Source organism: Cupriavidus sp. FW305-F7 (assembly GCF_058782875.1).
The window spans coordinates 1-55,095 of the sequence record NZ_JBYSYC010000009.1 but is presented as its reverse complement, the minus strand read 5'-3'; the positions used below and the strand labels follow the sequence as shown (position 1 = coordinate 55,095).

Annotated in this window: 54 protein-coding genes (1 of these 54 only partly in view); 26 read left to right on the top strand and 28 right to left on the bottom strand. The window is 68.0% G+C overall.

The features are described 5' to 3' along the window. The 4 genes from AC3WL8_RS10660 to AC3WL8_RS10645 form a co-directional block, all read left to right on the top strand. Positions 1-176, top strand: partial view of a carbohydrate-binding family V/XII gene (locus tag AC3WL8_RS10660; protein ID WP_492378262.1) — the final stretch only. Its footprint begins 2,230 nt before the window's first position; the window shows 176 of its 2,406 coding nt (coding positions 2,231-2,406); the start codon falls outside the window, past its left edge; it ends in the stop codon at positions 174-176. Positions 177-395: 219 nt separating this feature from the next. After that, positions 396-1,631, top strand: a complete 1,236-nt coding sequence (locus AC3WL8_RS10655; RefSeq protein WP_211980350.1) for an efflux RND transporter periplasmic adaptor subunit — start codon at positions 396-398, stop codon at positions 1,629-1,631. Continuing rightward, complete coding sequence (locus AC3WL8_RS10650) at positions 1,628-4,786, top strand: efflux RND transporter permease subunit (RefSeq protein ID WP_153955451.1); 3,159 nt, start codon at positions 1,628-1,630, stop codon at positions 4,784-4,786. The genes AC3WL8_RS10655 and AC3WL8_RS10650 overlap by 4 nt, the downstream gene beginning before the upstream one ends. Beyond that, positions 4,783-6,231: an efflux transporter outer membrane subunit gene (locus tag AC3WL8_RS10645; protein WP_211980349.1), complete on the top strand. Its 1,449-nt coding sequence runs from the start codon at positions 4,783-4,785 to the stop codon at positions 6,229-6,231. Before AC3WL8_RS10650 ends, AC3WL8_RS10645 begins: the two co-directional genes overlap by 4 nt. Before the next feature lie 34 nt (positions 6,232-6,265). Here AC3WL8_RS10645 and AC3WL8_RS10640 read toward each other — a convergent pair whose 3' ends face one another. The 3 genes from AC3WL8_RS10640 to AC3WL8_RS10630 form a co-directional block, all read right to left on the bottom strand. Beyond that, positions 6,266-7,624, bottom strand: a complete 1,359-nt coding sequence (locus AC3WL8_RS10640; protein ID WP_153955453.1) for an MATE family efflux transporter — start codon at positions 7,622-7,624, stop codon at positions 6,266-6,268. Continuing rightward, positions 7,617-8,132, bottom strand: coding sequence for a winged helix-turn-helix transcriptional regulator (locus AC3WL8_RS10635; RefSeq protein ID WP_013958146.1), 516 nt, complete (start codon positions 8,130-8,132; stop codon positions 7,617-7,619). Before AC3WL8_RS10635 ends, AC3WL8_RS10640 begins: the two co-directional genes overlap by 8 nt. Before the next feature lie 137 nt (positions 8,133-8,269). After that, positions 8,270-9,184 (bottom strand): LysR family transcriptional regulator, encoded by a 915-nt coding sequence (locus AC3WL8_RS10630; protein WP_211980348.1) that lies wholly within the window; start codon positions 9,182-9,184, stop codon positions 8,270-8,272. A gap of 127 nt (positions 9,185-9,311) precedes the next feature. Between AC3WL8_RS10630 and AC3WL8_RS10625 the strand changes: the two genes are divergently transcribed. From AC3WL8_RS10625 to AC3WL8_RS10615, 3 genes are all read left to right on the top strand, one after another. Continuing rightward, entirely contained in the window at positions 9,312-10,805 is a 1,494-nt protein-coding gene (locus AC3WL8_RS10625; RefSeq protein WP_013958144.1) for an acyl-CoA synthetase, read from the top strand. Between the two features lie 52 nt (positions 10,806-10,857). Next, positions 10,858-11,856 (top strand): Bug family tripartite tricarboxylate transporter substrate binding protein, encoded by a 999-nt coding sequence (locus tag AC3WL8_RS10620; RefSeq protein WP_013958143.1) that lies wholly within the window; start codon positions 10,858-10,860, stop codon positions 11,854-11,856. Between the two features lie 154 nt (positions 11,857-12,010). Beyond that, complete coding sequence (locus AC3WL8_RS10615; RefSeq protein WP_153955457.1) at positions 12,011-12,742, top strand: hypothetical protein; 732 nt, start codon at positions 12,011-12,013, stop codon at positions 12,740-12,742. A 19-nt stretch (positions 12,743-12,761) separates the two neighbouring features. On the opposite strand, the gene dapB is transcribed toward AC3WL8_RS10615, so the two are convergent. Together dapB and AC3WL8_RS10605 are read right to left on the bottom strand one after the other, a co-directional pair. Further along, positions 12,762-13,571: a 4-hydroxy-tetrahydrodipicolinate reductase gene (gene dapB / locus AC3WL8_RS10610; protein ID WP_492378261.1), complete on the bottom strand. Its 810-nt coding sequence runs from the start codon at positions 13,569-13,571 to the stop codon at positions 12,762-12,764. 44 nt (positions 13,572-13,615) lie between these two features. Then, the gene (locus tag AC3WL8_RS10605) at positions 13,616-14,065 is read right to left on the bottom strand and encodes an Lrp/AsnC family transcriptional regulator (RefSeq protein ID WP_010809873.1); all 450 of its coding nucleotides are present in this window, start codon (positions 14,063-14,065) and stop codon (positions 13,616-13,618) included. A 128-nt stretch (positions 14,066-14,193) separates the two neighbouring features. On the opposite strand from AC3WL8_RS10605, the gene AC3WL8_RS10600 reads away from it, so the two are divergent. The 3 genes from AC3WL8_RS10600 (at position 14,194) to AC3WL8_RS10590 (ending at position 17,226) form a co-directional block, all read left to right on the top strand. Beyond that, entirely contained in the window at positions 14,194-15,375 is a 1,182-nt protein-coding gene (locus tag AC3WL8_RS10600; protein ID WP_013958140.1) for a saccharopine dehydrogenase family protein, read from the top strand. After that, positions 15,372-16,889, top strand: a complete 1,518-nt coding sequence (gene amaB, locus AC3WL8_RS10595) for an L-piperidine-6-carboxylate dehydrogenase (RefSeq protein ID WP_492378260.1) — start codon at positions 15,372-15,374, stop codon at positions 16,887-16,889. The genes AC3WL8_RS10600 and amaB overlap by 4 nt, the downstream gene beginning before the upstream one ends. Before the next feature lie 142 nt (positions 16,890-17,031). Next, positions 17,032-17,226 carry a hypothetical protein gene (locus tag AC3WL8_RS10590; RefSeq protein ID WP_013958138.1) on the top strand — a complete coding sequence of 65 codons (195 nt, stop codon included), beginning with the start codon at positions 17,032-17,034 and terminating at the stop codon, positions 17,224-17,226. 69 nt (positions 17,227-17,295) lie between these two features. Here the strand turns inward: AC3WL8_RS10590 and AC3WL8_RS10585 are convergent, their stop codons facing one another. The 6 genes from AC3WL8_RS10585 to hemA all read right to left on the bottom strand — a co-directional run bounded on the left by AC3WL8_RS10585 (position 17,296) and on the right by hemA (position 22,404). After that, a complete protein-coding gene (locus AC3WL8_RS10585; RefSeq protein ID WP_013958137.1) occupies positions 17,296-17,919 on the bottom strand; it encodes a UbiX family flavin prenyltransferase in 624 nt (207 codons plus the stop codon). An 8-nt stretch (positions 17,920-17,927) separates the two neighbouring features. Next, positions 17,928-18,239, bottom strand: a complete 312-nt coding sequence (gene grxD, locus AC3WL8_RS10580) for a Grx4 family monothiol glutaredoxin (RefSeq protein ID WP_041228169.1) — start codon at positions 18,237-18,239, stop codon at positions 17,928-17,930. 120 nt (positions 18,240-18,359) lie between these two features. After that, the gene (prmC, locus tag AC3WL8_RS10575; protein ID WP_492378259.1) at positions 18,360-19,253 is read right to left on the bottom strand and encodes a peptide chain release factor N(5)-glutamine methyltransferase; all 894 of its coding nucleotides are present in this window, start codon (positions 19,251-19,253) and stop codon (positions 18,360-18,362) included. 144 nt (positions 19,254-19,397) lie between these two features. After that, positions 19,398-19,727 (bottom strand): hypothetical protein, encoded by a 330-nt coding sequence (locus AC3WL8_RS10570; protein WP_013958134.1) that lies wholly within the window; start codon positions 19,725-19,727, stop codon positions 19,398-19,400. Between the two features lie 191 nt (positions 19,728-19,918). Then, complete coding sequence (gene prfA, locus AC3WL8_RS10565) at positions 19,919-21,001, bottom strand: peptide chain release factor 1 (protein ID WP_013958133.1); 1,083 nt, start codon at positions 20,999-21,001, stop codon at positions 19,919-19,921. Positions 21,002-21,099: 98 nt separating this feature from the next. Next, positions 21,100-22,404, bottom strand: coding sequence for a glutamyl-tRNA reductase (gene hemA / locus AC3WL8_RS10560; RefSeq protein ID WP_010809882.1), 1,305 nt, complete (start codon positions 22,402-22,404; stop codon positions 21,100-21,102). A gap of 146 nt (positions 22,405-22,550) precedes the next feature. On the opposite strand from hemA, the gene AC3WL8_RS10555 reads away from it, so the two are divergent. After that, positions 22,551-22,796 (top strand): hypothetical protein, encoded by a 246-nt coding sequence (locus tag AC3WL8_RS10555; RefSeq protein ID WP_013958131.1) that lies wholly within the window; start codon positions 22,551-22,553, stop codon positions 22,794-22,796. 49 nt (positions 22,797-22,845) lie between these two features. Here AC3WL8_RS10555 and AC3WL8_RS10550 read toward each other — a convergent pair whose 3' ends face one another. Then, positions 22,846-23,646, bottom strand: a complete 801-nt coding sequence (locus tag AC3WL8_RS10550; RefSeq protein ID WP_013958130.1) for a 5'-methylthioadenosine/adenosylhomocysteine nucleosidase — start codon at positions 23,644-23,646, stop codon at positions 22,846-22,848. A gap of 153 nt (positions 23,647-23,799) precedes the next feature. On the opposite strand from AC3WL8_RS10550, the gene AC3WL8_RS10545 reads away from it, so the two are divergent. From AC3WL8_RS10545 to AC3WL8_RS10535, 3 genes are read left to right on the top strand one after another with little or no spacing between them, the layout of a single operon-like run. Beyond that, a complete protein-coding gene (locus AC3WL8_RS10545) occupies positions 23,800-24,825 on the top strand; it encodes a DUF2157 domain-containing protein (RefSeq protein ID WP_013958129.1) in 1,026 nt (341 codons plus the stop codon). Continuing rightward, positions 24,822-25,937 (top strand): DUF4401 domain-containing protein, encoded by a 1,116-nt coding sequence (locus AC3WL8_RS10540; RefSeq protein ID WP_013958128.1) that lies wholly within the window; start codon positions 24,822-24,824, stop codon positions 25,935-25,937. Before AC3WL8_RS10545 ends, AC3WL8_RS10540 begins: the two co-directional genes overlap by 4 nt. Further along, positions 25,934-26,437, top strand: a complete 504-nt coding sequence (locus AC3WL8_RS10535) for a GDYXXLXY domain-containing protein (RefSeq protein ID WP_492378258.1) — start codon at positions 25,934-25,936, stop codon at positions 26,435-26,437. Before AC3WL8_RS10540 ends, AC3WL8_RS10535 begins: the two co-directional genes overlap by 4 nt. Before the next feature lie 72 nt (positions 26,438-26,509). On the opposite strand, the gene ychF is transcribed toward AC3WL8_RS10535, so the two are convergent. Then, the gene (gene ychF / locus AC3WL8_RS10530) at positions 26,510-27,601 is read right to left on the bottom strand and encodes a redox-regulated ATPase YchF (RefSeq protein WP_211980345.1); all 1,092 of its coding nucleotides are present in this window, start codon (positions 27,599-27,601) and stop codon (positions 26,510-26,512) included. A gap of 121 nt (positions 27,602-27,722) precedes the next feature. Here ychF and AC3WL8_RS10525 point away from each other — a divergent pair, with 121 nt between their 5' ends. From AC3WL8_RS10525 to AC3WL8_RS10505, 5 genes are all read left to right on the top strand, one after another. Beyond that, positions 27,723-29,018, top strand: coding sequence for a UbiH/UbiF family hydroxylase (locus tag AC3WL8_RS10525; protein ID WP_013958125.1), 1,296 nt, complete (start codon positions 27,723-27,725; stop codon positions 29,016-29,018). A gap of 51 nt (positions 29,019-29,069) precedes the next feature. Further along, a complete protein-coding gene (locus tag AC3WL8_RS10520; protein WP_013958124.1) occupies positions 29,070-29,828 on the top strand; it encodes a DsbC family protein in 759 nt (252 codons plus the stop codon). A gap of 112 nt (positions 29,829-29,940) precedes the next feature. Then, the gene (gene acuI, locus AC3WL8_RS10515; RefSeq protein WP_211980343.1) at positions 29,941-30,945 is read left to right on the top strand and encodes an acrylyl-CoA reductase (NADPH); all 1,005 of its coding nucleotides are present in this window, start codon (positions 29,941-29,943) and stop codon (positions 30,943-30,945) included. Between the two features lie 70 nt (positions 30,946-31,015). Further along, complete coding sequence (locus tag AC3WL8_RS10510) at positions 31,016-32,830, top strand: M61 family metallopeptidase (protein ID WP_013958122.1); 1,815 nt, start codon at positions 31,016-31,018, stop codon at positions 32,828-32,830. A 50-nt stretch (positions 32,831-32,880) separates the two neighbouring features. Beyond that, positions 32,881-35,277, top strand: a complete 2,397-nt coding sequence (locus tag AC3WL8_RS10505) for an FUSC family protein (RefSeq protein WP_211980342.1) — start codon at positions 32,881-32,883, stop codon at positions 35,275-35,277. 80 nt (positions 35,278-35,357) lie between these two features. Here the strand turns inward: AC3WL8_RS10505 and AC3WL8_RS10500 are convergent, their stop codons facing one another. Together AC3WL8_RS10500 and AC3WL8_RS10495 are read right to left on the bottom strand one after the other, a co-directional pair. Continuing rightward, positions 35,358-36,695: an ABC transporter ATP-binding protein gene (locus tag AC3WL8_RS10500; RefSeq protein WP_492378257.1), complete on the bottom strand. Its 1,338-nt coding sequence runs from the start codon at positions 36,693-36,695 to the stop codon at positions 35,358-35,360. 7 nt (positions 36,696-36,702) lie between these two features. Further along, the gene (locus AC3WL8_RS10495; protein WP_194946879.1) at positions 36,703-38,454 is read right to left on the bottom strand and encodes an ABC transporter permease; all 1,752 of its coding nucleotides are present in this window, start codon (positions 38,452-38,454) and stop codon (positions 36,703-36,705) included. Between the two features lie 212 nt (positions 38,455-38,666). Here AC3WL8_RS10495 and AC3WL8_RS10490 point away from each other — a divergent pair, with 212 nt between their 5' ends. Beyond that, complete coding sequence (locus AC3WL8_RS10490) at positions 38,667-38,945, top strand: acylphosphatase (RefSeq protein ID WP_013958118.1); 279 nt, start codon at positions 38,667-38,669, stop codon at positions 38,943-38,945. Between the two features lie 4 nt (positions 38,946-38,949). Here the strand turns inward: AC3WL8_RS10490 and AC3WL8_RS10485 are convergent, their stop codons facing one another. The 8 genes from AC3WL8_RS10485 to rpe form a co-directional block, all read right to left on the bottom strand. Beyond that, positions 38,950-39,726 carry a uracil-DNA glycosylase gene (locus AC3WL8_RS10485; RefSeq protein WP_013958117.1) on the bottom strand — a complete coding sequence of 259 codons (777 nt, stop codon included), beginning with the start codon at positions 39,724-39,726 and terminating at the stop codon, positions 38,950-38,952. Positions 39,727-39,757: 31 nt separating this feature from the next. Then, positions 39,758-40,387 carry a CYTH domain-containing protein gene (locus AC3WL8_RS10480; protein WP_153955460.1) on the bottom strand — a complete coding sequence of 210 codons (630 nt, stop codon included), beginning with the start codon at positions 40,385-40,387 and terminating at the stop codon, positions 39,758-39,760. 3 nt (positions 40,388-40,390) lie between these two features. Further along, positions 40,391-41,194, bottom strand: a complete 804-nt coding sequence (gene trpC, locus AC3WL8_RS10475) for an indole-3-glycerol phosphate synthase TrpC (protein WP_013958115.1) — start codon at positions 41,192-41,194, stop codon at positions 40,391-40,393. An 11-nt stretch (positions 41,195-41,205) separates the two neighbouring features. Beyond that, positions 41,206-42,231: an anthranilate phosphoribosyltransferase gene (trpD, locus tag AC3WL8_RS10470; protein ID WP_085959688.1), complete on the bottom strand. Its 1,026-nt coding sequence runs from the start codon at positions 42,229-42,231 to the stop codon at positions 41,206-41,208. 62 nt (positions 42,232-42,293) lie between these two features. Continuing rightward, entirely contained in the window at positions 42,294-42,863 is a 570-nt protein-coding gene (locus tag AC3WL8_RS10465) for an aminodeoxychorismate/anthranilate synthase component II (RefSeq protein WP_013958113.1), read from the bottom strand. 20 nt (positions 42,864-42,883) lie between these two features. After that, positions 42,884-44,401, bottom strand: coding sequence for an anthranilate synthase component I (gene trpE, locus AC3WL8_RS10460; RefSeq protein WP_211980340.1), 1,518 nt, complete (start codon positions 44,399-44,401; stop codon positions 42,884-42,886). Between the two features lie 421 nt (positions 44,402-44,822). After that, the gene (gene gph, locus AC3WL8_RS10455) at positions 44,823-45,566 is read right to left on the bottom strand and encodes a phosphoglycolate phosphatase (RefSeq protein ID WP_211980339.1); all 744 of its coding nucleotides are present in this window, start codon (positions 45,564-45,566) and stop codon (positions 44,823-44,825) included. Further along, positions 45,563-46,264 (bottom strand): ribulose-phosphate 3-epimerase, encoded by a 702-nt coding sequence (gene rpe / locus AC3WL8_RS10450; protein ID WP_041228163.1) that lies wholly within the window; start codon positions 46,262-46,264, stop codon positions 45,563-45,565. Before rpe ends, gph begins: the two co-directional genes overlap by 4 nt. Positions 46,265-46,503: 239 nt before the next feature. On the opposite strand from rpe, the gene apaG reads away from it, so the two are divergent. Beyond that, complete coding sequence (gene apaG, locus AC3WL8_RS10445) at positions 46,504-46,878, top strand: Co2+/Mg2+ efflux protein ApaG (RefSeq protein ID WP_010809905.1); 375 nt, start codon at positions 46,504-46,506, stop codon at positions 46,876-46,878. Positions 46,879-46,891: 13 nt separating this feature from the next. Here apaG and AC3WL8_RS10440 read toward each other — a convergent pair whose 3' ends face one another. Then, complete coding sequence (locus AC3WL8_RS10440) at positions 46,892-47,107, bottom strand: hypothetical protein (protein ID WP_114134518.1); 216 nt, start codon at positions 47,105-47,107, stop codon at positions 46,892-46,894. A 113-nt stretch (positions 47,108-47,220) separates the two neighbouring features. On the opposite strand from AC3WL8_RS10440, the gene mltA reads away from it, so the two are divergent. After that, positions 47,221-48,351, top strand: coding sequence for a murein transglycosylase A (gene mltA, locus AC3WL8_RS10435; protein WP_492378256.1), 1,131 nt, complete (start codon positions 47,221-47,223; stop codon positions 48,349-48,351). Positions 48,352-48,415: 64 nt separating this feature from the next. Here mltA and paaK read toward each other — a convergent pair whose 3' ends face one another. Genes paaK through paaG form a run of 3 tightly spaced genes read right to left on the bottom strand, consistent with a single transcriptional unit; the run spans position 48,416 to position 51,087 of the window. Continuing rightward, complete coding sequence (gene paaK, locus AC3WL8_RS10430) at positions 48,416-49,720, bottom strand: phenylacetate--CoA ligase PaaK (protein WP_492378255.1); 1,305 nt, start codon at positions 49,718-49,720, stop codon at positions 48,416-48,418. A 49-nt stretch (positions 49,721-49,769) separates the two neighbouring features. Next, a complete protein-coding gene (gene paaI, locus AC3WL8_RS10425) occupies positions 49,770-50,222 on the bottom strand; it encodes a hydroxyphenylacetyl-CoA thioesterase PaaI (RefSeq protein WP_013958106.1) in 453 nt (150 codons plus the stop codon). 40 nt (positions 50,223-50,262) lie between these two features. Further along, positions 50,263-51,087 carry a 2-(1,2-epoxy-1,2-dihydrophenyl)acetyl-CoA isomerase PaaG gene (gene paaG, locus AC3WL8_RS10420; RefSeq protein ID WP_013958105.1) on the bottom strand — a complete coding sequence of 275 codons (825 nt, stop codon included), beginning with the start codon at positions 51,085-51,087 and terminating at the stop codon, positions 50,263-50,265. Between the two features lie 265 nt (positions 51,088-51,352). Between paaG and AC3WL8_RS10415 the strand changes: the two genes are divergently transcribed. From AC3WL8_RS10415 to AC3WL8_RS10400, 4 genes are all read left to right on the top strand, one after another. Then, the gene (locus AC3WL8_RS10415; protein WP_492378254.1) at positions 51,353-52,138 is read left to right on the top strand and encodes an amino acid ABC transporter substrate-binding protein; all 786 of its coding nucleotides are present in this window, start codon (positions 51,353-51,355) and stop codon (positions 52,136-52,138) included. A 110-nt stretch (positions 52,139-52,248) separates the two neighbouring features. Further along, a complete protein-coding gene (locus AC3WL8_RS10410) occupies positions 52,249-52,902 on the top strand; it encodes an amino acid ABC transporter permease (RefSeq protein ID WP_013958103.1) in 654 nt (217 codons plus the stop codon). Between the two features lie 37 nt (positions 52,903-52,939). Then, a complete protein-coding gene (locus tag AC3WL8_RS10405) occupies positions 52,940-53,692 on the top strand; it encodes an amino acid ABC transporter ATP-binding protein (protein WP_211982339.1) in 753 nt (250 codons plus the stop codon). 93 nt (positions 53,693-53,785) lie between these two features. Continuing rightward, positions 53,786-54,562 (top strand): enoyl-CoA hydratase, encoded by a 777-nt coding sequence (locus AC3WL8_RS10400; protein WP_013958101.1) that lies wholly within the window; start codon positions 53,786-53,788, stop codon positions 54,560-54,562. Positions 54,563-54,817: 255 nt separating this feature from the next. Here AC3WL8_RS10400 and AC3WL8_RS10395 read toward each other — a convergent pair. Then, positions 54,818-55,095: hypothetical protein (locus tag AC3WL8_RS10395; RefSeq protein WP_492378253.1), on the bottom strand; the 278-nt coding region annotated here is incomplete at its 5' end.

Below are 55,095 nucleotides of genomic sequence, written 5' to 3'. Positions count from 1 at the left end.
ACGACGCCACCACACGCCTGGAGCAGCAGCGCCAGGCGCGCGAGGTAGGCCAGCAGCGCTTCCAGGGCACGGCCCAGCAATGGCAGGGGCGCGGCGGTGGTGGCGGCTTTGGCGGCTTTGGCGGCCGTGCCGGTGGTTTCCGCGGCGGCGGCTTCCATGGCGGCTTCCGCCGCTGAGCCAGGGCCCTGGCAGCCCGCGCGGGCAACTGCGCGGGTGCGGGCGAAAGCAAGTCGAAAGCAGTAAAGACGCCTACAAAAGAATTGAATTGGCGCCCGCAGGGCCGAGCCTTACCCTGCCGGTAAAGAGGCGAGTGCGGCCACCGGTCCGGCACGACGGAAGGTCGCCGGCGTGCGCGCGCGGCAATCGCGTGCATAACCATGGCGGGAGAGGGATCCGTGAACACTGCTTTCCATTGGCGCGGCGCGCTCTGGCTGGTCTGCGCGATGACGCTGGCCGCCTGCGGCAAGGACAAACCGGCGCCCAGTGCACCGCCCGCGGCCGAGGTTGGCACGATGACGGTGGCGCTGCGCGATGTGCCGATCGTCTATGACTTCGTCGGCCAGACCCAGAGCTCGCAGCAGGTAGAGATCCGCGCGCGCGTCAATGGCTTCCTGGACCGGCGCGTCTATACCGAGGGCGCGGTGGTCAAGGCCGGCGAGACCATGTTCCTGATGGATCCCAAGCCGTTCGCCGCGGCGCTGGATGCGGCCAACGCCGAAATGGCGCAGCAGGTGGCGCGGCTCAAGACCGCCAATGCCGACCTGGCGCGGGTGCGCCCGCTGGCCGAGCGCAATGCGCTGAGCCAGCGCGACCTGGACGACGCCGTTGGCAAGCAGCAGGCCGCCGCGGCCGCGGTGGAGGGGGCCCGGGCCAATGTCACTAATGCCAGGCTGAACCTGGGCTATACCACGATCAAGTCACCGGTCACCGGCGTGTCGAGCTTTGCCAAGAAGCAGGCCGGCAGCTATATCGATCCGTCGAACAGCCTGCTGACCTACGTGGCCAAGCTCGACCCGATGTGGGTCAACTTCAGCCTGTCCGAGAACGAGGTGCTGTTGTCACGCTCGGAGCAGGAATCCGGCGCGCTCAAGTTCCCGCCCAAGGGCGCCTTTGACGTGGTGATCGTGATGGCCGATGGCAGCCAGTTCCCGCATCACGGCAAGATCACCTTTGCCGATGCCTCGTTCAGTGCCGAGACCGGCACCTATATGATCCGCGCCGAGGTTGCCAACCCGGATGGCACGCTGCGCCCCGGCCAGTTCGTGCGCGTGAAGCTGCATGGCGCCGAGCGCACCAAGGCCGTGGCGGTGCCGCAGGAAGCCGTCATCCAGGGCCCGCGCGGGCAGATGGTGTGGGTGGTCGGCGCGGACAACAAGGCCCAGCAGCGCGTGGTCGACGTGGGCCAGTGGACCGGTGACAACTGGGTTATCCGCTCCGGCCTGAAGGCCGGCGAGCGCGTGGTCGTCAGCGGCGGGCTGCGGCTGACGCCCGACGCGCCGGTCAAGGCCGTCGAGGCTGTTCCCGGACAGAAGCCCGCGGCAGGTGCGGCCGCCGCCAGCGCGCCAGGTGCGCCAGGCGCGTCATCGCCCGCCCAGGCCAGGGGCACGGAGAGCGCAGGGAGCAAGCCATGAAGCTTGCCCACTTCTTTATCGACCGGCCCATCTTTGCGTCGGTTCTGTCGATCATCATCGTGGTGGGTGGCCTGGTCGCGCTGACCAAACTGCCGATTGCCCAGTTCCCGGACGTCACGCCGCCGTCGATCACGGTGACGACTCGATACCCCGGAGCCAGCGCGGAAGTGGTCGCGCAGAACGTCGCGGCGCCGATCGAGCAGCAGGTCAACGGCGCGGACCGGATGATGTACATGAACTCGACGAGTTCCTCGACGGGTGACCTGACCTTGACGGTGTATTTCGAGATCGGAACCGATCCGCAACTGGCGCAGGTAGACGTGCAGAACCGCGTCAACCTGGCGCTGCCGACCCTGCCTGAAGCGGTCACGGCCCAGGGCGTTTCCGTGCAGAAGCGCTCGTCCGCGTTCATGATGGTGATCGCCATCTTCTCGCCGGACAACAGCTACGACCAGACCTTTGTCGGCAACTACGCCAACATCTATGTGCTGGATGCGCTCAAGCGCATTCCCGGCGCCAACCAGTCGGCGATCTTCGGCAATCCGGACTACGCCATGCGGATCTGGCTGCGGCCGGACCGGATGGCGTCGCTGGGCATTACCACGGAAGACGTCAAGAACGCTGTCAGCGCGCAGAACCAACAGTTCTCCGCCGGCCGTATCGGGCAGTCGCCGACCACGGGCACAGTCCTGCAGACGTTCCCGATTGCGACCAAGGGCCAGATGACCGAGCCCGCCGAGTTCGAGAACATGATCCTGCGCGCGCAGTCGGGCGACGCCGCGCTGGTGCGGCTCAAGGACATCGGCAGGGCCGAGCTAGGCATCAAGGACTATTCGCTGCGCAGCCGCTACAAGGGCAAGACCGCCACGCTGCTGGCGGTCTACCAGCAGCCGGGCGCCAATGCGCTGGACGTGGCCAAGCAGGTGCGCAGCACGCTGGCGGAACTGAAGAAGTCGTTCCCGCCGGGGCTGGAATATGAGGTCGCGCTCGACACCACCGAGTTTGTGAACGAATCGATCAACGAGGTGGTGCACACGCTGCGCGATGCGGTGATCCTCGTGATTCTGGTCGTCTACCTGTTCCTGCAGAGCCTGCGCGCAACCATCGTGCCGATCCTTGCCGTGCCGGTGTCGATCATCGGCGCCTTCGTCGGCATGAGCATGTTCGGCTTCTCGGTCAACATGCTGACCTTGTTCGGGATGGTGCTGGCCATCGGCATTGTGGTTGACGACGCGATCGTGGTGATCGAGAACGTCGAGCGCAACATGGTGGAGTTCAAGCTGCCGCCAAAGGAGGCGGCCAAGCGTGCCATGGACGAGGTGAGCGGCCCCGTGGTTGCGATCGTGCTGGTGCTGCTGGCGGTATTCATCCCGGTGGCGTTCCTGTCCGGCATTACCGGCCAGCTCTACAAGCAGTTTGCCGTCACCATCGCGGTGTCGGTGGTGCTGTCCGGGGTGGTGGCACTGACACTGTCCCCGGCGCTTGCGGCAATCCTGCTCAAGCCCGGCGAGCACAAGAAGAACCGCTTCTTCCAGTGGTTCAACAATTCGTTCGATCGCATGATCCAGGGGTACGACAAGTCGCTGCAGCTCGTGATCAGGCGGACGGTGATCTCCATCGTCATCATCCTTGTCATGATCGGGGTGAGCGTGCTGATGTTCGTGCGGATACCGTCGTCGTTCCTGCCGGTGGAGGACCAGGGCTATCTGTTCGGTGCCGTGGTGATGCCGGATGCGGCCAGCCTGGACCGCACCGGCAATCTCTCCTCCCGTGCCGAGGCCTGGTACGCCAAGCAGCCCGGCGTCAGCTCGGTGGCGTCCGTGGACGGGTACAGCCTGATCGATTCGCAGAACAAGGCCAATGCTTCCACCTTGTTCATCACGCTGAAGGGCTTCCATGACCGCAAGGAGGGCGAGAGCGCGGCGGATCTGATCGTCAAGGCGAAGAAGGAGTTTGCGAGCTACCAGGACGGTGTGACCATTCCGATCAACCCGCCCTCGATCCCGGGCCTGGGAACGACCGGTGGTTTTGAGTTCTGGCTCCAGAGCACGGCGGACGGCACCTACCAGCAACTGGAGGAGCGGGTGCATGCCTTTATCGCCAAGGCGCGGCAGCGGCCAGAGCTGACCGGGATCAATTCCACCATCAACACGCGCTCGCGCCAGTTGCTGGTGGAGGTGGATCGCGAACGCTCCGAAACCCAGGGCGTGCCCGTCGAGCAGGTCTATTCCGCGCTGCAGACCATGTTCGGTTCGCTCTTCGTCAGCCAGTTCCCGAAGAACAGCCGGCTGTTCCAGGTGATCCTGCAGGCCGAGGCCGACTACCGCTCGCGTCCGGAGGATCTCGACAAGGTCTACGTGCGCAACCGCAACGGCGAAATGGTGCCGATCAAGGCGGTGACGACATCCCGGTATGTCCCGGGCGCCGATATCATGACCCGCTTCAACAATTTCCCGGCCGCCAAGATCATGGGCGATGCCGCGCCAGGCTACAGCTCTGGCCAGGCGCTTGCGGCCATGGAGGACGTGGCGCGGGAAGTGCTTGGCCAGGGCTACAGTTTTGCCTGGAGCGGACAGGCGTACGAGGAGAAGACCGCCGGATCGACGGCAGCGATGGTCTTTGCCTTTGCCTTGCTGATGGTGTTCCTGATCCTCGCGGCGCAGTACGAAAAATGGTCGCTGCCGTTCGGTGTCCTGCTGGCGGTACCGTTCGCGCTGTTCGGTGCACTGGTTGCCATCCTGTTGCGCGGCATGCAGAACGACGTCTACTTCCAGATCGGGCTGACGGTGCTGATTGCGCTGGCGGCGAAGAATGCCATCCTGATCTTCGAGTTCGCGGTGGAAATCCGGCACAAGGAAGGCCTCAGTGCCTACGATGCCGCCTTGCATGCGGCCAAGCTGCGCCTGCGCCCGATCATCATGACCTCGCTCGCCTTTATCCTCGGCTGCGTGCCGCTGGCGATCGCAAGCGGCGCGTCGGCGGCCAGCCGACAGTCGCTGGGCACCGGCGTGATCGGCGGGATGCTCGGCGCCACGGTGATTGCGCTGTTCTTCATCCCGATGTTCTTCTGGGGGCTGGAGGTGATGTCCGAGCGCAAGCCGAAGCCCAAGGCCGGGGCCGCGCCCACCACGCCACCGGCCGGAGAACCGTCATGAGCGCACGCCACCAGCTGGCCGGTGCCTGCCTGGCCGCGGCGCTGGGCGGCTGCGCCATCGGCCCCAACTACGAGCGCCCGGCCACGCCCGAGCCGGCCGAGTACCGCATCGACACCGGCGTGCTGTCCGTTGCCGCGGACAGCGCCTGGTGGGACAGCTTCGACGACCCGGTGCTGAACACGCTGGTCGAGACGGCGCTGCGCAACAGCTACGACGTGCGCATTGCCGCGGCCCGCATCGATGAGTTCCGCGGCCAGCTGATGGTGGTGCGCTCGGGATTCTTCCCCCAGGTGAACCTGTCGGCGGCGGCCACGCGCCAGCGCGCCGGCACCTTCAACGGCACGCCGTTCGCGTCGCTCGATGGCCCGCGCAATTCCTACCAGCTGCTCGCCAATGCCAGCTGGGAGATCGACCTGTGGGGCCGCATCCGGCGCCAGGCGGAGTCCGCCGAGGCCAGCCTGTGGAACGCCGAGTACGCGCGCCGTGGCGTGGTGCTGTCACTGGCGGCATCGGTGGTGCAGGGCTATGCCACGCTGCGCGGGCTGGACGCGCAGCTGGAGATCGCGCAGCAGACGCTGAAGGCGCGCGGGGCTGGGCTGGATATCTTCCGGCAGCGCTATGAGGGCGGGGTCATCTCACAGGTTGAGCTGTCGCAGGCAGAGAACGATTTCTATGTGACCGAGGCGACGATCCCGGTGCTGCGCAGCGGCATCGCGCAGACCGAGAACGCGCTGTCGGTGCTGCTGGGCCGCGAGCCGGGGCCGATCGAGCGCGGCAAGCCGGTCAATGAACTGCAGCCGCCGCCGGTGGGTGCGGACCTGCCAGCCGCGCTGCTGTCGCGCCGGCCGGACGTGCTGCAGGCCGAGCAGTCCGCCATTGCCGCCAACGCGCAGCTGGGCGCGGCACAGGCTCTCTACTTGCCGGCCGTCAACCTGAGTGGCCTGTTCGGCGCCATCGCCAGCTCGCCGGCGGGGCTGTGGCACAGCGCCTCTCAGGTATGGGGCTTCGGCGCGGGGCTGACCCAGCCGATCTTCCAGGGCGGCGCCATCCGCGGCCAGGTGCAGACTGCATCGGCACAGCGCGAGCAGGCCATGCTGGCCTACCAGGGCACCGTGCTGGCGGCGCTGGCCGACGTCAACAGTGCCCTTTCCAACGGCATCGAGACACGCAACCGCCTGGTGAGCCTGCGCCAGCAGGAGAAGAGCCTGGTGGTCTATGCCGACCAGTCGAGCGCGCGCTACGAAGGCGGCTATTCCAGCTACCTGGAGGTGACCACGGCGCAGGAGAAGCTGTTCGCCGCGCAGCTGTCGGCGGTGCAGGGGCAGGTGGACGTGCTGACCGGCACTGCGGCGTTGTACAAGTCGCTCGGCGGCGGCTGGCCGTCGGTGCCGCAGGATGTGCGCGATGCGGGGATGCAGGGGGATGCGAAGGTGTTGAGGCGGTAGCAGGGGCGGCTGGCGCCTGCCAGCCGCATGGCACTTACCGCGCCGACCATTCCCCTTGCCGCACCCCCAGTGCCGTGACCACGCCATAGGCCGTAATCCCCAGCGCCACCCCCAGGAAGTGTCCGTCCAGCCCCATCCCGAACACGTTGGCCAGCAGCCAGCCGCCGCCTACCGCCAGCGCGATCCGGCACAGCCCCGCGGCCACCGGCCAGCGCATGCGGCCTGCGCCCATCGAGGCAAAGTACAGCGCCATCCCCAGGCCGAAGCCGCCGAAGGCCGGCCCTACCCATGACAGGGCGCGCGCGGCGATGGCGATCACTTCGGCGTCATGGGTGAACAGGCTGGCAAAGCGCACCGGCGCCAGGCCCACGGCAATGCCGGCGGTGCCGGCGATGACCAGCGCCAGGAACGCGCCGACCCATGCCGTGCGGCGCGCGGTATGCCAGTCGCCTGCGCCCACGGCGCGGCCGACCAGCGCGGTCAGCGCCGAGCCCACGCCAAAGGCCAGCGGGATCATCAGGAATTCCAGCCGCGCCGAGATGCCATAGGCCGCCACTGCCGCGGTGCCGTGGTGGCGCAGTTGCGCGGTGACCAGGATGGTGGTCAGGTTGGCCACCGAGGCCAGCGCGCATGCCACCAGCCCCACCGACAGGATGCGCGCGAACAACTCCCACGACGGCCGTACCCGCAGCACCGGCACGAAGCCAGCGCCGCCGCGCGCCACCACGATCGCCATGGCCAGCGCCGCGGCCCACGACACCGCCGCCAGCGCGGCGCCGATGCCGGCCAGCCCCATGCCGGCGGGCTCGGCCAGCAGCCACGACAGCACCGGGAAGGCGATCCACATCAGCGCCAGCACGCGTGCGGCCAGCGCATGGCGGCCGCCGCCGCGCAGCACCGAGGCCAGCGTATTGGCCAGCCACGCCGGAATCGCGCCGGCACCGAACAGCCAGATCGCATAGTTGGCAGCGGCCTCCGCCGCCGTGGCGCCGGCCACCGCGCCCAGCACGCCGCGCGGGAAGCCCGCCAGCACCACCGCAAAGGCCAGTCCGGCGGTCACTGCGATCAGCAGCGCGTGCATCACCAGCGATGACGCTTCCTCGCGCTTGTTGGCGCCGAGCGCGCGGGCGATGGCCGCGACCACGCCGCCGCCCATGGCCCCGGTCGACATCTGCTGCAGCAGCAGCGCAAACGGCAGCACCACCGCCCAGCCGGCCAGCGCCGCCGTGCCCTGGCGCGCGGCCAGCCAGGTTTCGATCAGCTGGGCCGAGGCCTGCAGCACGGCGATCAGCGCGGTCGGCCCGGCCAGCTTGCCGATGCGGCGCGCAATTTCAGTGGCCGGCACCGCCTCGGCGGGCAGGGCGCCCGCAGGCAATGCGCGCGTGTCAGTCATGGCGGGCCTCCCCTTGCTCGCCAGCGGTCTCGGCCTCCCCAAAGCGCTGCCGCAGGAAGCGGCCGGCGCCCGGGCCGGGCAAGACGCGCACGTCGTCCAGCGTGATCGCGCTGCCGTCGGCGCGCGCCAGCGCCGGCTCGGCAATCTCGGCGCCGGTGCGGCGGTCCTGCAGCAGCGTCAGCGGACCTTTTTCATCGATCATCCAGCGGTCGGCCCAGGCCTTGAGCGCGACATAGGCCGGGAAGAAGTCGCGACCCTTGTCGGTCAGCTGGTAGACGTGGCGAGCGCCGCCCTCGGGCGTGACGCGGGCCAGCAGCCCGTGCGCCACCAGCGTCTTCAGGCGCGCGCTGAGGATGTTGGGGGCGATGCCAAGGTTGCGTTCGAACTCGTCGAAGCGCGTGCTGCCGTAGAAGGCCTCGCGCAGCACAAGGATGGCCCAACGTTCGCCCAGCACGGCCATGGAGCGGGCCACGGGGCAGGGCATCGAGGTGAAATCGGTAGGGGGCATGGTCTCCGCCGTTCTGGTCCTGTCGACTTGCTTGCAAAGTGCAAGTTTTCTGGAGAATAGCTTGCAAAACGAAAGTTTGCAGGGCGGGCTGCGACCCTGGGTCCGGAAAGCGTTCGTTTACCGGCCAGTGGTGCCGGCTACGCCACCGCGTCGCGGAACACCTCAAGCTTGTCCAGTTCCTCGCGCAGGAACCCGATCAGCGCGCGGGTGGCCATCGACGGGTGCAGGTTGGGCGTGGTGATGATGAAGAGCTTGTTGCCCAGCCCCTCCGGGCGCCAGTCGGGCAGCACCGGCACCAGCCGGCCGGCGCGCACTTCCTCCCAGCCGATGTAGACCGGCAGCATGCCGATCCCGTGGCCCTCGCGCACGGCGCGCGCCAGGAACAGGAAGTTTTCGGACTGCAGCTTTGGCGTCAGCGCCACGTCCACGCGCTGCCCGTCGCGGTAGAGCGACAGCGGGAACTGCCGCGGCGGGTACGGCGGGCACAGGAAGTTGCAGCCGGTCAGGTCCGGCGGCACTTGTACCGGCGGGATGCCTGCGAGGTATTCCGGCGATGCATACAGTTGCCAGCGGATGTCGCAGATTTCACGCGCCACATGATCCAGCGGTGGCGCCGAGGTGACCTTCAGCGCGACATCGATCTCGGCCGCGATCAGGTCGTTGACGCGGTTGGCGAAGAACACGCGCAGCGTGATGCCGGGGTGCTTCTGCGCAAACTGCAGCAGCAGCGGCGCGATATAGGCATCGCCCAGCCCGGTAGGCACGCTCACGCGCACATGGCCACGCAGGGTCTGTCCCAGGCTGTCGATCTCGGCCTGCGCCGAGGCCACTTCCTGCAGGATGCGCACGCCGTGCTGGTACAGCGCATGGCCGGGCCCGGTCAGTTCCAGCCGGCGCGTGGTCCGGCGCAGCAGCTGGGCGCCGGCCTGGTGCTCCAGCTCACGCAGCTGGCGGCTGACCTGTGAGCGCGTCACGCCGCGGCGCCGGCCGGCTTCGGCCAGGTTGCCCGCATCGACGATGTCGACAAAGGCCTGGATCAGGTTGAGGTCCATCGGGGATTGCCTGCAGGATTGTCGCGTCTGGTGCAACATTGTGATTCCGATGCGCGTGATTGTCGATCCACGGCTACGCCGATACAGTGGTCGGCTGACAGAACGGATCGCATACAGGAGACAACGGATGGCCACGGACCTCTGGTTTGAAGACATGCACCGCAGCGGCGAAGAACTGCTGGCGCGCGGCGCCCGCCTGGCCGGCGGCCTGCGCGCGCTGGGCGTGCAGGAGGGCGACGTGGTCGCCGTGCTGCTGCGCAACGATCCGGCCTATGCCGACGTGGTCCATGCCTGCCGCACCGCCGGCTGCTACTACTGCCCGATCAACTGGCACTTCACCGCCGAGGAAGTGCGCTTCCTGCTGACCGACAGCGGCGCCAGGGTGCTGCTGGTGCAGGCCGACCTGCTGCCCGCCGTGCGCGACGCCGTGCCGGCCGGCATGACGGTGCTGGCGGTGGGCCGCCCCGCGCAAGGCGCCATCGACTATGAAAGCTGGCTGGCGCAGCAGCCGGCCTACGACGGCCCGCGCGTGGCACCGCGCGGTCATATGGCCTACACCTCCGGCACCACCGGCCGGCCCAAGGGCGTGGTGCGCCAGGCGCTGCCGCTGGACCGGCTGGAGGAACAGCTCGCGCGCATGCGCTCGGTGGTGCGGCAGACCTACGGTATCGAGCCGGGCTGCCGCACGCTGATGTCGGCGCCGCTGTACCACAGCGCGCCGGGCTCGTTTATCCAGAACGCGCTGCAGATGGCCGAACGCCTGGTGCTCACGCCGCGCTTTGATGCCGAGCAGGTGCTGGCGCTGGTGGAGAAGCACCGCATCGACGTGCTCTACCTGGTGCCGATCATGTACGTGCGCCTGCTCAAGCTGCCGCCCGAGGTGCGCGCCAAGTACGACCTGTCATCGATCCGCTTCGTTGCCTCCACCGGCTCGCCGTGCTCGCCCGACGTGAAGCGCGCGATGCTGGAATGGCTGGGCCCGGTCATCCATGAGACCTACGCCTCCAGCGAAGCCGGCATGATCACCGTGGCCACGCCGGCCGATGCCGCCGCGCGCCCGGGGACCGCCGGCAAGCCGGTCGATGACGCGCAGCTGCGCATCCTCGACGAGAACGGCCGCCAGTGCGCGCCGGGCGAAGTCGGCCTGGTCTACGTGCGCCAGCCCGCCTATCCCGACTTCAGCTACCGCAACAACGACGCCGCGCGCGCCGCCATCGACCGCGACGGGCTGGTGACGCTGGGCGACATGGGCTATGTCGATGCCGACGGCTACCTGTTTATCTGCGACCGCGCCTCGGACATGGTGATCTCCGGCGGCGTGAACATCTACCCGGCCGAGATCGAGCACGAGCTGGTGCGCTACCCCGGCGTGGCCGACTGCGTAGTGTTCGGCATCCCCGACGACGAATACGGCGAGCGCCTGCTGGGCATGGTGCAGCCGATGCCGGGCGTGGAGATCCGCGAGGCCGAGGTGATCGACTGGCTGCGCCAGCGGCTGTCGGGCTTCAAGGTGCCGCGCAGCATCGTGGTCGAGGCGCAGCTGCCGCGCGATGAAACCGGCAAGCTCGCCAAGCGCCGCCTGCGTGACCGATACTGGGAAGGCCGCCAGCGCCGCGTCTGAGCGCCCGCCCGGCCTGCATGGATCACGACCGATAACAACAGGAGGAGACGCGATGCAGAACCAACCGAGCGGACGGCGCGCCTGGCTCGCCGCGATGGCAGCCGGCGCGGGGTGCGCGCTGGCCATGTGGGGCGGGGCCGCGCAGGCTGCCTATCCCGATCGCCCGATCAAGCTGGTGGTGCCCTACACGCCCGGCGGCTCAACCGACCAGTTCGGCCGCGCGCTGGCCGACGGCATGTCGCGCCAGCTGGGCCAGACCGTGGTGGTGGAAAACCGCCCCGGCGCGGCCACCATGATCGGCACCACCAGCGTGGCGCGTGCGCCCGCAGACGGCTACACCATGGTGCTGGCCACCAACGGCAGCATGGTGCTCAACCCGATGCTGTACAAGAAGATCAACTACGATCCACCCAAGGACTTCAGGATCTTCAGCATTGGCGCCGAGGTGCCGCTGGTGGTGGTGACCAACCCCAAGGTCCCGGCCAGCAATATCCGCGAGTTCGCGGCCTACGCCAAGGCCGCGGGCGGCAAGCTCAACTATGGCTCGGTCGGCCTGGGCAACGCGCTCCAGCTGGCCACCGAAATGCTCAAGACCGAGCTGGGCATCAGCGTCACTCACGTGCCCTACAACGGCAGCGCCCCGGCGCTGTCGGCGCTGCTGGCCAACGACGTGCAGCTGATGGTGGATGTGGTCAGCACCTCGCTGCCGCATATCAAGGCAGGCAAGCTCAAGGCCCTGGCGGTCACCGGCCGCACCCGGCTGGATGTGCTGCCCAACGTGCCGACCGTGGCGGAAAGCGGCTATCCCAACTTCCAGGCCGCCACCTGGTTCGGCCTGGCCGTGCCCGCGCAGACGCCGCCCGATGCGGTGGCCAGGCTGCAGGCCGCTGCTGCCCACGTGCTCAAGGACGCGCAGTTCCGTTCCACCTTCAGCGCGCTGGGACTGGTCGTGCAGGCCCCGCGCACGCAGGCCGAGATCGACCGCTATATCGAAGCCGACCGCGAGCACTGGGGCAAGGTCATCAAGGCCAATAACATTTCGTTGGACTGACTGGAAGTGCCGGAGCCGCCAGGGCCATGGGGTAAGCTACTGCTCGCCCCTGGCCCGGCAGGCCGGCGGTGACTTTCCCGTCACCGCCCGCGCCAATCAGGAACAACCCGGCCGGGGCGGGCTCCAACCCGGAGCCGTTCATCAGGAGTCCGATTTGAAATTCCCCGTTGCCGGGCTGGCGCTTGCCGGCCTGCTGGGCGCCGCTGCCGGCGCCATTGCTGCCCCTGCTTCCGCCCCTGCCGCCAGGCCGGCGGCCCCCGCACCGGCCAAGGCCCAGGCCGAGAACAGCGCGCTGTCGCCGCTGCTGGCCATGCTGGAAATCGGCAACCCGCTGCCGGCCTTGCCGGATTGCGCCGACAAGCGCACGCCCGATGGCCGCGATGTCACCGGATTCTGTGTCGAACTGAAGGGCGATGGCCTGATGCGCCAGGTCGGCGTGCCGCGCGCGCAGCGCCCGTCCTTTATGGACGGCCCCTTTGTGCTGGCCTTTGTCGACCGCAACGCGCTGGTCGGCCTGGTGGTGCCGACCGCCGGCGCCAACTCGCAGCAGGCCGCGGCCGACAGCGTCAGCGCGCTGTACGGCAAGCCGTTCCGGCAGGAGCAGGTCGACATGCCCGACAAGGCTGGCAAGAGCGTCAAGACGCTGCACGCCGGCTGGATGCACAAGCCGCTGACGGTTGAGCTCTACGCCATGCCGGAAGACCCCAACACCGGCACCATCGAAATGCTGCTGCCGCAGGCGCGCGTGCTGATGGCGGACAAGGATGCCGAGGTGGACAAGCAGCTCAATCCGGCCTCGGCGCCCGCGGCCAAGGGCGGCAAGGCAGCCGCCGCCAAGCCCGCACCGAAGCCTGCGCCCAAGCCGGAGAAGCCTGGCAGCTGGTAACACCCGCAGCAGGCGGGCCTCAGAGCCCTTCCATCACCTTGTCCAGCCCCCGCACCACGCCACGCACGGTGTGGACCTTGCGGATCGCCAGCAGCGCGCCGGCGACATAGGGCGTGGAGCCGTCGCCGGCCTCGTGCTTCAGGTGCAGGCGCTGGCCGTCGGCGCCGAAGATCACTTCCACGCCAAGCTGGTAGCCCGGCAGCCGCACCGCGTGCACCTGCGTGCCCGACATGGTGGCGCCGCGGGTTTCCTTCGGGCCGTTGACCAGGTCGACCGGCACCGCCTGCGCGGCGGCCTTGACCTGGCCGAGCCGGTAGGCCAGCTCGCGCACGGTGCCAGAGGGCACATCGATCTTGCCGGCCTTGGCGTAGTCGATGATCTCCCAGTGTTCCAGGTGGCGCGCGGCCATCTCGGCAAACTTCTGCAGCAGCACCACCGTGATGGCGAAATTGCCGCAGGCGAGCACGCCGCGGTCGGCCTGGCGTGCGGCCGCATCGATCTCCGCATAGTCCTCGTCGGTCAGCCCCGAAGTGCCCACCACCACGTGCGCGCCGTGCGCCAGCGCCTGCAGGATGTTGTGCTTGGCGATGCCCGGCTTGGTGTATTCGACATAGACGTCGTAGGGCGTTGCCCCCAGGGTCTCGATGCTGGCGGCCGCCATGCCCGGCGTATCGGCATGGCCGGTCAGCTGCGCCAGAGGCTGCCCGGCGGCGCCGCGCGACAAGCCGGCCACCAGGGTCATGTCGGCCGCATGGGCCACGCCGCGCGCCAGTTCGCCGCCGGCCCAGCCGGTCACGCCGCCCACGGCGACACGGATCGGGTTGTTCATATTGTTGCTCCGCAAACGCTTGATCGGGTTGGCAGCATACCGCGTCAGCCGGCGGCGCGCCGGCGGTCGAGCTTGCGTGCCAGCACGATCGAGGTGGTGGTGTGGTTGACGCCGTCGAGCATGCCGATCTCGTCGAGCAGCCGGTCCAGCCGGTCGTGCGTGTCGCAGCGGATCGCCACCAGGTAGTCGACCGGGCCACTGACGGAATTGACCTCTTCGATCTCGGGCAGGCGCTGCAGCGCGCGCAGGATGGCGGGCGCGGCCTTGGGCTGCACTGACAGGCCGCAGTAGGCCAGGATGGCGTTGTCTTCCATGCGCTGCCCCAGCCGCACGCCGTAGCCGGCAATCACCCCGCTGCGCTCCAGCCGCGCGATGCGCGCGACCACGGTGGTGCGGGCGATACCCAGGTGCCGGGCGAGGTTGGCGGCGCTTTCGCGGGCATTGGCCTGCAGCAGCGACAGCAGGTGCCGGTCGGTGGTGTCGAGCTCGGTCATTGCGTCGAGATGGTTCGTCGTTTCGTTCGATTATGGCGGGTTTTCGTCGTTCTTGTGGCTTCATTGTGTCGCGCGGGCTATCCATACTCCAGTCAACAGGACAACCTTTTCTTGTGGACGGAGACACCATGCAAGCCTCGAACCTGGGCCGGCAGGCCCCGCGCGACCTGCCCAAGGCGACCCGCCCGCTGCACGTGGTGGTGCTGGGTGCGGGCAAGATCGGGCGCACCATTGCCAGCATGCTGCATGACACTGGCGACTACCGCGTCAGCGTGGTCGATCATGACGCACGCCGCCTCGACGGCCTGCCGCGCGGCGTGCTGGCGCGCGCCGGCGACCCCACCGAGCCCGGCACCTGCGCCGCGTTGCTGGCCGGCGCCGATGCCGTGCTCAACGCGCTGCCGTTCCACGCCGCGATCAGCGTGGCTTCGGTGGCGGCGCGCCTGGGCGTGCATTACTTCGACCTGACCGAGGACGTGGCCGCGACCCAGGCCATCCGCCAGCTGGCGCAAAGCGCGCGCTCGGTGCTGATGCCGCAGTGCGGGCTGGCGCCGGGCTTTATCGGCGTAGTCGGGCATGACCTGGCGCAGCGCTTCCTGCGCGGCGGGGGGGAACTGCTGGACCTGCAGATGCGGGTCGGCGCGCTGCCGCGCTACCCCAGCAATGCGCTCAAGTACAACCTGACCTGGAGCACCGAGGGACTGATCAACGAGTACTGCAACCCGTGCGAGGCCATCGTCGACGGCCGCCGCGTGGAACTGACGGCGCTGGAGGGGCTGGAAAGCTTCGCGCTGGACGGCATCGAGTACGAAGCCTTTAATACATCTGGCGGCCTGGGCACGCTGCCCGAGACGCTGGCCGGCCGCGCGCGCCATGTCGACTACAAGTCCATCCGCTATCCGGGCCATTGCGCGCTGATGAAACTGCTGCTCAACGACCTGCGCCTGCGCGAACGCCGCGAATGGCTGCGCGATATCTTCGACCGCGCCATCCCGGTGACCGACCAGGACGTGGTGATCGTGTTCGCCACCGCCACCGGCTACCCCGCGGGGGGCGAACGCGGGCGCGGGCCGCTGACGCAGGCTTCGTTCTCGGCGCGCATCGGCGGAGTGGATGGCAAGGGTGGCCATGTCAACGCGATCCAGCTGACCACCGCCGCGGGAATCTGCACCGCGCTGGACATGGTGGCCACCGGCGCGCTGCCGCAATCCGGCTTCGTGCGGCAGGAGTCGATGCCGCTGGACGCCTTCCTTGCCAATCGCTTCGGCCGCCACTATACGCAGCATCCGCTCCAGGAGACCGTCATATGAAAGCGCAAGAGTTCGCTGCCTGCTGGGATTCGCTGGGCCTGCCGCGGCCGTGGCGGGAGGGCGCGCCGGCCGGTACCGTGACGGTACGCTCGCCGGTCGATGGCGAGGCCATCGGCCATGTCCCGGCCTGCACGCCGGCGCAGGCCGACGCGCTGATCGCCCGCGCCCATGCGGCGCAGACCACCTGGGCGCTGCTGCCCGCGCCCGCGCGCGGCGAGATCGTGCGGCGCTTCGGCGAGGTGCTGCGCGAACACAAGCCGGCGCTGGGCCGGCTGGTCTCGCTGGAGTCCGGCAAGATCCTGCAGGAAGGCCTGGGCGAGGTGCAGGAGATGATCGACATCTGCGACTTCGCGGTCGGGCTGTCGCGCCAGCTGCACGGGCTGACCATCGCCTCCGAGCGCCCGCAGCATGCAATGCGCGAGACCTGGCATCCGTATGGGCTGTGCGGCGTGATCTCGGCCTTCAACTTCCCGGTGGCGGTGTGGGCGTGGAATGCGGCGCTGGCGCTGGTGTGCGGCAACGGCGTGATCTGGAAACCCTCGGAAAGAGTCACCCTGTGCGCGCTGGCCGCGCATGGCCTGCTGGAGCGCGTGCTGGCCGCCGCGGCGCCGCAGCACACCGGCATCTCGGCGGTGCTGCCGGGCGGGCGCATGCTGGGCACCCACCTGGTATCGCACCCGGCGGTGCGGCTGGTCAGCGCCACCGGCTCGACCCGCATGGGCCGCGAGGTCGGCATTGCCTGCGCCGGGCACTTCAAGCGCAGCATCCTGGAGCTGGGCGGCAACAATGCCGCCATCATCGCGCCCTCGGCCGACATCGAGCTGGCGGTGCGGGCCATCACCTTTGCCGCGGCCGGCACGGCGGGCCAGCGTTGCACCACGCTGCGTCGCTGCTTTATCCACGCCGACCTGATGGACACCATGGCGAGCCGGCTGATCACGGTGTTCGACCGCCTGCCCGTCGGCGACCCGCTCGCCGACGGCACCCTGGTCGGCCCGCTGATCGATACTGCCGCGGGCGATGCCATGGCCAATGCGCTGGCCGCCTGCCGCGCGCAAGGCAATATCGTCACCGGCGGCGAACGGCTGCTCGCCGACCGCTACCCGCATGCCTGTTATGTGCGGCCCGCGCTGGTCATGACCGACGAACAGCACGACACCATGCTGACCGAAACCTTCGCGCCGATCCTGTACATGATGCCGTACACCACGCTGGACGAGGCCATCGCGCTGAACAATGCCGCGGCGCACGGGCTATCGTCGTGCATCTTCACGGAATCGATGCGCGAGGCCGAGCGCTTCCTGTCCTCGGCAGGCAGCGACTGCGGCATCGCCAACGTCAACATCGGCACCAGCGGCGCGGAGATCGGCGGCGCCTTCGGTGGGGAAAAGGCGACCGGCGGGGGCCGCGAGTCGGGATCGGATGCGTGGAAGGGCTATATGCGCCGCGCCACCAACACCATCAACTATGGCGATTCGCTGCCGCTGGCGCAGGGGATACGGTTCGAGATCTGACGGCATCTCTGGATGTGTTACAAGGCGCGTAGGGAACGGTAACAAGCCTTACACGCCTTTGACGCCGTATTACGGTTTCTGCCCGTATAACGTCAGCAGGGCAGGCACATGCCCGTTCCGACCCCAAGGACAAATCATGAGAATGCTGACGATTGGACTGGCTGCCGCAGCGGCATCCGTCACCCTGCTGGGCGGCTGCGCCGTCTATCCCACGCCCGCCGGCCCCGCGGTCGGCCCTGCGCCGGTGTACGTGGCCCCGGCGCCGGTCGTGGTGGCACCGCGGCCGTACTATTACGGTGGCTATGGCTACTACGGCCGGGGATACCGCCACTGGTAAAGGCAGCCGTTGGCAGGATGATGCAGGAGGATGCCGGCGCGTAGAGAGAGGCTGCGCGCCGGTGGCATTTCAGTTGCCGGCGGCGTCGCCAGCCCGGCTATTCAGCCCGCCCCAGCTGGGCGCGAGCGTCTGGCCGATCTCCGGCAAGTCCACCAGGTCGAGCACGCGCCCGACCGTATGGTCGACCAGTTCGGCAATGCTCTGTGGCTTCTGGTAGAAACCCGGCACCGGCGGGAACACGATCCCGCCCATTTCCGTCACCGCCGTCATATTGCGCAGGTGCGCAAGGTTCAGCGGCGTTTCCCGCACCATCAGCACCAGCTTGCGCCGCTCCTTGAGCGTGACGTCGGCGGCGCGCGTGATCAGGTTGTCGGACAGGCCGTGCGCTATCGCCGCCAGCGTGCGCATGGAGCAGGGGGCCACCACCATCGCCTGTGCGCGGAACGAGCCGCTGGCGATGGTCGCACCGATGTCGCGCACGTTGTGCACGACGCTGGCCAGTGCCTCCACCTCGGCACGGCTGATGTCCAGCTCGTGCTGCAGGTTCATCACGCCAGCCGGCGAAATCAGCAGATGGGTTTCCACGGAAGGCGCCGCGCGCAGCACCTGCAGCAGGCGCACGCCGTAGATGGCGCCGGTGGCGCCCGTGATGGCGACGATCAGCCGTTTGGGTGTGCCGCCAGTCACGGACATAAAGGAACTCAGCCCTTCAGCAGGGTTTGCAGTTCGCCGTTCTGGTACATCTCCATCATGATGTCCGAGCCGCCGATGAACTCACCGTTCACGTAGAGCTGCGGGATGGTCGGCCAGTTGGCGTATTCCTTGATGCCCTGGCGCACGCCTTCGTCATCCAGCACGTTGACCGTGGTGGGCGCGTCCACGCCGCAGGCCTTCAGGATCTGGATGGCGCGGCCCGAGAAGCCGCACATCGGGAATTGCGCGGTGCCCTTCATGAACAGGACTACCGGGTTGCCCTTGACGATCTGATCGATCTTTTGCTGCACGTCGCTCATGGTTTGCTTTTCAGTGGGGCGATGCCGTGTCGCGGGCGCCGCCTGGGGGGAATGGGACACCACGCGGCCTGGCCGGTGGCGGGGATCTGACAACGATTTTACCGGAATCGCCGCCGGGCTTCAGTGAGCGGCAGTGATGCCGCCGGGCTGAGCGCCTGGCCAGCGCCCGCCGGTGCAGCGTTCCAGGCCGGCCAGGTCGCGGGCGGTGAAGACCCCGGTGAAACCGGCGTCCTCCAGCAGCTGGCGGGTGGCCTGCGCCTGGTCGTAGCCATGCTCCATCAGCAGCCAGCCGCCAGGCAGCAGCCGGGCGCCGGCACCGGCGACGATGACCCGCAGGTCGGACAGGCCGTCGTCGTGGTCGGTGAGCGCGTCGATCGGTTCGAAGCGCAGGTCGCCTTCGGCCAGGTGCGGGTCGCCCTCGGCGATATAGGGCGGATTACTGACGATCAGGTGGAAGCGCAGGCCCGCCGGCAGCGCCGCGTACCAGTCAGATACCAGGAAGTGGATGCGGTCGGCGCCGAGCGCGCTGGCGTTGTCCTGCGCCACCATCAGCGCGCCGGGCGAGATGTCGGTGGCCCAGACTTGCGCATCGCGGCGCTCGCGCGCCAGCGTCACGGCCAGGATGCCCGAGCCCGTGCCCAGGTCCAGCACGGTCGGCTGCGGCACCTCGGCCAGCCGCGCCAGCGAGGCTTCGGCGGCGACCTCGGTATCGGGCCGCGGGATCAGCACGTCAGGCGTGACCCGGAACTTGCGGCCGAAGAATTCGCGCTCGCCGATCAGGTAGGCCATCGGCTCGCCCGCCAGCCGCCGCGCCAGCAGCGTGGCAAAGGCGTCGCGCTGGGCGATGGTGAGGGTGTCGGTGTCACGCGTGATCAGCTGGGTGCGGCTCAGGCCGGTAACATGCGTCAGCAGCATGCGCACTTCCAGGGCAGGCAACCCGGCCATGGCGGCGAGGGTCTGGGCTTCGCGCAGCGTGGGGGTCGCCGGCAGCGCGGCAGAGTTTGGGGAAGACATCGAAAGGGAGGGGACGGTTCTTTTGCCGGCTACAAAAAACCCCACCGGCGCAAAGGCCTGGCGGGGCTTTGGGGCGGGACTTCCAGCTTGGCGCCAGTGTACCGCTCATCGACAGCGGGTGGCGCAATGCCCCCGCCCGGACGATTACTTATTGACGGCGTCCTTGGCCTTGTCGGCACCCGTGTTGACGGCATCCTTGGCGGCCTGCTTGGCATTTGCCATGGCGTGACCGGCGTCTTCCTTGGCCTTTTCGGCGGCGGCCGAGACGTCGGCTGCAGCACCGCTGGCGGCGGACTTGGCTGCGTCAGCGGCGTTGCTGGCGGCAGCGGCGGCATCGCTCGCGGCGGCCTTGGCGGATTCAGCGGCGCTTTGCATGGCGCTCTCGGCGTTCGAGGCGGCAGGCGGGGCTTCTTCCTTCTTGCTGCAAGCGGCCATGGCCGCGGTGATCATCAACAGCGCGAGCAGTTTTTTCATGATTTCGTCCTAGGTATGTTCTCGGGAGAGACTACGCCGGCACCATTCTCCGTTTGCCGGTCGAAATCGATTATAGACAGCCGCCTTACCCCTACCAGTGCTGTTTCAAGCATTTACAAGAAATACAAAGATATCGGCGACTTTACGCGGTGTTCGTGGCGGAAGTCTTTTGCGGATGGGTTTAGTGGCGCTTACGCACCTTCGCCAAGCGCTGCCAGCTGATCAGCCTGATGCTCGGAGGCCAGCGCCGACAGCAGTTCATCCATGTCGCCGTCCATGATCATGTCGATCTTGTACAGCGTCAGGTTGATGCGGTGGTCGGTCACCCGCCCCTGCGGGAAGTTGTAGGTGCGGATGCGGTCGCTGCGGTCGCCCGAGCCGATCAGGTTGCGCCGCGTGCTGGCCTCCTTGGCCTGCGCGGCGCGCGTCTGCATGTCCTTGATGCGGGCCGCCAGCACCTTCATCGCCTTGTCCTTGTTGCGGTGCTGGCTGCGGTCGTCCTGGCACTCGACCACGATGCCGGTCGGCAGGTGGGTCAGGCGCACCGCGGAATCGGTCTTGTTGACGTGCTGGCCGCCCGCGCCCGAGGCGCGGAAGGTGTCGATGCGCAGGTCGGCCGGGTTGATCTCGACTTCGCCCACTTCATCGGCTTCGGGCATGACCGCGACCGTGCAGGCCGAGGTATGGATGCGCCCCTGCGCCTCGGTCGCCGGCACGCGCTGCACGCGGTGGCCGCCTGATTCGAACTTCAGCCTGGAGAATGCCGCGTCGCCGGCGATGCGCACGATCACTTCCTTGTAGCCGCCCAGGTCTGATTCCGATTCGCTCATCACTTCGACCTGCCAGCGCTGGCGTTCGGCATAGCGCGTGTACATGCGCAGCAGGTCGCCGGCGAACAGTGCGCTTTCCTCGCCGCCGGTGCCGGCGCGGATTTCCAGCAGCAGGTTGCGGTCGTCGTTGGGGTCCTTGGGCAGCAGCAGGCGCTGCAGGCTCGCTTCCAGGGCTTCCAGCCGCGCGCGCGCGCTGGCGATCTCGTCGGCGGCAAAGTCCTTCATCTCCGGATCGTCCAGCAGCGCCTGCGCGGTGGCCAGGTCGTCCTGCGCCTGGCGGTACTGGCCGTATTGCTCGGCCACCGGCGACAACTCGGCATGTTCGCGGCTGAGCTTGCGGTACTGGTCGATCTTGGCGGTCGCGTCTTCGCGCGCGAGCAGGGCGTTGACTTCATCGAGTCGCTCGGCCAGTTGGTCGAGCTTGGCAAGCATGCTGGCTTTCATCGGATGCGGGGGAAAGAGGTGGGCCAGGGGCCGGGGCTACCCGTGGACGGGCGGCGGCGTGCCGGCGCGGCAGGGCGCGCGGCGCAAGGGCAGAGCGGCTAGCGCTCGGAGTGGCTGCTGTGGCGGAACAGGCCCGGCACCAGGCGCAGCAGCGCCTCGCGGTCTTCGCCCTGGGTATGGTTCAGCGCGTGGGTGGGGCCGTGCAGGAACTTGCGGGTCAGCGCGCCGGAGAGGGCCTCCAACACGGCTTCAGGGTCGTCGCCGCGTGCCAGCATGCGGCGCGCGCGTTCCAGTTCAGCCTGGCGGATGGCTTCGCCGCTGGTCTGCAGTTCGCGGATGACCGGCACCACGCTGCGGGTTTCCAGCCAGTGCATGAAGTTCTGCACCCGGCTTTCGATGATGGCTTCGGCCTGCGCGACCGCGGCCTGGCGCATCGCGTTGCCTTCACGCACGATCGCGCCGAGATCGTCGACGGTGTACAGGAAGACGTCGTCCAGGCGCGCGACTTCGGGCTCCACGTCGCGCGGCACGGCCAGGTCGACCATCATGATGGGGCGGTGCTTGCGGCGCTTGACCGCGCGCTCCACCGCGCCCAGACCGATGATCGGCAGCGAGCTGGCGGTGCAGGACACCACGATATCGAACTCATGCAGGCGCTCGCCCAGGTCCGTCAGGCGGATCGCGTTGGCGGTCAGGCCCTGGCCGGAGAGCTGCTCGGCGAGCTTTTCGCCGCGTTCCACGGTGCGGTTGGCCACCACGATCTGACGCGGCTGCTGCGCGGCGAAGTGCGTGGCGCACAGTTCGATCATCTCGCCCGCGCCGATAAACAGCACGCGCTGGGTCGAGACGCTTTCAAAAATCCGTTGCGCCAGCCGCACCGCGGCCGCTGCCATCGACACCGAGTGCGCGCCGATCTCGGTCTGGCCGCGCACTTCCTTGGCCACCGCGAAGGTGCGCTGGAACAGCTGGTTCAGGTACGTGCCCAGCGAGCCGGCTTCGCCGGCGGTGCGCACGGCGTCCTTGAGCTGGCCCAGGATCTGGGTCTCGCCCAGCACCATCGAATCCAGGCCGCTGGCCACGCGGAAGGCATGGCGCACGGCTTCGGACTGCGGCAGCGCGTACAGGTGCGGCGCCAGTTCGCCCGCGGGCACGTTGTGGTGCTGCGACAGCCAGCGCAGGGTGTGCTCGAAACCATCCGTGCCCGGTGTCAGGACGTCGGTCGCGCAGTAGATCTCGGTGCGGTTGCAGGTGGACAGGATGGCGGCTTCGGTGCCGCTGCGCCCCGACAGGTGGGAGCGCAGCGCACCCAGCGCGGGCTTGATCTGCTCGAGCGGAAACGCTACCCGCTCGCGCAGCGAGACGGGTGCCGTTGTGTGATTGATGCCGATCGCGAGCAGTTGCATTTGTAGGGGACGGGTACGGTCCGGCGCGTGGCCGGACCGGATGCCATTATACCGCCGGGATCGCTAATTGCAGGCGCGGGGCCGGATTGCAGTATCGTTACGCCGCAGCCCTTGCGGCTGTGATGCTGACAACACAGGAGAAGCGGATGCTGGGCACCTTGATCGTGGGTTTGCTGGTGGGGCTGGCGGCGCGCCGGCTGCATCCGGCAGGGCGCGTGGTGACCCTGCCGGCCGCGCTGGTGCTGGGCGCGGCGGGTGCGGCGGGCGCTTTCTATGGCGGCCGCGCCTTGCACCTGTTTATCGACGGGCAGCTCAGCAGCTGGCTGGCGGTGATCGCCGGTTCGGCGCTGCTGGTGGGGGCCTGGGGTGCAGTGCGGCCGCGCGGGCGGTAAGAACAGAACTGATCGCGGCGGCGGGAATCCGCTCGCCGCATGATCGCGATCAGAAGCGGACCGGCGATTGGGCAATGTCGGCCTTGGCTCTTCCCGCCAGCAGCCGGCGCAGCACGCCGCTGGAATAGTGACTGGCCACATCCTTCAGGAATGCCGCGAAGTCCACATGGGCGCTATCGTCGGCCCGGTCCGAAATGGTCCGCATTACGGCATACGGCACGCCGTATTCGTGGCAGACCTGCGCCACCGCGGCGCCTTCCATTTCCACCGCCAGCAATCCGGGCAGCCGCTCACGCAACTCCGTCACCGCCGCCGGTGAGCCGATGAACTGGTCGCCGCTGGCGATCATTCCGTGGTGCAGCGCCGGCGCGGCCACGCCGAATCGTTCCAGCACCTCGCGCGGCACCTCGGCAGGCAGGTCCAGCTGCAGAAATTCGCGCGCGGCGGCTTCCAGCTCGGCGGTCAGCGCCGGGTCGGCCGGGAACTCGGCACGGTCCAGCAGCGGCACTTCATGGCGGCCGAAGAACGGGCGTGCGTCGAGGTCATGCTGGATGGTGCGGTCGGCGATGACGATGTCGCCGACATTGGTGCCGGCGCCGATGCCCCCGGCCAGCCCGGTGAAGACAATCTGCGTCGCGCCGAACTCGCGGATCAGCGTGACGGTGGTCGCCGACGCCGCCACCTTGCCCATGCGCGCCAGCACCAGCACGCACGGCTGCCCGAACAGCTGGCCGGCATAGTAGTCGCGCATGCCGATCGTGCGCACCGTGGCGCGGCTGTCGTCATGGCGCATGGCGGCTACCAGGCCATCGACTTCATCATGGATGGCAGCAAGGATTCCGAGAGTCATGGAACGGGCGAAGGACGAGAAAACCACAGCATACCGGCCCGCGCGGGCCGGGCATAGATTAGAGCGCGACCGCACCACCCCCTCCCACGGAACAGGTGCGGCCCCCGCGCCGCTTTGCTAAAGTCCCCGTCATCTCAGCACGCAAGGGCGAGCATGCAAGGCACACCCACCGTAGCCAACGGCGAACGGCGCGCCATCCGCCGGGCACTGGCCGACTGGCGCGCACTGGGGCGCCTGGACGCGGCTGGCGTCCCTGAGCCGTGGGCGCGCACCGAGCCCGTCGCCAGCGACTGGCGCCGCTGGCTGGACACGGCGCTGATGGCGCTGGGCACCGCGCTGCTGTGCGCGGGCGTGATCGTGTTCTTCGCCTTCAACTGGCAGGACCTCCACAAGTTTTCCAAGTTCGGCCTGCTGGCCGGCGCGCTCACGCTGCTCGCCGCCTTTGCCTGGCTGCGCCCGGCTGGCGACACCGCGGGCCGCGCCGCGCTGGGCGGCGCGCAGGTCGTCGCCGGCGTGCTGCTCGCGGTGATCGGGCAGACCTACCAGACCGGCGCCGACGCCTGGCAGCTGTTTGCGCTATGGGCGTTGCTGGCGGTGCCCTGGGCGCTGGCGGCGCGCGCCGCACCACACTGGTGGCTGGTGATCGTGGTCGGCAACGTGGCGTTGCTGCGCTATTTCAGCATCCGCTTCGGTGTCGAAGGCGTGTTCGCGCTGCTGTTCGATACGCGTCATATGCGCACCGCCACGCTGGCGCTGCTGGGCGCGGTGGTGCTGCAACTGGTGCTGTGGCAGCTGCTGTGCGCCAGGGCGCCCGCGCTGGGCTTGCGCGGGCAGACCGGCAGCCGCATGCTGGCCGCGCTGGCCTGTGTGCACGCCGGCTCGCTGGGGCTGGCCAGCCTGCTGGACAGCCACTTCGACGGCGCCGCATTCGCGCTGGCCTTGGTGGTACTGGCCGCCCTGGTCTGGTGGTTCCGCCAGCGCGCCTTCGACATCGTGGTGCTGAGCCTGGCCTGCCTGACCGGCATCGTGCTGGCGGTGGCCGCGATCGCCAAGGTGCTGTTCGAGGGCAAGGACGATTTCGGCGCCTTCCTGCTGCTCGGGCTGGTGACCGTCGGCCTTGCCGCCGGCGCGGCCGCCTGGCTGATGCGTGCCTGGCGTGGCCAACTGGAGCAGGCATGACGACCGAACTGCAGACCGAGCAACGGCTCTGGCAGGATCTCGCTGCAGGCGGCGAGGTACAGGGTGAGCGGCCCGACCACACCCACACCCCCTGGGCCGTGCGCTGCCTGATGGGCGCGGCGGGCTGGCTCGGCGCCTTGTTCTTCCAGCTCTTCCTGGTCGGCACCGTCTTCGTCGCCGCGCGCGAGAACGGCATCGCCATGGCGGTGACCGGCCTGGCCATGATCGCGCTGGCCGCGCTGCTGTACTGGCGTGGCGGCGGCATTGCCGCGGGGCAGTTCGCGCTGGCCGTGAGCCTGAGCGGGCAGGGCATGGCCGTGTTCGGGCTGGCCGAGGCCCTGGGCTTCACGCGCGTCACCGAGAGCGCAGGCTTCTGGGCCGGACTGGCACTGTTCGAGGCAGCGCTCGCCTTGCTGGTCCCCAACCGGCTGCACCGGCTGCTGTGCGCGGTGGGCGCATGGATCGGGCTGGCAGGCGCCATGCATCTCGTCCTGGCCGGCAGCGAGCCGAAGGACTGGCTGTTGCTGACATGGTCCCTCGGCTGGCTGGTGCCGCTCGGCTGCGCGCTGGTGACGGGTTTCACGCTGGCCGAAGCACGCCTGTGCGCGGCCGGCCGCCACACGCTGCTGGAACCGCTGGCCGACGCGACGCTGCTGTTCACGCTGGCCGTTGCACTGGTCGTCACCGGCATGAGCCATCCGCTGGCCTGGCTGGGCGGCCCGGAAGCCGGACGTATCCCGCTGGCGCACTGGGTCGCTGGCGGGCTGGCCACGCTGGTGCTGGCCGGCTTCGCGCTCGCCGAATGCCGCCGGCTGGCACTCAGCCCCGCCGTACAGGGCGCCGTCCTTGCTGGCGTGGCGGCCTTCGGCGCGCTGATGGCCGCCGCGCCCGCAGTCGTGGCAGGGGTTCTCGCGCTCGGCCTGGCCCTGCGCCGCGCGTCGATGCCGTGGCTGGGCCTGGGCATCGCCAGCATCGCTATCGGCTTTATCTGGTACTACAGCGCGCTGCACTGGACGCTGCTGGCCAAGTCCGCCACGCTTGCCGCGGCTGGCGTACTGCTGCTGGCAGGCCGTTACTGGCTGCTGGGCCGCACCAAGATGGAGGCCGCATGAAACGCTGGATCCTGATCGCCTGGGCCCTGACGCTGGCACTTGCCGCCGCCGGCATCGCCGGCAAGGAGCGCCTGCTGGCGCGCGGTGAAACCGTCTACCTCAAGCTCGCCCCGGTCGACCCGCGCTCGCTGATGCAGGGCGACTATATGGCGCTGAACTTAGAGATCGGCAACATGATCCGCGCCGCTCAGATGCGGAAGCAGGACGACCGGCCTCCACGCGATGGCGTGGCGGTGATCCGCAGTGACGAACAGGGCGTAGCCAGCTTCGTACGCGTGCACGGTGGCGAGCCGCTGGCAGCAGGGGAGCAACTGCTGCGCTACCAGGTCGCCCGCTCGCGCTGGGGCGGCATGCAGGTGCAGGTGTCGACCGATGCGTATTTCTTCCAGGAGGGGCAGGGCGAGCGGTTCGCGCAGGCGCAGTATGGGGAGTTCCGCGTGGGGGCGGACGGGCAGGCGCTGCTGGTGGGGTTGCGGGGGAAGGGGATGGAGAGGTTGTGAGGCGAAAGTGATGTGCCCCGGCCCAAAGAAAATAGCCACCGCATGCGGTGGCTATTTCACGAGGTCTGCCGGTCAGACGTTGAACAGGAAGTTCATCACATCCCCATCCTTCACCACATACTCCTTCCCTTCCGCCCGCATCTTGCCGGCTTCCTTCGCGCCGGTCTCACCCTTGAAGCTGATGAAGTCTTCATAGGCGATGGTCTGCGCGCGGATAAAGCCGCGTTCGAAGTCGGTGTGGATCACGCCGGCTGCCTTGGGGGCGGTGTCGCCGACGTGGATGGTCCAGGCGCGCACTTCCTTGACCCCGGCGGTGAAATAGGTCTGCAGACCGAGCAGCTTGAAGCCGGCGCGGATCACACGGTCCAGGCCGGGTTCTTCCATGCCCAGGTCGGCCAGGAATTCGGCCTTGTCGGCGTCGTCCAGGTCGGCGATCTCGGCTTCGATGGCGGCGCAGACGGACACCACGGGGGAATTGGTCAGCTTGGCGTGCTCGCGCACGGCGTCCAGGTGCGGGTTGTTCTCGAAGCCGTCTTCACGCACGTTAGCGACGTACATGGTCGGCTTGGCGGTGATCAGGCAGAACGGGCGGATGGCTTCCCACTCTTCGGGCGCCAGGTCCAGGGTGCGCACGGCCTTGGCCTGGTCCAGCACGGCTTGCGCCTTTTCCAGCACGGCGACCAGGCGCAGGGCTTCCTTGTCGCCGGCGCGGGCCGGCTTGATGTAGCGGGCCAGGGCCTTCTCGACGGTGGCCAGGTCGGCCAGCGCGAGTTCGGTGTTGATCACTTCGATGTCCGACAGCGGGTCCACCTTGCCGGCCACGTGGATCACGTTGTCGTCCTCGAAGCAGCGCACCACGTGGGTGATGGCGTCACATTCGCGGATATTGGCCAGGAACTGGTTGCCCAGGCCTTCACCCTTGGAGGCGCCCGCCACCAGGCCGGCGATATCGACGAACTCGACCACGGCCGGCAGAACGCGCTCCGGCTTGACGATCTCCGCCAGCTTGGCGAGCCTCGGATCCGGCACTTCGACCACGCCCACATTGGGTTCGATGGTGCAGAACGGGTAATTTTCGGCGGCGATGCCGGCCTTGGTCAGGGCATTGAACAGCGTGGACTTGCCGACGTTGGGCAGGCCGACGATGCCGCATTGGAGGCTCATGGTAGAAGGCGGGAAATTGCAAAACCCGTATTCTAGCGGAAGGGGGCTTCGCCATCGGCCTGCATGGTCGGGGCATGCGGGCGTGGGGCAGGGCCAGGAGTGATGTGGCTATAATCCAGCCATGACCCGATCCCACGCGTCCGCGCGCCCGTCTGCGCGCAACTCTTCCGCTTTCCAGGTTGCTGTCGTCGGCGGCGGCATCGTCGGCAAGTCCTGCGCGCTGCTGCTGGGCCAGCAGGGCATGGACGTGGCGCTGGTCGCGCCCAGGCCGCCCCGCGCCAGCGGCCGCGCGCCGGCCGGGCCGGATGACTGGGACAGCCGTATCTATGCCTTCTCGGCCAGCTCGCACGCGCTGTTGGAGCGCATGCGCGTCTGGGAAGCGCTGGACCCGGCGCGGATCCAGCCGGTGCGTGACATGCGCGTGTTCGGCGATGTCAGCGCGGCCGAGACTTCGCCCAGCCTGGACGGGGACCTGCACTTCTCGGCCTACGCGGCCGCGGTGCCGCAGCTGGCGTGGATCATCGAATCCGGCCACGTCGAGCGCGCACTGGATACGGCGCTGGGCTTTCAGCATCAAGTGACCTGGCACGACGCCACGGCGAGCGCGTTCGAGCGCGATCCGGACGGTGTCACGCTGACCCTGGGCAATGGCGAAAAGCTGCGCACGGCCTGCGTGGTCGGCGCCGACGGCGCGCGCTCCTGGCTGCGCCAGCAATGCCATATCGGCGTCAGCACGCGCAAGTACCGCCAGCTGGGCGTGGTCGCCAATTTTGCCTGCGAGCGGTCGCACCACGAAACCGCGTGGCAGTGGTTCCTGGGCGCGCCCGAAAAGCTGATGGCCGACGAGGAACCCGCCAACGGCGAAGTGCTGGCGATACTGCCGCTGCCGGACAACCATGTGTCGATGGTCTGGTCCGCCGACGAGGCCCACGCGCACGAACTGCTGGCGCTGTCGCCCGAGGCCCTGGCCGCCACCGTGATGCAGGGCGCCAGCGGCGCGATCGGCGCGCAGTTCGGCGCGCTGCGCTGCGTGACCCCGGCGCAAGGCTTCCCGCTGGTGCTGCAGCGTGCCGACCACTTCGTGCAGCCGCACGTGGCGCTGGTGGGCGACGCCGCCCACGTGGTGCATCCGCTGGCCGGGCAGGGCATGAACCTGGGCCTGCGCGACGTGGCGGAACTTGGCCGCGTGATGGCCGACAAAGAACCTTTCCGCAGCGAGGGCGACCTGCGCCTGCTGCGCCGTTACGAGCGCGCCCGCGCCACCGACCTGTTGTCGCTGACCGCGGCCACCGACGGCCTGCACCGGCTGTTCTCGCTGCCGGGCGGCGTGGCGCGCGTGGTGCGCAACACCGGCATGCGCGCGGTCGGCGGACAGTCCTTGCTCAAGCGCTTCCTGATCGCGCGCGCGCTCGGCTGACCGCGGCCGCACCCACGATCCGATCCCTTTACCGAATACTCTGGAGCCCACATGTTCTCATTCCTGCGCCGCCGCCCCGCCATCAGCGCCGCGATCACCGCCATCGCCGGCGGGCTGGCCGCGGCGGGTTTCGCGCTGCATGCCATGGCTGCCAGCGAGCCCGGCACCGACCGCATCAAGGAGTCGCTGCAGAAGGTGCTGGGCGGCCGCGCCGAAGTGAAGAGCGTGAGCAAGACCCCGGTGCCGGGCCTGTTCGAGGCCAATATCGGCGGGCAGGTGGTCTATACCGACGCCTCAGGCCGCTACATCCTGAACGGCGAGATGATCGACACCCGCACCGGCGCCAACCTGACCGAAGAGCGGCTGGCCGAGATCAACCGCATCAAGTGGTCGGACCTGCCGCTGGCGCGCGCGATCAAGTGGACCAAGGGCGATGGCAGCCGCCAGGTGGCGGTGTTCTCCGACCCCAACTGCGGCTACTGCAAGCGCATCGAGCAGACCTTCCAGCAGATGGACAACATCACCGTGTACACCTTCCTGTACCCGGTGCTGTCGCCGGATTCCGAAGCCAAGGCCAAGCAGGTCTGGTGCGCTTCTGACCGCACCAAGGCCTGGCGCGACTGGATGCTCAAGCAGGTGGCGCTGAGCGGCAACGGCAGCTGCAAGACCCCGCTGGAAGAGAACCTGGCATTGGGCCACAGCCTGAACGTGACCGGCACGCCGGCGGTGTTCTTCACCGACGGCACCCGCATCCCCGGCGCGGCGGACGTCGCCACGCTGGAACGCAAGCTCGCCAGCATCAAGAAATAAGCGCGCGCCGGACCTGTCCCGGCCCGATCGACGGCCGGACTTGTCCGGCCGTTCTGCTTTCTGCCTTTTCCCTGATTCCATGCGATCGCCGGCAGGCGACAAAGGAGACACCATGACCTTCCAGGCATTGCTGCTGACCCAGGCCGACGGCGCCACCCAGGCCAGTATCGCCACGCTCGACGACGCGCAGCTGCCCGCCGACGGCGATGTGCTGGTTGCCGTCGATTACTCCACCATCAATTTCAAGGACGGGCTCGCGATCACGGGCCGCTCGCCGGTGGTGCGCAAGTGGCCGATGGTGGCGGGCATCGACGGCGCCGGCACGGTGCTGGAGTCCGCGCACCCGCGCTGGAAGGCTGGCGACAAGGTGGTGCTCAATGGCTATGGCGTGGGCGAGACGCACTGGGGCTGCCTGGCGCAGCGCGCGCGCCTGAAGGGCGACTGGCTGGTGCGCCTGCCCGACGCCTTCACCACGCGCCAGGCCATGGCGATCGGCACCGCGGGCTATACCGCGATGCTGTCGGTGCTGGCGCTGGAGCGCGGCGGCGTCAACGGCCCGGTGCGCCCGGGCGATGGCGAGGTGCTGGTGACCGGCGCCTCGGGCGGGGTGGGGACGGTGGCGATCTCGCTGTTGAGCAAGCTTGGCTACAAGGTGGTGGCCTCGACCGGCAAGACCAGGGAAACGGATTTCCTGAAGGCGCTGGGCGCCGATGACGTGATCGACCGCGCCGAACTGGGCGTGCCCGGCAAGCCGCTGCAGAAAGAGCGCTGGGCCGCGGTGGTCGACTCGGTCGGCTCGCACACGCTGGTCAATGCCTGCGCCCAGGTGTGCTACGGCGGCGTGGTGACGGCGTGCGGGCTGGCGCAGGGCCTGGACTTCCCGGGGTCGGTGGCGCCGTTCATCCTGCGCGGCATCACCTTGCACGGCATCGACAGCGTGATGGCGGCGATGCCGCTGCGCGAGCAGGCCTGGCAGCGCCTGGCCAGCGACCTGGAGCCGGACCGGCTCAATGCGCTGACGCGCGAGATCGGCCTGGGCGATGCGATCGAGGCGGGCCGCAAGATCATGGAAGGCGGCATGCGGGGGCGCGTGGTGGTGGATGTGAATCGCGGCTGATCGGGCACCGTCGCCCTGATGCACCACCGCGTCGGCGCCGCCCGCAGGCGCCGACGTTACAATCCAGCCCATGACGCCGATCCGCTACGCCATTGCCCCGCTTCAGCCTGAAGCGCACCTGTTTGCCGTCACCGTTACCGTGAGCGAGCCCGATCCCGCCGGCCAGTGTTTCTCGCTGCCGGCCTGGATCCCGGGCAGCTACATGATCCGGGACTTCGCGCGCAATATCGTGCGCATCCGCGCCGACGCGGGCGGGCGCGAGGTCAGCCTGACCAAGCTCGACAAGCAGCGCTGGCAGGCCGCGCCGGTCAGCCTGGCCGACGGCCCGCTGACGCTCAGCTACGAGGTCTATGCTTGGGACCTGTCGGTGCGCGCGGCGCACCTGGACACCACCCACGGCTTCTTCAACGGCAGCTCGGTGTTCCTGTGCGTGGACGGGCAGGCCGAGCGGCCATGCACCGTCGATATCCATGCGCCCGCCGGCGAGGCCTATCGCGGCTGGCGCGTGGCCACCGCCATGCGCGAGGCGCCGGGCCGCGCGGGCGCGAAGCGCTACGGCTTCGGCCGCTACCAGGTGGCCGACTACGATGAGCTGGTCGACCATCCGGTCGAGATGGGCACCTTCCAGCTGGCCAGCTTCCGCGCCTGCGGCGCGCAGCACGACGTGGTCTTCACCGGGCGCGTGCCGCAGCTCGACCTCGAGCGCGTGTGCCGCGACCTGAAGCGCATCTGCGAAACGCAGATCCGGCTGTTCGAACCCAAGACCGCGCAGGCGCCGTTCCTGGACAGCAACCGCCGCTACGTCTTCATGACGATGGTCACCACCGACGGCTACGGCGGCCTGGAACACCGCGCCAGCACAGCGCTGATATGCGCGCGCAATGACCTGCCGGTGCGCGGCGACAGCGACACCAGCGAGGGCTACCGCACCTTCCTCGGGCTGTGCAGCCACGAGTATTTCCACACCTGGAACGTCAAGCGCATCAAGCCGGCCGCGTTCGTGCCGTACCGGCTGGCCGAGGAAACCCATACCCCGCTGCTGTGGCTGTTCGAGGGCTTCACCAGCTACTACGACGACCTGGTGCTGGTGCGCTCCGGCTGCATTACCGACGAGCAATACGTCGAGATGCTGGCCAAGACCTGGAACGGCGTGCTGCGCGGCAGCGGCCGCACCAAGCAGAGCGTGGCGGAAAGCTCCTTCGATGCCTGGACCAAGTACTACCGCCAGGACGAGAACGCCGCCAACGCCATCGTCAGCTACTACACCAAGGGTTCGCTGGTGGCGCTGGCGCTGGACCTGACCATCCGCGACAAGACCCGCGGGCGACGCTCGCTGGACGATGTCATGCGAGCGCTGTGGCGCCGCTACGGCCGCGGCTTCTACGCGCCGGGCGCGGTGCAGCGCGGCGTGACCGAGGCCGAGGTCCATGCACTGTTCGATGAAGTCACCGGTCTGCGCATGGGGCCGCTGCTGCGCTCGCTGACCGAAGGCACGGGCGAGCTGCCGCTGCCGGCGCTGTTCAGGACCTTCGGCGTCAAGGCCGAGGCGCAGAAGCCGGCGCGCACCGCGGCGCTGGGCATCAAGGTCAAGAGCGATGAGGGCTGGGTGCGCGTGGCGCAGGTGTTCGACGGCGGCGCGGCGCAGGCCGCGGGCCTGTCCGCCGGCGACCTGCTGGTGGCGATCGACGGGCTGCGCGTGGCGCCGGGCCAGATCGACAAGCTGCTGGCGCGCTACCGTACCGGCGACCGCGTCGAGCTGCACGCCTTCCGCCGCGACGAGCTGCAGGTGCTGCCGGTGACGCTGGCGCGCGAGCCGGCGGCGCAGTTCAAGGTGAAGCTCGAGAGCGGACGGCACGCGGCACGCTCGCGCTGGCTGGGCCAGTGAACTAGTCTTCCGCTGCCACAGCCGCCACCGCACTCCATCGCCCCCGCTGCATGCAATACGCGCACGATCCCCGCACCTTCCTGTATTCGCACTACGTCTACCGGGGGCTGCGCTCGGCCACCGGGGTGATCGGCGCCACGCTGATCGCGCTGCACTTCAGCGACCTGCCCACCGCCATGGTGGTGTCGATGGGGGCGCTGTGCACTAGCCTGATGGACCTGCCCAGCCCCCTGAGCCACAAGTTCAACGAGATGCTGGCCAGCGTGCTGCTGTGCAGCGTGGTCACGCTGGTGGTGGCGCTGGCCACGCCGTTCCCGCGCGTGATGCCGTTCCTGCTGGTGCTGGTGACGTTCCTGGCCGGCATGATGACGGTGTACGGCAACAAGACGCTGCCGCTGCAGTTCGCGGCGCTGTTCGTGATGACGCTGACCATCAACGAAGACTTCCTGGTGCGGCGCGCGCTGGAGCACGCGGCGCTGTTCAGCATCGGCGCGGTCGCTTATCTCGGCTATGCGATGCTGGTGAGCTGGATCACCGAGCGCCGCACCAAGCAGCAGGTGCTGGCCGAATCGTTGTATGAGCTGGCCGGCTATCTTGAGATCAAGGCCGGCTTCTACGACGCCGGCAACGACTATGAGGCCCAGTTCAACCAGTTGGTGCGCCAGCAGATCGTGGTGGCCGAGCGCCAGCAGGCCGCGCGCGACCTGGTGCTGCGCGGCAACCGCACCCCGCATGACGGGCTGCTGGTGCAGGTGCACATGCGCATGCTCGACCTGTACGAGTACATCCTGTCGACCAACACCGACTATCCGCTGCTGCGCCAGACCTTTGCCGGCACGCCGGTGCTGGACCACCTGCGCGGGCTGGTGCTGCAGATGTGCAAGGACGTGGAAGAGATTGCCTACGAGGTCACGCGCGGCCGCGCCTCGTACGCCACGGTGGAATACCGCCCGGGCCTGCGCGCGGTCGAGGCCGAGATCGCGCAGTTGCGCCACCACCATATCAACCCGGCGGCGATGACGGCGCTGGTTGAAACGCTCGACATGATGCGCGGCGCGATCACGCTGGTCGGCCAGCTGCACGAAGCGTCGCGCACGCCGGTGGAGCCGGCCAGGGTGCTGCCCGGCTCGGACATGACGCCGTTCCTGACGCGCCAGAAGTATGAGTTCAGCGTGCTGCGCGACAACCTGAAGTGGAGTTCGCCGGCGTTCCGTTTCTCGCTGCGGATCTCGATGGCGGTGTCGCTGGGGCTGTGGATCGCCGAGCACGTGCCCTATGTGTCGCACAGCTACTGGATCCTGCTGACCATCATCGTCATCCTGAAGCCCAACTTCAGCATGACCAAGCAGCGCTACAACGACCGCGTGATCGGCACGCTGATCGGCTGCGTGGTCTCGGTCGCGATCCTGAAGGTGGTGCACCAGCCGCTGATCCTGCTGGGCGTGCTGTTCCTGTCATTGGTGGCCAGCGCCGCGTTCGTGACCATCAAGTACCGCTATACCGCGATTGCCGCCTGCATCCAGGTGCTGATCCAGATCCACCTGCTGATGCCGGGGAGTCCAACCGTGGCGGGCGAGCGGCTGGTGGATACGGTGATCGGCGGCATCATCGCCTCGCTGTTCAGCTTTGTGCTGCCGAGCTGGGAATACCGCGCCATCCCTAAGCTGGTGGAGGGGGTGCTGCAAGCCAACCGCCGCTATATCGGCGCCACGCGCGACCTGCTGCTGCGCCGGACCAAGGATGACTTTGCCTACCGCGTGCAGCGCAAGCAGTTCATGGACAACCTGTCGGCGCTGATCTCGTCGTTCCAGCGCATGCTGGACGAGCCCAAGAGCCGGCACCGCGCGGTGGACAACCTGAACCGCTTTATCGTGCAGAACTACCTGGTGGCGGCGCACGTGGCGTCGGCGCGCATCCAGGTGCGCCAGCACTATGATGAACTCGATATTCCGGCCGCGGAAGCCGCGATCGAGCAGGCCACCGAGGCCGCCAGCCACAGCCTGCAGGTGGCCAGCGAGCGGCTGCATGCCGATGAGCGCGGCGGCGGTCGTGGCGCGGGCTTTATCCGCAGCGGGAAAACGCCGGTGGAACGCAAGGCGGCAGCGCCTGCGGCCGTGGACAAGCCGGACGAAACCCCCGCTGAAGCTGTCGCCGATGCCGAACCGGTAGCGGCCACCGTCAGCACCGAAGTTGCCGAGGCCGCCGAAGACGCCGTCGCCGAACGCCGCGCCCGCCTGGCCGATTCGGCCGACAAGCGCCGCACCGACGTGCTGGTGCACGCGGCCGCCGCCGGCGAATCCAGCCATGAGGCCGGTCCCACCGCCAGTTCCACCGGCCGTCCGGCCAATGCGGTGCTGGACCGCCGCCTGCGCGCTTTGCGCGAGGATGCGGCCAAGATCGCGCTGCGCACCGGTGCGATCGGCCGCGCCATGCGGGCGCGCGCTTAGCAGCGCGATTGAAGACCGTGGGGTTGCTCCCCTCTCCCGCGTGCGGGAGAGGGGCCGGGGGAGCAAACCATGGTTGTGGCTTAAGCCCCTTGCCCCTGCGGCAGCTCCTCCTCGGGCAGTGTCAGCATGCCGCTGTTGTAGCTGTATTCAAAGATCTCGCCATAGCGTCCCCAGCCGATCGCCACGCTCAGCACGCGTTCGGCCTCGGCCGCCTTCAGGAACTGCTCGAGCTCGTTCAGCACCTGTTCCTCGCGGATCTCGCCGGTTTCGCTGGCCACCAGCTCGCGGCGGATGTGCGCGGCCAGCGCCACGTTGCCGAGCAGTTGCTGGCCAAAGATCGTCTTGCGCTGCTGCGGCTCGGCGGCATAGTAGGTGCGGCCGGCCTCGGTGGCGGTGATATCGCCGCGCTCGATCGCCACCAGCTTCACCAGCTGCAGTGCTTCGCAGGCGGGCAGCAGTTCGTCGTCGGTGAGGCCGGCTTCGTCGGCCAGGTGCGGCAGGTCGGCGCGGCCGTTGAAGGGCGCCTCGCACAGCAGGTCGAGGATGGCTTCCATCTGGCTGATGTCGGCATCCGGCAGGCGGTAGCCGATCTGGCGCGCGGGGGCTTGCGCGGGCAGGCGCGCTTCGGCGGAGGGGGCGGTCATCAGCGCGTAGATCTCGTCGACCAGCGCGCGCACCTGCGCGCTGTCGCGGTTGCGCGGACGCGGCAGCGCCACCGGCACTTCGGCGCGGATGCGGCCCGGGTCGCTCGACAGGATCACGATGCGGTCGGCCATCATCACCGCCTCTTCGATATTGTGCGAGACGATCAGGATGCTCCTGATATTGGCACGGCCGCTTTCCCACAGCGCCAGCATCTCGTCGCGCAGGGTCTCGCCGGTCAGCACGTCCAGGGCCGAGAAGGCTTCGTCCATCAGCAACAGGTCCGGCTCGGTCACCAGCGCGCGCGCAATGCCCACGCGCTGGCGCATGCCGCCCGACAGCTCGCGCGGCAGCGCGCTGTTGAAGCCGGCCAGCCCGATCATGTCGATCGCGGCCTCGGCGCGGCGCTCGCGCTCGGCCCTGGGCACGCCCTGGGCTTCGAGCCCCAGCTCGACGTTCTGCTGCACCGTCAGCCACGGGAACAGCGCGAACGACTGGAACACCATGGCGATGCCCTCGGCGGTGCCGGCCAGCCGTTCGCCGCGAAAGTGCACCTCGCCGCGGTCGGCGCCGACCAGCCCGGCCATGATGCGCAACAGCGTGGACTTGCCCGAGCCGGACTTGCCCAGCATGGCGACGATCTCGCCCTCGCGCAGCGTCAGGTCCACGCCTTCGAGCACGGCGCGGTCGCTCTGGCTGGCGGTGCGGAAGATCTTGCCGACGCCGCGCAGCTCGATCACGGCGGGGGCGGCGGTGGATGCAATGTTCTCGGCCATCGTTGCCTTACAAGCGGGTGCGCTCTTGCGCGAGTTGATACAGGCGGTTCCACAGCAGCCGGTTGAAGCCGACCACAAACAGCGCCATCACGCCGATGCCCAGCGCAATGCGCGGGAAGTCGCCGCGCGCGGTGGTCTCGGCGATATAGCTGCCGAGCCCGGTGGCGACGATGGTGCGGTCGCCCCAGGTCACGTACTCGGACACGATGCTCGCGTTCCATGAGCCGCCGGCGGCCGTCACCAGCCCGGTCAGCAGGCTGGGAAAGACTGCGGGGATCAGGAAGCGCTTCCACAGCAGCCAGCCACGCAGGCCAAAGTTGCGCGCGGCGAGCTTCAGTTCGGTGGGAATGCCGGAAGCCCCAGCGACCACATTGAACAGGATGTACCACTGCGTTCCGAAGATCAGCAGCGGGCTCAGCCAGATCTCCGGGTTCAGTCCGAAGCGCACGATCAGCATCACCGCCAGCGGGAACATCAGGTTGGCCGGGAAGGCGGCCAGGAACTGCGCAATCGGCTGGGCAATGCGCGCCAGCTCCGGGTTCAGGCCGATGCGGATGCCGATCGGCACCCACACCAGCGCCGCCAGCGCGATCAGCACCACCACGCGCACCATCGTAATCGTGCCGAGCCACAGCACATGCCCGACCTCGGCCCAGCCCACTTCGCTGTGCACGAAGTAGCCCACGCGCAGCAATGCGGCCAATGCCACCAGCACGATCACGGCGTCGCGCAGCCGGCCGAGCCACAGCGCGCGCCGCGGATTGTCCGGCTGCGCCGGGGCCTGCCCGCGGCGCGCGCCCCACGCCAGCGTGCGTCCGGCCAGCGCCGCCGTCTGCGCCAGCAGTGCACCCACCCACGCCGAGCGGCGCAGCAGGTCCAGCAGCCACGACTGCGGCAGCTTGTCCTGCGCCAGCGTCTCGAAGCGGAAGCGGTCGGCCCATGCCACCAGCGGGCGGAACAGCAGCTGGTCGTACAGCAGGATGCCCACCAGCATCGCCAGGATCGCCCAGCCGATCGCGGCCAGGTCCTGCTGCTGGATCGCCAGCGCGATATAGGAGCCGATGCCGGGCAGGCGGATATCGTGGCCGGATACCGAGATAGCCTCGGACGCCACCACGAAGAACCAGCCACCGGACATCGACATCATCATGTTCCACAGCAGCCCCGGCATGGCGAACGGCACTTCCAGCCGCCAGAAGCGCTGCCACGGCGACAGCCGGAACATGGCCGCCGCTTCCAGCAAATCGCCCGGGATGGTGCGGAACGACTGGTACAGGCTGAACGCCATGTTCCACGCCTGCGAGGTGAAGATGGCGAAGATCGCCGCACACTCCACCCCTGCGATATTGCCGGGAAAGAGGGCGATAAAGCCGGTCACGGTGATCGACAGGAAGCCCAGCACCGGGATCGACTGCAGGATGTCCAGCGCCGGCACCAGCACCTTCTCGGCCGTGCGGCTCTTGGATGCCAGCGCGGCGAAGGCCAGCGAGAACAGCAGCGACGCCGCCAGCGCCGCCAGCATGCGGATGCTGGTGCGCATCAGGTAGTAGGGCAGGTAGGCCACGTCCAGGTGCACCGCCAGCTGCTGGTCGGGCTGGAACGGGGCGTTCATCTGCTGCGCGGCGAACGCGACCATCACGATCACGGCCAGGATGATCGGCAGCAGCGCGAGGTCGAAGCGGTTGGGCGGCGCGCGCAGCAGCTGGCTGTCAAAGCCAGGGGCGGGTTGGGCCGCGCGGCGGTCGGCGGGTGGCATCATGGGCGCTTCTCGGGCTTGTATCGAGCTTGGATGGCAGGGCTTGTAACCCGGCCCTGGATCGCGGCCCCGGCGGACAATGGCAAAGCCCGCATGCCGCCGGCTTCACGCCGGGCGGCGCGCATCCCTTTGTAACGCCCGGCATGGCGGTCTAGTTTACTTGGTGTGGATGACAGATCGCGCACGCTGCCGACGTGCGCTCAAAGGGAAAAGCCATGAAGAAGGAAACCTGGCGCCTGGTCGCGCATGGGCGCGTGCAGGGCGTGGGCTACCGCGCCGCCTGCGCCGACGCGGCGGACGACCTGGGGCTTGGCGGCTGGGTGCGCAACCGGATCGACGGCACCGTCGAGGTGATGGCGCACGGCACGGTCAAGCAGCTCGAAGCCCTGCAGGCGTGGATGGAACAGGGCCCGCCGGCGGCGCAGGTGACGCTGGTCGAGGTCGGGCCTGGGGAAGGGGAGTTTGGCGGCTTCGAGTTCCGGCCGACGATCTGATGGACTAGGCGGCGGTCCAGTCGACCGGCGTGCGGCCGTTCGCTTCCAGCCAGCGGTTGGCCTCGCGGAAATGCCCGCAGCCCAGGAAGCCCCGGTGCGCCGACAGCGGCGACGGATGCGGCGCTTCCAGCACGCAGTGGCCGGCGCCCAGCAGCGGCTTCTTTGCCTGCGCGTGGCTGCCCCACAGCATGAACACAAGATTCGGGCGGCTGGCGGCGAGGTTCTGGATCAGGCAATCGGTGACGGCTTCCCAGCCGCGCCGCGCGTGGCTGGCGGCCTGGCCCTGTTCCACCGTCAGCACGGTGTTTAGCAGCAGCACGCCCTGGCGCGCCCAGCCTTCCAAGTTGCCGGAGGTGCGCGGCGCGCCGTTGCCGTTGGCGCCGAACTCGGCTGCGATTTCCTTGAAGATGTTGCGCAGGCTGGGGGGCACCTTGATGCCCTCCGGCACCGAGAACGCCAGCCCGTGCGCCTGCGGCAGCTCCACGCCGCCGACCGTACCGGTGCCGTGGTAGGGATCCTGGCCCAGGATCACCACCTTGACCGCGTCGGGCGGGGTCAGGTGCAGCGCGTGGAAGACATGGTGCGGGAACACCGCCTTGCCAGCGGCACGTTCGCCGTCGACAAAGGCGGCCAGTTCCTGCCACGCCGGCACGCGGATGCACGGGTCCATCAATGTGCGCCAGGCGGCGGGCAGGGCGTCGGCCTGGACCTGCAGGCTGGCCGCAGGGGACGGTTCGCCGGGGGCGCGGGGGGCTTCGGCGGCGAAGAGATCAGCTTGCATGCGTGAGGAAAGCTTGGCGGGAAAACCGCGATTATGAGGCCTTGCCTTCGGTGATTCCCGCCAGACGGTAGCCGCGGGCGGCTTTGCTGAGGTCCGAGGGTGCAAGCGCGCCAACGGTGGTCAGCCGCGCGGCAAAGGCGCGCAGGGCATTGGTCGCGTGCGCGGCGTCGCCGTCGAGCCATTCCAGTTCGAGTTCCTGGATGGGTTCCTGCGCGGTGGCGGCCGGCGCGGTGATGGTGCCGGAGTCGAGCGCGGCCTCGATGCGCGCGCCGTCCTGCGTGACCAGCCAGGTGCGGCGGACGAAGTCGGTGCGGAACACCGGCGCCAGCCGGCCGATCAGTGGCGCGAGCACGGTTTGCGCTTCCGCGGGGAAGGTTTGCAGCTCGATGGTCTCGCCGGCGATCTCTGCCTCCCATTCATGACGCGTGGCCAGGCCGCCCTGGCTGCTGCCGGCGGTCTTCAGTGTCTGCAGCCATTGCTCGCCCTTGCGGCGCAACCGCAGCGCGGCGCGCGCCTGCGCCAGGTCGCGTTCCGGGGTGTCGAGGTAGACGTTGAGCAGCGTGGCTTCGCCCTGCGGGGCGCCGTTGGCGTCGAGCCAGGCGGCCAGCGGGGCCAGCGCGTCGTCGGGGACGGTCAGCTTGAGTTCGATTTCCTGGGCCATGGCTCAGGCAAACAGCCGCGCCAGCTCCACGCCCGGATCCGGCGCCCGCATGAACGCCTCACCCACCAGGAAGGCATGCACGTTGGCATCGCGCATGCGCTTCACATCTGCCGGGCCGAGGATGCCGGACTCGGTCACCACCAGCTTGTCGGCCGGCATGTGCGGCAGCAGGTCCAGGGTGTTGTCCAGCGACACCTCGAAGGTGCGCAGGTTGCGGTTGTTCACGCCGAGCAGCGGAGTCTTCAGGCGCAGCGCCGCATCGAGCTCGTCGTCGCCGTGCACTTCCACCAGCACATCCATGCCGAGCTCGAGCGCACAGGCTTCCAGGTCGGCCATCAGGCCCGGGTCCAGCGCGGCGACGATCAGCAGGATGCAGTCGGCGCCCCAGGTGCGCGCTTCATAGACCTGGTACAGGTCGACCATGAAGTCCTTGCGCAGGGCCGGTAGCGGACAGGCGCCGCGGGCGCGCTTCAGGTAGTCGGCGTGTCCCTGGAAGAAGTTCACGTCGGTCAGCACCGATAAACAGGCAGCACCATGGCTGGCGTAGCTTTCGGCAATCGCCTCGGGCACGAAGTGCTCGCGCAGCACGCCCTTGGACGGCGATGCCTTCTTGACCTCGGCGATCACGCCGGCCTGGCCGGCGGCGATCTTCTCGCGCAGCGCGCGCTCAAAGCCGCGCGGTGCCAGGCCTGGCTCAGTGCGCAGGCTTTCGGCCTCGGCGCGCAGGCTGGGCAGGTCGCGCTTCTTGCGTGCGGCGGCGACTTCGTCGGCCTTCACGGCCAGGATCTTTTGCAGGATGTCGGACATATTCGCGTCTCTTACTTGAACTGCTGGGTGGCGCGCACGAACTGGTCGAGCTTCTCGCGCGCCGCGCCGCTGGCAATCGCCTCGCGCGCGCGGCGGATGCCGTCTTCGACGGAGTCGGCCACGTTGGCGGCATACAGCGCGGTGCCAGCGTTCAGCGACACGATCTCGCGCGGGGTGCCCGGCACGTTGGTCAGCGCTTCAAGCAGCATTTCCTTCGACTCCATCGCATCGGCCACCTTCAGGCCGCGATTGGAGATCATCTGCAGGCCGAAGTCCTCGGGGTGGATCTCATACTCGCGCACTTCGCCGTCCTTCAGTTCGCCCACCAGCGTGGCGGCGCCCAGCGAGACCTCGTCCATGCCGTCCTTGCCGTACACGACGATGGCGTGCTTCGCGCCCAGGCGCTGCATCACGCGCACCTGGATGCCGACCAGGTCGGGGTGGAACACGCCCATCAGGATGTTGGGCGCGTCGGCCGGATTGGTCAGCGGGCCCAGGATATTGAAGATGGTGCGCACGCCCATCTCCTTGCGGATCGGGGCGACGTTCTTCATCGCCGGGTGGTGCGTGGGCGCGAACATGAAGCCGATGCCGGTCTCTTCGATGCACTGGCCGACCTGCTCGGGCGTCAGCATGATGTTCACGCCCAGCGCTTCCAGCACGTCCGCGCTGCCCGACTTGGAGCTGACGCCACGGTTGCCATGCTTGGCGATCTTGGCGCCGGCGGCGGCCGCGACGAACATCGATGCGGTGGAGATATTGAAGGTATGCGAGCCGTCGCCGCCGGTGCCGACGATATCGACGAAGTTCTCGCGATCTGCCACCAGCACCTTGTTGGCGAACTCGCGCATCACCTGCGCGGCGGCGGAGATCTCGCCGATGGTTTCCTTCTTCACGCGTAGGCCGGTCAGGATCGCGGCGGCCATCACCGGCGAGATCTGCCCCTGCATGATCTGCCGCATCAGGTGCAGCATCTCGTCATGGAAGATTTCGCGGTGCTCGATGCAGCGCGTCAGGGCTTCTTGCGGCGTGATCATGGCGTTCTCGTTGACAGTCTGGATGGCGTGGTGCGGGCTGGAAGGTGCGGAATCGAGCAGTCTCATCGCGGCGCCTTGACGAAGTTGGCCAGCAGCGCATGGCCATGCTCGGACAGGATCGACTCGGGATGGAACTGCACGCCTTCTACGGCGAGCGTCTTGTGGCGCACGCCCATGATCTCGCCGTCCGGGGTCCAGGCGGTGATCTCCAGGCAATCGGGCAGGGTTTCGCGCTCGATTGCCAGTGAATGATAGCGCGTCACGTCGAAGTGCTTGGGCAGCCCGGCGAACACGCCTTGCTGCGTAGTCTCGATGGTGCTGACCTTGCCGTGCATCACCTGCTTGGCGCGGATCACCTTGCCGCCGAAAGCCTCGCCGATGGCCTGGTGGCCCAGGCACACGCCCAGCAGCGGGATCCTGCCGGCAAAGTGCTGCAGCGCTGCCACCGAGATGCCGGCTTCCTTCGGGCTGCACGGCCCGGGCGAGACGCAGATGTGGTCCGGCTTGAGCGCCTCGATCTCCTCGATGGTGATCTCGTCGTTGCGGTAGGTGCGTACGTCTTCGCCCAGTTCGCCGAAATACTGGACCAGGTTATAGGTGAACGAATCGTAGTTGTCGATCATCAGCAGCATGGCGTCTGTCTCCTGTTCTCTCAGATGTCGGAGTCCAGGCCATCCTGGACCTGCTCGGCGGCGCGGATCACGGCGCGCGCCTTGGCTTCGGTTTCCCTCCATTCGGCTTCGGGGTCCGAATCGGCAACAATGCCGGCGGCGGCCTGCACGTAGAGGTTGCCGTCCTTGACGATGCCGGTGCGGATCGCGATCGCCAGGTCCATCTCGCCGCCGAACGACAGGTAGCCCACCGCGCCGCCATAGATGCCGCGCTTGCGCGGTTCCAGCTCGTCGATGATTTCCATCGCGTGGACCTTGGGCGCGCCCGACAGCGTGCCGGCCGGAAAGGTCGCGCGCAGCACGTCCAGGTTGCTGATGCCTTCGCGCAGCGTGCCTTCGACCGAGCTGACGATATGCTGCACGTGCGAGTATTTCTCGATCACCATCTTGTCGGTGACCTTGACCGAACCGGTTTCGGCGATGCGGCCGATATCGTTGCGCGCCAGGTCGATCAGCATCACGTGCTCTGCGATCTCCTTGGGATCCTGCAGCAGCTCGGTGGCGAGCTGGGCGTCCTTCTCCGGCGTATTGCCGCGCGGGCGCGTGCCGGCCAGCGGGCGGATAGTGACGATGTGTTCGCTGCGCATGTCGCCGTTGGTGCCGACCTTGCGCTCCTCCTGGCGCACCAGGATCTCCGGCGACGCGCCCACTACCTGGAAGTCGCCGAAGTTGTAGAAGTACATGTACGGCGACGGGTTCAGCGAGCGCAGCGCGCGGTACAGCGACAGCGGCGCGTCGCGGTAGGGCTTGACCAGGCGCTGGCCGATCTGCACCTGCATCATGTCGCCGGCCATGATGTATTCCTTGGCCTTATGCACCGCCGCCAGGTAGTCGTGCTTGGCGAATTCGCGGTAGACCTCGGTCTGCACCGACGGGCTGGTGACCGGCACGTCCACCGGCTGGCGCAGCTTCATGCGCAGCTCGCGCAGGCGCTGGCGGGCGCGGGGGTAGGCCTCGGGCGTGGTCGGGTCGGCGTAGACGATCAGGTAGAGCTTGCCCGACAGGTTGTCGATGACGGCCAGTTCCTCGCACAGCAGCAACTGGATGTCCGGCAGGTTCAGGTCGTCGGGCTTCTGCGTGTCGGCGAGCTTCTTCTCGATATAGCGCACCGCGTCGTAGCCGAAGTAGCCGGCCAGGCCGCCGCAGAAGCGCGGCAGTCCGGGGCGCAGCGCCACCTTGAAGCGCTGTTCGAACTCGGCGATGAAATCGAGCGGGTTGCCTTCATGGGTTTCCACCACCTTGCCGTCGGTCACCACCTCGGTGCGGTTGCCGAAGGCGCGCAGCAGCGTGCGGGCATGCAGGCCGATAAACGAGAAGCGCCCGAAGCGCTCGCCGCCCACCACCGATTCCAGCAGGAAGGTGTTGACGCCGCGCGTCTGCGACTGGGCCAGCTTCAGGTACAGCGACAGCGGCGTTTCCAGGTCGGCAAAGGCCTCGGCGATCAGCGGGATGCGGTTGTAGCCCTGGTCGGCCAGCGATTTGAATTCCAGTTCGGTCATGTCGGTCCTCTTGTGCGGCGCGCGCTGCGCGGTGGAGGGGCGCGGCGCCGCTTATCGGCAATCAGGCTGGAGCGAATGGATACCCGCCCCGTTGGCGGACCGTGGTGCAAGCGGCTTGCGGACAAGACTGCACACGGCCGGGGAAGGGCGTGCGGCGCGTTCTTGAGCTAAACGTAGCACACGAATATGGCGGCTACGCTGGCTTGCGGCGGGTTTTGGTGGGAATGCCCGGCAGCTAGGCCGGTGTGGCGAGGCCCTCGGGTCGAGGGCTCGTCAGCAGACTCGCGAACGCACTTTACGCCTGTTGGGAGGCGCGCCAGCGACGCCAGGGCCAAGCCTGCCGATCACTGCCAGAAGAGATGCGTTTGCGGTTGAGAAACATGAAATGTTTGGGATTTGGTCGGGATCGACGAAATTCGGACTATCGATGACCTGCCCAGTGTGCCGCAAACAGCGCTGCGGCGTGGGCAATGGAGTCGACTATACCATCGGCGTCAACGCCTTGTACAGGGTTGCCATGGTTGTAGCCATAGGGCACCAGCAGCACGCCCATGCCGGCCGCGCGGGCCGCCTGCGCGTCGTTTTCCGAGTCGCCCAGCGCCGCCATGGTCGACGGCTCCAGCCCGAAGGCGTCGGCCACTTTCAGCAGCGGGAAGGGGTCGGGCTTGCGCAGCGGGAAGGCGTCGCCGCCGTAGACCAGCTCGAAGTACTGGGCCAGGCCGGTCTTGGCCAGCAGCGGCTCGGTGAAGCTGTAGGGCTTGTTGGTCACGCAGGCCAGCCGCAGCCCGGCCGCCTTCATCGCCGCCAGGCCTTCGCGCACGCCGGGGTAGACCTGCGAGAACTGGCCGTTGATGCGGATGTACTCGCGGTCGTACAGCGCATAGGCGTCGGCGAACAGGCCGTTGGCATGCAGCGGCGAGAAGCGCGCGTCCAGCACGCGCCGGATCAGGTTTTCCGAACCCTTGCCGACATAGCTGACGATCTCCGCCTCGGACATCGGCGCCGCCGGGCCGAGGTTGGGGTGCTGGCGGCCCAGCGCCAGCAGCATGGCGTTGATTGCAGCGTGGAAGTCGCCCGCGGTGTCGACCATGGTGCCGTCGAGGTCGACGATCACGCCTTCGATGCCGCGCCAGTCAGTGCGGCGCAGGAACACGCCCTCGGTCATTGGCCGGCCTTGGCCAGTTCGCCGCGCAGGGCCGAGATGATGCCGCGGTAGCCGCCGTCCGCATCCGGCTTGCCGAACACGGCCGAGCCCGCCACGAAGGTGTCGGCGCCGGCCGCCGCGATCTCGGCGATGTTGTCCACCTTCACACCGCCGTCGACTTCCAGCAGGATGGTGCGGCCGGTGCGGGCGGTGTATTCATCGATGCGCTGGCGCACGACGCGCAGCTTGTTGAGCGTCTCGGGAATGAACGACTGGCCGCCGAAGCCCGGGTTGACCGACATCAGCAGGATCACGTCGAGGCGGTCCATTACGTGGTCCAGGTGGTGCAGCGGCGTGGCCGGGTTGAACACCAGGCCGGCCTGGCAGCCGTGGTCGCGGATCAGCGCGAGCGAGCGGTCCACGTGCTCGCTGGCTTCCGGGTGGAAGGTGATGATATTGGCGCCCGCCTTGGCAAAGTCCGGGATGATCCGGTCCACCGGGCGCACCATCAGGTGCACGTCGATCGGCGCGGTCACGTGGGGGCGGATCGCCTCGCACACCAGCGGGCCCACGGTCAGGTTGGGCACGTAATGGTTGTCCATCACGTCGAAGTGGATCCAGTCGGCGCCAGCCTCGGTCACGCGGCGCACTTCCTCGCCCAGGCGGGCAAAGTCGGCGGACAGGATGGACGGGGCGATGCGGTAGGTGGGCGTGCTCATGTCGGCGGCTAGGAGGTGGGGTGCTGGGGAATGCTGTTTGCGTCTCTGGCGTGCCCAGGGGCGGGCGCCAGAGGGGATCAGGCGGGGCGTCCGGCGCGGCCCGGCCCTGAAAGGGCTATATTCTACCGCTGCCCGGCGCGCGGTGATCTTGCCGGTGCTCTTGCCCGTGCCGCGGCCATCCCGCACAATGCGGCTACCCACTTCCCTGCCTGGCGCCTCACACGCCGGCCCTGCCCACGATGAGCGAGTACGCTTTCTCCGTCTCGGTACGCACCCAGTACCTGCCGGACCAGTCAGAACCTGAGCGCGGGCGCCATGCCTTCGCCTACACCATCACCATCCACAATACCGGCGAGGTGGCGGCGCAGCTGATCTCGCGCCACTGGGTCATCACCGACAGCGACAACGGCACGCAGGAAGTGGCGGGCCTGGGCGTGGTCGGCCACCAGCCGCTGCTCAAGCCGGGCGAGCATTTCGAATACACCAGCTGGGCCACCATCTCGACTCCGGTGGGCTCGATGAAGGGCGAATACTTCTGCGTGGCCGAGGACGGCCACCGCTTCGAGGTGCCGATCCCTGAATTTGCGCTGGTGCTGCCGCGCATGCTGCACTGACCCTGCGGGGAACCTATTGGCGCGATGCGCTGTCCTGATCCTGCGGCGGCGCTTCAGCGCCGCCCTGCGCCGGCTGGCGCGACGGATGCTCGGACGGGGCGCGCGTGGGGCGCGGGTTCTTTTTCGCCGTGCCCATGGTCCAGACCACGATAAAGATCAGCAGGAACAGCGCCACGCCGGCTTCCAGGGCGAACAGCAGCATGGGATGGGCTTCGAAGAACTTGCTCATGGCGGATGCAGCGCAGGCCCGCGGGGGCGCAGGCGATGGTTGAAGGATGACGGTGGGATTGTAGGGGCAATCGGCCCGCAAGCTGCGCCGCCCGGACTTTGAACAATAGCAAGATGGCATACGCAGACTCTTTCCCGATTTCCCCAGTTTCTCCCTGGCGCTCGCTGCGCGTTCGCGGCTGGCTGGCGCTGTCCGGCGCGGCCGTGCTGCTGGCCGGCTGCATGAGCGGCCCGCCGCCGCGCATCGAGACCGGCCCGGCCACGCCGCCGACGGCCTCGTCGCAGAAGGGCAGTCTGCAGGCCACCAGCTGGGCCGAGATCGGCGGCTGGGCCCAGGACGACGTGCGCGCCGCCTGGCCCGCGCTGCAGGCCAGCTGCCAGGCGCTGAAGAAGCGCGCCGAGTGGAGCCGCGCCTGTGCCGCCGGCATGATGGTCGATGCCGGCGACCTCAACGCCATGCGCGCCTATTTCGAAAGCAACTTCCAGCCATACCGCGTGCTCAACGGCGACGGCACCGACAACGGCCTGATCACCGGCTACTACGAACCGATCCTGCACGGCTCGCGCACGCGCCAGGGCAAGTTCCAGGTGCCGCTGTACCGCAAGCCGGCGCAGTTCGGCAACCGCCCGCTGCCGGCCCGCGCCGAGCTGCTGCAGAACCCGGCCATGCGCGGCAGCGAGCTGGTCTGGGTAGATGACGCAGTCGAGGCCGCCTTCCTGCAGATCCAGGGCTCGGGCCGCATCCGCATGGCCGACGGCAGCATCATGCGGGTGGGCTTCGGCGGCACCAACGACCAGCCGTTCCGCTCGTTCGGCAAATGGCTGCTGGACCGCGGCGAGATCACGCCGGCGCAGGCCACCATGCAGGGCATCAAGGCCTGGGCGCGCGCCAACCCGGGCCGCGTCGACGAGATGCTCAACATCAACCCGCGCTTTGTCTTCTTCCGCGAGCTGCCGGTCAACAACGACGGCCCGGTGGGCGCGCTGGGCGTGCCGCTGACGGCGGAGCGCTCGATCGCGGTCGACCCGGCCACCATCCCGCTGGGGGTGCCGGTGTTCCTGTCGACCACGCGCCCGCTGTCGACCGAGCCGATCCAGCGGCTGATGTTCGCGCAGGACACCGGCAGCGCCATCAAGGGCGGGGTACGCGCGGACTTCTTCTGGGGCGCGGGCGACGCCGCCGGCGAGACCGCGGGCCGCATGAAGCAGGGCGGCCGCATGTGGGTGCTGATGCCGCGCAGCTGAGCGCCGCAGCCGGCAATGCAAAAAGGGCGCCATCGCGGCGCCCTTTCTTCATGGTGGACAGCCCTCAGCGCGGGCGCTGGTCGACGATCCGCCGCGCCTTGCCCACCGAGCGCTCGACGCCGCCCTCGGGCAGCACCTCGATGCCGGCGGTGACGCCGATATAGGCCTTGATCTCCTGCGCCAGCCGCTCGCGCGCGCCTTGCGCCTGCGCCGGCTCGCTGCCGTGGGCGCATTCCACGCGCACCGTCAGCGTGTCCATGTGGCCGTCCTTGGTCAGCACGCACTGGTAGTGCGGCGCGAGCTCGGCGTGCTTGAGGATCAGTTCCTCGATCTGCGACGGGAACACGTTGACCCCGCGCACGATCATCATGTCGTCGGTGCGGCCGGTGACCTTCTCCATGCGGCGGAATGCCGCACGCGCCGTGCCCGGCAGCAGCCGGGTCAGGTCGCGGGTGCGGTAGCGCACCACCGGCATTGCCTCCTTGGTCAGCGAGGTGAACACCAGCTCCCCGAACTCCCCGTCGGGCAGCACTGCGCCGGTGTCGGGATCGATGATCTCGGGGTAGAAATGGTCTTCCCAGATGGTCGGGCCGTCCTTGGTCTCGGCGCACTCATTGGCCACGCCCGGGCCCATCACCTCTGACAGGCCGTAGATATCGACTGCCGAGATGCCCATGCGCTTCTCGATCGCCAGCCGCATTTCCGGCGTCCACGGCTCCGCGCCGAAGATGCCCACGCGCAGCGAGCTGCTGGCCGGGTCGATGCCCTGGCGCTCGAACTCGTCGGCGATCGCCAGCATATAGCTGGGCGTCACCATGATGACCTCGGGCTTGAAGTCCTGGATCAGTTGCACCTGGCGCTCGGTCTGGCCGCCACCGAAGGGGATCGCGGTCAGGCCGGCCTTCTCCACGCCGTAGTGCGCGCCCAGGCCGCCGGTGAAGAGGCCGTAGCCGTAGCTGATGTGCACCTTGTCGCCGCGCCGCGCGCCCGAGGCGCGGATCGAGCGCGCCATCACCGTGGCCCAGTTGTCGATGTCCTGGAGCGTGTAGCCGACGACGGTGGGCTTGCCGGTGGTGCCGGACGAGGCGTGGATGCGCGCCACCCGGTCCTGCGGCACGGCGAACATGCCGAACGGGTAGTTGTCGCGCAGGTCCTGCTTGCTGGTGAACGGGAATCGCGCCAGGTCGGCCAGCGAATGCAGCTGGTCGGGGTGGACCCCGGCTTCGTCGAACTTGCGGCGGTACACCGGCGAATTGGCGTAGGCGTGGTTGAGCGACCATCTCAGCCGCTCCAGCTGCAAGGCCTGCAGCTCGGCGCGGCTGGCGGTCTCGATCGCATCCAGGGGCAGATCGGTCAGGCGCGTGCTCATGTCGTCTCCTGCACGGGGGCGTTGGTCTTAAGTATCTTGCCGGATTTGCTCAGGCGCCTTCTGTCCCTTCAGGCGGCGGCACCACGTGTCCCTTGATCTGCGCCGACTTGCCGCGGAACATCGCCACCACCTGGCCCGCGGCGTTGGTCACGCGGATATCGTAGATGCCGTGCCGGCCGGACAGGACCTGCTCGGTGGCCTCGGCGGTCAGCACGTCGCCGCCGTGCACGGGCTTGAGGAATTCGATGCTGCAGCCCGCCGCCACGGTGTTGATGTTATGGCTGTTGCAGGCAAAAGCGAAGGTCGAATCGGCCAGCGTGAACATCAGGCCGCCGTGGCAGATGCCGTGGCCGTTGAGGAATTCCTTGCGCACCGGCATGGTCAGCCGGGCGTAGCCGGGCCGCACGGCCTCGACCGTGATGCCCAGCCAGCGGCTGCAGGTGTCGGCTTCATACATGGCGGCGGCGGCCGCTTCGGCGAGGGCCTGGGGGTCCTGTTTCAAGCTGGTCTCCTATATAGAGGGGCGGGCAGGCCCGCGCGGCTTACTTGCCGGTGAAGTGCGGTGCGCGCTTTTCGAGGAAGGCGTTGACGCCCTCCGCGTAGTCGGCGGACTGGCCGAGCTCGCGCTGCAGGTCGCGTTCCAGGTCCAGCTGGGTGTCCAGCGTGGCGGTGGCGCTGGCATACATGGCGCGCTTGATCGCGGCCAGCGCGCGGGTCGGCTGCCCGGCCAGATGCGTGGCCAGCGCCAGCGCCTGTTCCGGCAGCAGCGGGTCGTCCATGGTCTCCCAGACCAGGCCCCATTTCTCGGCCTCTTCGGCGCTCAGCCGCTCGCCGGTCATGGCCAGGCCCAGCGCGCGCGCCATGCCGACGCGCTGCGGCAGCAGCCAGGTGCCGCCCGAATCCGGCACCAGCCCGATCTTGACGAAGGCCTGGATAAAGCTGGCCGAGCGCGCCGCCAACACCATGTCGCAGGCCAGCGCCAAGTTGGCCCCGGCACCGGCCGCGGTGCCGTTGACCGCGGCCACCACCGGCAGCGGCAGTGCCTGCAGCCGGCGGATCAGCGGGTTGAACCAGGTATCGATCAGCTCGCCCAGGTCGGTCATGTGCCCGGGCGTGAAATCCAGGTCGGCCAGGTCCTGGCCGGCGCAGAAGCCGCGGCCCGCCCCGGTCAACAGCAGGGCGCGCGCGCCGCCGGCCTCGACATGGTCGAGCGCCTGCTGCAGCGCCTGGTGCATCGCGCGGGTGAAGCTGTTGAGCTTGTCGGGGCGGTTCAGGGTGATCACGGCCACCGGGCCCTGCCATTGCAGCAAGACCGGGCCGGCATCGATGCTGACCGGCTGGCCAGCGGAGGTGGACATCGGGGGCATTGGGTTGTCTCCTGCCGGATATTGTCGCGGTCGGCGCGGGCGGCTGTTGTCGACGGCGCCTCTTAAATAAACCGACCAGTCGGTCGGCAAATGTTAGCACTAATTTTTGGCTGCGGGTTGGCGCGTGCCTTCCAATGCAGGCAGGGTCCGCAATGGCGGTCGCGGGCGTCGCTCTATAATCGCGCTGCCAACAACAATCTGAAACCTGCCGGCCGACATCTGTGTGCGGATACCGGCATGCTCGCCTATTCGCATTGGAAATCCTATGAAGAAGATCGCTGCATTACTCCTGATTTCGTCCGTGGCGCTGTTTGCGGCGTGCGGCAAGAAAGAAGCGGCCCCTGTTGCCGGCGCCGACACGGCCACCAAGATCATTGTCGGCCTGGACGACAACTTCCCACCCATGGGTTTTCGCGATGACAAGAATGAGCTCGTCGGCTTCGATATCGATATGGCCAAGGAGGCCAGCCGCCGTCTCGGCATGACGGTCGAATTCAAGCCGATCGACTGGAGCGCCAAGGAGGCGGAACTCAACGGCAAGCGCGTGGATGTGCTGTGGAACGGGCTGACCATCACCGAAGAGCGCAAGAAGAACATCAGCTTCACCGCTCCCTATATGACCAACCACCAGATCGTCATCGTCGGTGCCAGCTCGCCGGTGAAGGCCAAGGCCGACCTGGCCGGCCGCATCGTCGGCGCGCAGGACGGCAGCAGCGCGGTGGATGCGATCAAGAAGGAAAGCCAGGTCGCCGCCAGCCTGAAGGAACTCAAGACCTTCGGCGATAACGTCACGGCCCTGATGGACCTGTCGACCGGCCGCCTCGATGCAATTGTGGTGGATGAAGTGGTGGGCCGCTACCTGATCAGCAAGCGTGCCGGCGAATACAAGGTGCTGGAGGAAAACTTCGGCACGGAAGAATATGGCGTCGGCGTGCGCAAGGATGACGCCGAGCTGCTCGGCAAGCTCGACAAGACCCTGGCCTCCATGAAGCAGGATGGCACGGCCGCCCGCATCGCCACCCAGTGGTTCGGCACTGACATCACCAAGTAATCCAGACGCTGCGTGACGCCCTGCGCCGTTCCGGCAGGGCGCCGCGCCACATCCGGACTCACGCGCCGGCCAGGCGCCTGGGATCCCACCTCCTTCTGTTTCGCGCGAGCATGGACTACGTCTTATCTCTTCTGGCGCCATTGGCGCAGGGTGCGCAAGTCACGCTCACACTATTCGCCATCACGCTTGCCCTGTCGGTGCCGCTGGGGCTTGCGCTGGCGCTGGCACGCATCTCGTCATGGCCGTGGCTGAGCGGCCTGGTCAATGGCTATATCTGGCTGATGCGTGGCACGCCGCTGATGCTGCAGATGCTGTTTATCTATTTCGCGCTGCCGTTCGTGCCGGTCATCGGCGTGCGCCTGCCTGACTTTCCCGCCGCGGTGGTGGCCTTCGCCCTGAACTACGCTGCCTATTTCGCGGAAATCTTCCGCGCCGGGATCAAGTCGGTCGATCGCGGCCAGTATGAAGCCAGCAAGGCGCTGGGCATGAACTATTTCCAGACCATGCGGCGGGTCGTGCTGCCGCAGATGGTCAGCCGGGTGTTGCCGCCGGTCAGCAATGAAACCATCACGCTGATCAAGGACACGTCCCTGATCTACGTGCTGGCCCTCAACGATATTCTTCGCACCGCGCGCGGCATCGTGCAGCGTGATTTCACCACCACGCCTTTCCTGGTCGCCGCGCTCTTCTATCTGGTGATGACGCTGATTCTGACCTGGTTCTTCCAGAATCTCGAAAAACGCTATGCCAAACATGATGACTAGCCCGACCGGCGCCAATTCCCACAATGCGCCCGGCATCATGATCGCGGCGCGGGATCTCTTCAAATCGTTCGGGCCACTGGAGGTCTTGCGCGGTGTCTCCCTGACCTTGCGCAAGGGGGATGTCACCGCGGTGATCGGACCCTCGGGCTCGGGCAAGAGTACCTTGCTGCGCTGCCTGAATCATCTTGAGGTGATCGACCGCGGCACCCTTGAAATCGAAGGCGAGGCGCTGGCGGCAGCCGGCCCTGACGGCGCAGCCAGATATGTGGCGGACGCGGAAGTGCGCCGCATCTGCCGGAAGATGGGCATGGTGTTCCAGTCGTTCAACCTGTTTCCGCACATGACGGTGCTGCAGAACATTATCGAAGCCCCCATGACCGTCAAGGGACTGGCGCGCGATGTTGTGGTGCCCAAGGCCGAAGAGCTGCTGCGCAAGGTTGGCCTGCTGGGCAAGCGGGACAGCTACCCGGCTCGCCTGTCAGGCGGCCAGAAGCAACGGGTGGCGATTGCGCGGGCGCTGGCCATGGAGCCCGACATCATGCTGTTCGACGAGCCGACCTCCGCGCTGGACCCGGAGTTGACCGGGGAGGTGCTGCGCACCATGCGGCAACTGGCTGAAGAACATATGACCATGCTGGTTGTCACGCATGAGATGGGGTTTGCGCGGGAAGTGGCAAACCACGTGGTGTTCATGGACGAGGGCAGGATCCTGGAGGAAGGGCCGCCTGAGGAAGTGTTCGGGGCACCAGCTCACGCGCGCACCCGCGAATTCCTGGCGCACATGCTCTAGGCGGCGCCTGCGCCGCCACGCCGCAACCGGTGGCAGAATAGCCCGCAGCCGGTGGCGACGGTGCCATCCGCCTGCAAATACATAGGAGAAGACATGCCGTACGAAAACATCCTGGTCGAGACCCGTGGCCGTGTTGGCCTGGTCACGCTGAACCGCCCGAAGGCCCTGAACGCGCTCAATGACGCGCTGATGGACGAGCTTGGCGCCGCGCTGACCGCCTTCGACCAGGATGAGGGCATCGGCGCCATCGTCATTACCGGCAGCGAGCGCGCCTTTGCCGCCGGCGCCGATATCGGCATGATGGCCAAGTATTCCTTCATGGATGTGTACAAGGGCGATTACATCACCCGCAACTGGGAAACCATCCGCAAGATCCGCAAGCCGGTGATCGCCGGCGTGGCCGGCTATGCGTTGGGCGGCGGCTGCGAGCTGGCGATGATGTGCGACATCATCATTGCGGCAGATTCGGCCAGGTTCGGCCAACCCGAGGTGAAGCTGGGCACCATGCCCGGCGCCGGCGGCACCCAGCGCCTGCCACGCGCGGTGTCCAAGGCCAAGGCCATGGACCTGTGCCTGACCTCGCGCATGATGGACGCCGCCGAAGCCGAGCGCTCGGGCCTGGTGTCGCGTGTGGTGCCGGCCGACAAGCTGCTGGACGAAGTGCTGGCGGCCGCCGAGACCATCGCCGGGTTCTCGCTGCCGGTGGTCATGATGATCAAGGAGTCGGTCAACGCCGCCTACGAGACCACGCTGGCCGAAGGCGTGCACTTCGAGCGCCGGCTGTTCCATGCCACCTTCGCCAGCGAAGACCAGAAGGAAGGCATGGCCGCTTTCGTCGAGAAGCGCAGCCCGAATTTCCAGCATCGCTAAGGCCTGGATCAGGGAATACCCGAGGGCAGTGCGGGGGTATTAAGTTTCTCCCGCACTCGTCATTTCGGGGATTTCCTTTGCCACTCAATGGCTTACGACATAATCCCCGGAACCCCTAGCGGATCGTTGTGACAAAGTTGTTGCAAGGTGCGCGAATCCGGCCTACTATTCGCCCCCTCGCAACACACAATGCAGCGCTGCAAAGCAGACGCAGCAAGGGTTGCGGGGTCGACCGGGTAGGTTGGCGCAGCGAAGTTAGCAGCGCCGGCCGCAGCGAAAAAAGTTGCTGAAACGGTTGACGAAACGAAGAAAGCTCTGCATAATCTCGTTTCTCTGCTGCAGACAACGCAGCAGCGCTGAACGGCAAAGCCGGCAGCGAAGTTCTTTAACAACCAAACAACCGATAAGTGTGGGCGCTGGGTAGCGGACGCCGCTGTCTTCGGACAGTGTTGCTTCACAAGTTATACAGTGCTCGCACAGCAAAACGTGACTGGGTCTTCGGATCTGGTCAGTCAGTTTTCTGAGAGTGAGCG

Excerpts from the sequence above, each read along its gene's own strand:
- AC3WL8_RS10650 (WP_153955451.1), top strand. The coding sequence starts at position 1,628 with ATGAAGCTTGCCCACTTCTTTATCGACCGGCCCATCTTTGCGTCGGTT.
- AC3WL8_RS10645 (WP_211980349.1), top strand. The coding sequence starts at position 4,783 with ATGAGCGCACGCCACCAGCTGGCCGGTGCCTGCCTGGCCGCGGCGCTG.
- AC3WL8_RS10640 (WP_153955453.1), bottom strand. The coding sequence starts at position 7,624 with ATGACTGACACGCGCGCATTGCCTGCGGGCGCCCTGCCCGCCGAGGCG.
- AC3WL8_RS10635 (WP_013958146.1), bottom strand. The coding sequence starts at position 8,132 with ATGCCCCCTACCGATTTCACCTCGATGCCCTGCCCCGTGGCCCGCTCC.
- AC3WL8_RS10630 (WP_211980348.1), bottom strand. The coding sequence starts at position 9,184 with ATGGACCTCAACCTGATCCAGGCCTTTGTCGACATCGTCGATGCGGGC.
- AC3WL8_RS10625 (WP_013958144.1), top strand. The coding sequence starts at position 9,312 with ATGGCCACGGACCTCTGGTTTGAAGACATGCACCGCAGCGGCGAAGAA.
- AC3WL8_RS10620 (WP_013958143.1), top strand. The coding sequence starts at position 10,858 with ATGCAGAACCAACCGAGCGGACGGCGCGCCTGGCTCGCCGCGATGGCA.
- dapB (WP_492378261.1), bottom strand. The coding sequence starts at position 13,571 with ATGAACAACCCGATCCGTGTCGCCGTGGGCGGCGTGACCGGCTGGGCC.
- AC3WL8_RS10605 (WP_010809873.1), bottom strand. The coding sequence starts at position 14,065 with ATGACCGAGCTCGACACCACCGACCGGCACCTGCTGTCGCTGCTGCAG.
- AC3WL8_RS10600 (WP_013958140.1), top strand. The coding sequence starts at position 14,194 with ATGCAAGCCTCGAACCTGGGCCGGCAGGCCCCGCGCGACCTGCCCAAG.
- amaB (WP_492378260.1), top strand. The coding sequence starts at position 15,372 with ATGAAAGCGCAAGAGTTCGCTGCCTGCTGGGATTCGCTGGGCCTGCCG.
- AC3WL8_RS10590 (WP_013958138.1), top strand. The coding sequence starts at position 17,032 with ATGCTGACGATTGGACTGGCTGCCGCAGCGGCATCCGTCACCCTGCTG.
- AC3WL8_RS10585 (WP_013958137.1), bottom strand. The coding sequence starts at position 17,919 with ATGTCCGTGACTGGCGGCACACCCAAACGGCTGATCGTCGCCATCACG.
- grxD (WP_041228169.1), bottom strand. The coding sequence starts at position 18,239 with ATGAGCGACGTGCAGCAAAAGATCGATCAGATCGTCAAGGGCAACCCG.
- prmC (WP_492378259.1), bottom strand. The coding sequence starts at position 19,253 with ATGTCTTCCCCAAACTCTGCCGCGCTGCCGGCGACCCCCACGCTGCGC.
- AC3WL8_RS10570 (WP_013958134.1), bottom strand. The coding sequence starts at position 19,727 with ATGAAAAAACTGCTCGCGCTGTTGATGATCACCGCGGCCATGGCCGCT.
- prfA (WP_013958133.1), bottom strand. The coding sequence starts at position 21,001 with ATGAAAGCCAGCATGCTTGCCAAGCTCGACCAACTGGCCGAGCGACTC.
- hemA (WP_010809882.1), bottom strand. The coding sequence starts at position 22,404 with ATGCAACTGCTCGCGATCGGCATCAATCACACAACGGCACCCGTCTCG.
- AC3WL8_RS10555 (WP_013958131.1), top strand. The coding sequence starts at position 22,551 with ATGCTGGGCACCTTGATCGTGGGTTTGCTGGTGGGGCTGGCGGCGCGC.
- AC3WL8_RS10550 (WP_013958130.1), bottom strand. The coding sequence starts at position 23,646 with ATGACTCTCGGAATCCTTGCTGCCATCCATGATGAAGTCGATGGCCTG.
- AC3WL8_RS10545 (WP_013958129.1), top strand. The coding sequence starts at position 23,800 with ATGCAAGGCACACCCACCGTAGCCAACGGCGAACGGCGCGCCATCCGC.
- AC3WL8_RS10540 (WP_013958128.1), top strand. The coding sequence starts at position 24,822 with ATGACGACCGAACTGCAGACCGAGCAACGGCTCTGGCAGGATCTCGCT.
- AC3WL8_RS10535 (WP_492378258.1), top strand. The coding sequence starts at position 25,934 with ATGAAACGCTGGATCCTGATCGCCTGGGCCCTGACGCTGGCACTTGCC.
- ychF (WP_211980345.1), bottom strand. The coding sequence starts at position 27,601 with ATGAGCCTCCAATGCGGCATCGTCGGCCTGCCCAACGTCGGCAAGTCC.
- AC3WL8_RS10525 (WP_013958125.1), top strand. The coding sequence starts at position 27,723 with ATGACCCGATCCCACGCGTCCGCGCGCCCGTCTGCGCGCAACTCTTCC.
- AC3WL8_RS10520 (WP_013958124.1), top strand. The coding sequence starts at position 29,070 with ATGTTCTCATTCCTGCGCCGCCGCCCCGCCATCAGCGCCGCGATCACC.
- acuI (WP_211980343.1), top strand. The coding sequence starts at position 29,941 with ATGACCTTCCAGGCATTGCTGCTGACCCAGGCCGACGGCGCCACCCAG.
- AC3WL8_RS10510 (WP_013958122.1), top strand. The coding sequence starts at position 31,016 with ATGACGCCGATCCGCTACGCCATTGCCCCGCTTCAGCCTGAAGCGCAC.
- AC3WL8_RS10505 (WP_211980342.1), top strand. The coding sequence starts at position 32,881 with ATGCAATACGCGCACGATCCCCGCACCTTCCTGTATTCGCACTACGTC.
- AC3WL8_RS10500 (WP_492378257.1), bottom strand. The coding sequence starts at position 36,695 with ATGGCCGAGAACATTGCATCCACCGCCGCCCCCGCCGTGATCGAGCTG.
- AC3WL8_RS10495 (WP_194946879.1), bottom strand. The coding sequence starts at position 38,454 with ATGATGCCACCCGCCGACCGCCGCGCGGCCCAACCCGCCCCTGGCTTT.
- AC3WL8_RS10490 (WP_013958118.1), top strand. The coding sequence starts at position 38,667 with ATGAAGAAGGAAACCTGGCGCCTGGTCGCGCATGGGCGCGTGCAGGGC.
- AC3WL8_RS10485 (WP_013958117.1), bottom strand. The coding sequence starts at position 39,726 with ATGCAAGCTGATCTCTTCGCCGCCGAAGCCCCCCGCGCCCCCGGCGAA.
- AC3WL8_RS10480 (WP_153955460.1), bottom strand. The coding sequence starts at position 40,387 with ATGGCCCAGGAAATCGAACTCAAGCTGACCGTCCCCGACGACGCGCTG.
- trpC (WP_013958115.1), bottom strand. The coding sequence starts at position 41,194 with ATGTCCGACATCCTGCAAAAGATCCTGGCCGTGAAGGCCGACGAAGTC.
- trpD (WP_085959688.1), bottom strand. The coding sequence starts at position 42,231 with ATGATCACGCCGCAAGAAGCCCTGACGCGCTGCATCGAGCACCGCGAA.
- AC3WL8_RS10465 (WP_013958113.1), bottom strand. The coding sequence starts at position 42,863 with ATGCTGCTGATGATCGACAACTACGATTCGTTCACCTATAACCTGGTC.
- trpE (WP_211980340.1), bottom strand. The coding sequence starts at position 44,401 with ATGACCGAACTGGAATTCAAATCGCTGGCCGACCAGGGCTACAACCGC.
- gph (WP_211980339.1), bottom strand. The coding sequence starts at position 45,566 with ATGACCGAGGGCGTGTTCCTGCGCCGCACTGACTGGCGCGGCATCGAA.
- rpe (WP_041228163.1), bottom strand. The coding sequence starts at position 46,264 with ATGAGCACGCCCACCTACCGCATCGCCCCGTCCATCCTGTCCGCCGAC.
- apaG (WP_010809905.1), top strand. The coding sequence starts at position 46,504 with ATGAGCGAGTACGCTTTCTCCGTCTCGGTACGCACCCAGTACCTGCCG.
- AC3WL8_RS10440 (WP_114134518.1), bottom strand. The coding sequence starts at position 47,107 with ATGAGCAAGTTCTTCGAAGCCCATCCCATGCTGCTGTTCGCCCTGGAA.
- mltA (WP_492378256.1), top strand. The coding sequence starts at position 47,221 with ATGGCATACGCAGACTCTTTCCCGATTTCCCCAGTTTCTCCCTGGCGC.
- paaK (WP_492378255.1), bottom strand. The coding sequence starts at position 49,720 with ATGAGCACGCGCCTGACCGATCTGCCCCTGGATGCGATCGAGACCGCC.
- paaG (WP_013958105.1), bottom strand. The coding sequence starts at position 51,087 with ATGCCCCCGATGTCCACCTCCGCTGGCCAGCCGGTCAGCATCGATGCC.
- AC3WL8_RS10415 (WP_492378254.1), top strand. The coding sequence starts at position 51,353 with ATGAAGAAGATCGCTGCATTACTCCTGATTTCGTCCGTGGCGCTGTTT.
- AC3WL8_RS10410 (WP_013958103.1), top strand. The coding sequence starts at position 52,249 with ATGGACTACGTCTTATCTCTTCTGGCGCCATTGGCGCAGGGTGCGCAA.
- AC3WL8_RS10405 (WP_211982339.1), top strand. The coding sequence starts at position 52,940 with ATGATCGCGGCGCGGGATCTCTTCAAATCGTTCGGGCCACTGGAGGTC.
- AC3WL8_RS10400 (WP_013958101.1), top strand. The coding sequence starts at position 53,786 with ATGCCGTACGAAAACATCCTGGTCGAGACCCGTGGCCGTGTTGGCCTG.